The organism is Glaciecola siphonariae (assembly GCF_042652645.1).
Taxonomy (GTDB): Bacteria; Pseudomonadota; Gammaproteobacteria; order Enterobacterales; family Alteromonadaceae; genus Glaciecola; species Glaciecola siphonariae.
Genome location: NZ_JBHSGU010000009.1, coordinates 1 through 57671 on the forward strand (window position 1 = coordinate 1; position 57671 = coordinate 57671).

Below are 57671 nucleotides of genomic sequence, written 5' to 3' on the forward strand. Positions count from 1 at the left end.
TTACCTTTTTGTTTTGTTAATAAAGATTCGACACCTTTATCAAAACGGGTAACTCTCTCTTTTGCAAGAGGATTGTCAGATTAAGTCGAGACTAATTCAAGTAAGTTCGTGAGCCTGTAACGAGACTGTAAGAGACTGTAACTAATTTTGTGTAACTGCCATTAATGCATTTGCAATCTGATTCCAACATTAACCGCTCAGCGCCCTCATCAGTCATCGAAATGCTTCTCAAAGATTTAAATGCGGCATTGAAACTCGTGATTCACAGTATTCTTGACCCATATGTTCCGAAACCTTTATCGCATCTTCAATGAACATCAACTGAGATTCGTGTTCGCCAAGACTATCGATTTCTTTGAGCCACTGTCTAATTCTTTTCTCGTCATTTGAGAACAAGTTGTGAGCCGCATTCGTGCCCACCGCAAAGCTCGGATCACGATATGAATTGCCCGTTTGTTCGAGCCGTGCCAGCGCTTCGTTATTGCCTTCGGCTTTATAAACAATGCCTTGAATAGCTGAGCCAATCATTCGATTAATCATTGTCTTTGCGCGTTTTTCCATATTTAGTCCCAGCGTTAAACATGCTGCGGCATTTTGCAGGTTATTTACCTTAGTTTTACACCAGTGAGTAATCGATTGGTAGTTAACCGGACGAGCAGCATCTATACCTATTCCCATGAGCACATTTGCAGCAAAACTATTTGCCTCAGAGGCTTCCATGGCGTCAACAAAGCCTAAGACTCTCTCACCAAAGCGCTCGTTGAATATGTTTGACGCGTTTAGACCCTCAATCATTCTTAGAACAGCCTCGTTGTCTTGTTTCGCTGCATATACCATCGCAGCATTAAACCACATTGCGCCATTTTGTTTGTCTGACGCTACAGCGTAATCGATAAATTCTTGCGTACACTGTGGGTGATTATTTACCGCGCATAGGTTTAGGATGTCCATGAGCACTAAAGAGTTACCTGGGTAGCTTGCTTCGAATTCAAATAAAAGAGCCAATCTTTTGTTCTCATCTTCATTTGCTCTCCAGTGCGCAAAAAGCGCGTGAGCCAGTTTTTGCTCATACAGAGTTGAGTCACTGAGGGAGTCTAAGTGCCTATCAACCAAGTTCGTATAGGCCTTATCATAATCACCCTGTTCATGATCGTCCTCATCATAACCCACAGGGTCACCGCCGCATTGCAGAATGCTTTGCCGCTCTTGAGTGACAATGTGTGCAGAAGGGTCGGAAGAGAGCTGCTTATTGTTTGTCTTTGGTGTTTTTGCTTGCTTGATGTTAGCGATAGCGTCTGCATTCAAATTAGCTAGCGTGGTATCGGTAATTTGCTCTTCGCCCTCTGTAGATTTACGAGGGTGTAAGGTGCCACCCATGATGTACAGAAGAATTAGCGAGAGGATGAATGCAAGGGCAATCACCACTAAGAACTTTCCCTTTGACAATTCCATTTCCTTTATTGCGGTCCAGAGGCTTTGCATGCGTTCAAATGCATCGATTCAAAAGATTATCATAAACGCTTTAGTGAAAATACATATGGAGTGCTTTGGTATTGATTGCAAAGGTGGCTGCCTACGCAGAAATCACCGTGACTTATGACGGAGCAAAACAATAGATTTACTCTGCCATCCCCAAGCTTTTTCAACTCTTCTTAATCCGTACCTTCAAACCTACCTCAAAACCCACCTATCGCACTGCGCTTGCAGGGGATAGTTTGCAATATAAATTTGACCTATACTCTTAACACGCCGCACACAAGTCCAGCGTGATCAGGTTTACCGCAAATGCACACTCAACAAAAGGCTCTTTCATAAAATGACACTAGAAGAAGAAATTAGCCGACTAAAAAGCGAGTTAAATCGCGCGAATAGTGACCGAGACAAATATAAAAAATTGTTTGACGTATCGGCCGATGCTCTCTCCATTATCGACTTAACAACGGGATGCTTTATTGAGTGCAATGAAGCGGCCATTGAAATGCACGGCGTTGAAAGCGAAGAAAATTTCTTAAATTTAAGACCCTCTGATATATCGCCAGAGCGGCAAACCTGCGGCAGACTGTCGGCAGATTTAGCCGGAGAGTATATTCAAAAAACCCTTGAACAAGGGCCACAACTTTTTCAGTGGGTGCACTCAAAGCTCGATGGTACAACGTTTCCGTGTTTGGTATCACTAACCGCAATTGAATTCGAGGACCGCAGTGTCATTCTCGCAGTTGGTAGAGATATCAGCATGATGGTAGATGCGCAAACAAAGTTAGAACAAGCGTTACTAGACACCGACAAGTTTAGAAAAGCCTACTTGAAAGAGAAAGCAAAGTTTGAAAAGTTTGTTGATTTAGCGCCTGTGGGCATCATCATTAATAAGATGAGCAATGGCTCTTTTGAATACGTGAATACTGAATTTACGCGCTTTACAGGCTATGCGGCAGACCAACTCAATAAGATGGACTATTGGCAGTTAACCCCACAAAAGTATGAAGAGCAAGAGGGTGAGCAGCTTGCCTCGCTGAAAGAAAAGGGACGCTACGGACCTTATAAAAAAGAGTATATTCATAAAAATGGACATACTTACCCGGTGCTTTTGTCGGGTATCAGAATAGATGACGACGACGGGCAAGAATATATTTGGTCGGTCGTGCAAGATATTAGTGAACAAGAAAAGGCTGCCGAGGTTTTACAGCAGGCTAAAGATCAAGCTGAGAGTGCAAATATCGCTAAAGGCGTTTTCTTATCGAATATGAGTCATGAAATCCGCACGCCTATGAATGGTGTGCTCGGAACGCTTCAGATTTTACAACGAGATACCCCCGACAATAGAAACAAAAAACTAATTTCCAACGCTATATTTTCAGCGAACACGCTACTTCGAATTATCAATGATATTTTAGATTACTCAAAGATTGAGTCCAATCAGCTCACCCTCGAAAAAGCCGACTTCTCGCTCAAACATTTAGCCGAGTCTGTCATTTCTGATATGCGTCCGCTGGCCATCGAAAAGGGTATCAAAATTGAATTTTCTTTTGCTAAACATATGCATAGACGCTGGCTGGGTGACTCGGTCAGGGTGCGGCAAATTATCATGAATATTGTGTCTAACGCGGTTAAGTTCACTCATCATGGAAGCGTGCAGCTCGATTTTAAGAGAACGCAAAGAGAGGGCTTGGATGGCTTGGTAATAAGTGTTACCGATACGGGCATTGGCATGTCGAATGAAGTGGTAGAGCAATTGTTCAGTCGGTTCTCTCAGGCAGATGCATCGATTACACGGAAATTTGGCGGCACGGGCCTTGGCTTATCGATTACCCGTAATTTAGTAGAGTTAATGCAAGGTGACATTAAGGTGGTTAGTGCCGAAGGGCAGGGCAGTAAATTTGTTATATTTTTGCCCTTGCAATACATAGAAGGCCCCGACAATCCCCAGCTTAGCAACGATGTGGTAGAGGTACCTAAGCTTAAAGGTAAAACAATACTTGTTGCTGACGACAATGTGATTAATCAAGAAATTGTGAAGTCGATGCTAGAGCCCACCGAGGCTACGCTTTGCTTTGCAGACGACGGGCAAGCCGCGATTGAGATGTACGAATTGGCAAAGCCTGATATTATTTTTATGGACATTCAAATGCCGGTATTAGACGGTAAACAAGCCTTTGAGTTGATTCGTGCCAACGACGCAGACACGCCAGTGATTGCGCTTACCGCTAATGTTATGACGCAAGAAATTGATGAGTACAAAGCACTGGGCTTTACCGGTCATTTGGGCAAACCATTTGATATGCAGAGCTTATATAAGCATCTAACGATACATCTCCTAAATCAGGCATGATAAGCGGCGAAGGTAACTCACACTGCCATCCTCGTTGGTTTGCTAGTGCATGCACGACTCGATACCCAGAGTGGGTCCGCATGAGTTGATAAAGCGGCGCGAGGGCAGTATTTAATCTGCGCGCTTTGGTCACATCTTTTGTTTTTATAGCGTTCATAATTGGCACTAAAAGCTCTGGCACTGTGCCGGCTAGGGTTGAATACCAAGCACTTGCACCGCCTATCATGGCGTCGCAACAAAATGCATCCACCGCATACCCGGCATTAATGTTTAAAGAACTCAAACTAGCGTGCTGCGCTTGATTATTTTGCTGCGCGAACATTTTGATGGCCTGAATATTGGGGTGTTCAGCTAGCCGTGCAATCACATCATAACTTAAGGCTTGGCCGGTTGTAACGGGATTGTCGTAAACGCATACCGGTAGCGGGCTATGTTCAGCAATGTCCAAAAAATATTTAGTTAGCTCATTGTTCCGCAAGGGCACGTAAGCAAAGGCATTGGCAATGACGCCTTTTGCGCCATGCTTATGGGCGAGCTGGCAGTTAAGCAGTGCCTCGTGAGAGCTGGTTGCACTTACTCCGCCTATCCAAGGTGTTGTAGCTTTGCTCCAGCACGCCATGACTCTTTCTCGTTCGAGTTGATTAAGATAAGCGAAGCTCCCTGTGCTGCCAAGCACGCCGATTGAATCTAATCCAGAGGCATCAACATGCCTTACAATAGCGCTTAGCGTATCGATGTCGGCGCGGCCGTCTTTAATGGGGGTAATCGGAAAACCGCTTAAACCGCTAAAAATCATCTTTATCTCCACAGCTTCTAAATAAAATGCGCGCAGTCAGGCGCTGCGCGAGCTTATCTTCAAAAACAATGATACCGCGCAATGATTGCAAGTAAGACTGCATTATGTTGCACTTTACCACTTCGCGATATCTGAAACGTTGATTTATGTTATTTACACCTATTACGCTCCCGTGTGGACAAGTTATTAAAAATCGTGCTGTGAAGGCTGCTATGGAAGAAAATATGGCAGACAAACATCATTTCCCCTCCCCAGAACTAAAAACGCTCTATAAAACATGGGCTCATGGTGAGGTAGGGCTCATCATTTCTGGCAATGTTATGGTTGATAAAATGGCCATGACCGGCCCCGGCGGCGTGGTACTTGAAAAGAACACGCCCTTACATGAATTTAGAGATTGGGCGCGCGAGGCTAAACAAAACGATTGTAAAGCGATACTTCAGATAAATCACCCAGGCCGGCAAGTGATGAAGGCCATGGGCGGTAAAGTTCTTGCGCCCTCAGCAATTGCCGTGAACATTGGTAAGCACTCTAATTTGTTAGCGCCGCCGAAAGCCATGAGCGAAGAGGAAATTCAAGACGTCATTCAGCGCTTTATTTACACCGCGGTTAATGCCAAAGAAGCGGGATTTGATGGCGTCCAAATTCATGCCGCTCATGGTTATTTACTTTCTCAGTTTTTGTCACCGCTTACCAATAAACGCACCGATAAATGGGGCGGTTCGCCAGAGAATAGAGCTCGTATAGTATATCAAATTATTACAAAGGTACGCGATGCCGTGGGCGAGCACAGCATCGTTGCATTAAAAATGAATTCAGCAGACTTCCAGCGCGGTGGCTTTGATGTTGAGGACGCCATTGATGTGGTTAAGCACCTAAATACACTCAATATCGACTTTATTGAACTCTCTGGCGGGTCTTACGAAGCGCCTGCTATGCAGGGGAAGTCTGGCGATGAACGAACCCTTGCAAGAGAGGCTTACTTTTTAAAGTTTGCCACGCAAATTTCAGAGCATGCGAAAATGCCACTTATGACTACCGGCGGAATAAAAAGGTTTGAAACTGCACAAAGCGTGCTCGAAAACGGCGTTGACCTAGTAGGTATGGCAAGCGCCCTAGCCTATGAACCTTCTTTAATAAGTGCGTGGAAAAGTTCGCCAGAGCATGTCGGCTTTGTGCCACATGTAAGTTGGAAAGATAAAGCAATGTCGGGACTTGCCACAATGGCCTTGGTAAAACGACAATTACGTAAATTAGGGAATAATCAGCCTACCAATCCAAAATGTAGTCCCTTGCTATCGTTAATTCTCGACCAACTGCGAATTAAGCGGCTAACAAAGACCTATCGTAAATGGATTGGCGTCGGATAGGCCTTCAATACCTTAATCTTTTTTCAAGCGTTTTTCTTTACTGGCAATACTTTCTTGATACTTTTTCAGCGGGGTAGATTGCGTTTGGTTTTGGTCAAATTCTAAAGGACTATTTAAAAACGCTATGACCTTATCAGCAGGCAAGGGCTTAGATATGTAATATCCTTGGGCAAAATCCGCTCCTAAGTCTCTTAGTGCATTAAGCTGTGTATCGGTTTCAATGCCCTCAGCGGTGACTTTCATACGCAGGCTCTGCCCAAGCGACACTGTTGCCCTTACAATTTCTAATGCGTCAGCGTTAATAAGTCCATCCGGAGTATTGTCGATGGCGTCTACAAACCTTCTATCTATTTTTATATGTTGCACAGGCAGCTGATTTAAATAAGCTAAGGATGAATATCCTGTGCCAAAATCATCAATGGCCAGCTCAATATCTCGGGCAATAATTTCGTCAAGCAAGTGCTTAATGTTTGCGTCATTTTCAATCAAGGTCGATTCAGTAAGCTCAAATTTGAGATACTTACCGGCAAGTCCAGTGCTTGCTAAGCAATTATCTACAGTGTCTAAAAACTCGGGCCCACGAAGCTGATTCGACGACAGATTAACCGCGATGGTGACATCTTCAATGCAGTCAAATAATTGCCATAATTTTAGTTGCTCGCAAGCGGTTTTCATTACCCACTCACCAATGTCCATAATCAGGCCTGTTTCTTCAGCCATAGGAATAAACATATCGGGTGGCACGTTGCCTCGTTTAGGATGCTTCCATCTTATGAGAGCTTCAAAGCTTGCGATTTTATTGGTGCGTAAGTCAAGCAGCGGCTGGTAGACCAAATAAAATTCATTGTTCTGCACGGCATCATGTAAATCGCTCTCCAATTTTGAGAGCTCCATGGAGACTTTGCGCATCTCGCGGTCAAAAATTTTGTAGGTGCCCTTGCCATTTTGTTTGGCGTTATACATGGCAATATCAGCATCACGCAGTGCGCCAGTGACCGCGGTATACGAATGGTCGCACATCACCACGCCAATACTAACGTTAAAGTGCAGCACTACTTTATCGAGCACGAAAGGCGCGTTGAATGCCTCAATAATGCTGCTGGCAAGACGCTCTAGCGCGCTTGGCTCATCTACATTTTCAACCACTACGGTAAACTCATCACCGCCAAGACGAGCTGCATATTGGCTGTCGGTAAGCAGCTTTGACAGGCGCATCCCGCTAGCAATTAGCAGCTCATCACCAATGATGTGACCGTGCGTATCGTTAATTTGTTTGAAGCGATCGCCGTCTAAAAACATCAAGCCAAAGGGCGCTTGCGCTGAACTATGCTTAGTGGCAATGAGCGAATTCAATTTCTTAATGAGCCATTCTCGATTGGGCAGGCCGGTGAGTGAATCATGAAAGGCAAGGTGGAATAGTTTACTCTCTGCGACCTTTCGCTCGCTCACTTCGATTTGCAGTTCTGCGGTTCGGTTTTCAACTCTCTGTTCGAGCTGTGCGTTAAGCTCGGCTAATGAATCACTGGTTTCTTTTAACTCTAAAGCATATTCATTGAGCTGCTGCGTTTTTTCGTCGACCTTTATTGCCAATTCAATTTCACGACTCCTAATCAATGACACTCGCCATTTCACAAAGCCATAAGCCGACAACAGGGCTATCAAAACAAATATAAGACGCGCCCACCAGGTTTTCCACCATGGAGTGGCGATAATAAACGAAATAGTGTCGCCGCTTTCATCCCAAACGCCACTGCTGCTGGCCGAAAACACTTCAAAGGTATACTTACCCGAAGGGAGATTATTAAACCTAGCAGACCTTTCGGTAGCGTCAGTTTCAATAAAGTCTTGCTGCCATCCAACAAGTCTGTATTTAAACCTATTGTGTTCGGGGAACACAAAACTAAGGGACGTAAAGTCGATTTTAACGTTATTGAATGTATGTGAAATAATAAGTGCTTGTTCTCTAATCGACGAGATATGCGGGTTTACTTCTTGGCGCTTGCCATTTTTCAAATTCTCAAAAGCGAGTGTTAAAATTTTGGTGGGCGGCACGTAAGACGGCTTAACAACATCGTTTATATTAATAATGTTCATACCGTCTTTAGTGGGGATGTATAGCTCATCTCCTATGCTGATGAACTCTCCATGAGTGCTGGTAGCATTGCTAACTAGGCCATCTTTTTTGTAATAAGAAACAAACTCTTCGCTCTGTGGATTGAGTATCGAGATACCCTCGTCGGTTGCAACCCAAAGCTTACCGTTTTTGTCTTTATGAATATAGTTAACGGCGTTGTGCGCTAAGCCGTCCTCTTTGCGATAAACCTTTAGCGCTTTGCTAAGGCTGTTGTATCGATACAAACCGTTAATTGTACCAACCCAAATCTCTTCAAGAGACTCTACTAGAACAAAATAAGCGGCCTCGATTTGTGAACTCAAAAGCGGGACAAAGGTTTCAGTAGGTATATCAAAATATTCAAGCCCGGTTTGACCCGACATAAAGAGTTTGTTGTCGTAAAGCTGAATATGCGTTATCTCACCATTAAGGCTGCCGCCTGTTTTGCCCTCCTGCGCAATCGGGTATTGCGTAAAGCGCCCTGTTCCATAATTAAAGTATTGAAGACCAAATCCCCATACGCTCAGCCAAAGGCCCTTGTTGTTGTCAGGTAACACAAAAAATATGTTATTCCCCGCAAGAGTTTGCTCTGCGCTTTTAAGTGGATCATGTTCAAAGCGTTCTGCTTCCAAGGTATTCGGGTCTATACGGGAGAGGCCTCCAGCCCAAGTACCTGCCCAGATATAGCCATCTTGGTCTTCAGCAACTGAAATCACCGCATTAGATGACAATGAATCTTCATGCAGGGGGTGGTGCTTAATATTGCTAAAATCCCCAGTGCGATGATTAAAGATATTAATTCCGCCACCGTCTGTTGCAATCCAAATATCGCCGTTATCGCGCACAACGCCATCAAAATAGTGCGGGAAATAGTCTTGCACCGGCACCGTAATTCTATCTCGTAGGCGTTTGAACACCTCCAAATTCGGTGTCATCCTGAAAAGACCAAAATGATTCATGGATATCCAGAGTGAGCCCGCGGCGTCCTCAGAAATATCCTCAATGGTGGCAAATGGCAGTTTGCCAGGTTCATTAATGGATGATTTAGAGCATAGGAATGAGTCGCTTGAGCGCTGATACAAGCAAATACCTTCTTTTTCTAAACCGGCCCATAAGTTATTAGCTGAATCTAAAAAAACCGTGGATACGTCGCTTGTTAGTAGACCTTTAGAAAAATTCTCGACTGAATGAATTCTATAGTCGAACGATTTAGCGTCTATCTGCATAAGACCTTTAGGCGTACCCAACCATAACTCGTTGCGCTGCTCATCAAAGGCTAAGTCGCGGATATACATAGTTTTAAACAAATTTCCCAGCGAGGTGGGAACTTCAAAAAAGGCTTGGTTGTTTATATCAAATACAAAAAGTCCGTCTCGGCCGGCACTCCATATGTATTGGTTATTTTTATCGTAGGCAAGACTGTAGAGGTAAGTGCTTGAGACGAAATGATCGTAGTTTGCAATGACCGTAGCTGTTTTGGGGTCATAAACTAATAAGCCAGCACCAAACCCCCCTACCCATAAATTGCCCTCATCGTCTCCGATGATGGAGTTAATGCGGTTAAATTTAGAAACGTCTAATGCGATGAACTGCTCCGTGTCGTAGTCAAACTTGTATAAGTCGCTACCGCCTACCCAAATCTCGCCATGCTTATCAACATATAAATAGGGATTTTGAATTCTGGTTTGCGAATTGTCTCGGGGCAGTTCAAAGGGAACGAGTTTGTAGCCATCGTACCTAAATACGCCGCCGTTACCGCTTAGCCATATATGATCCGACTTGTCTTGTGCTGAATGTCGAACAAAACTGTCTTGGCCAGTTTTCGACATATACATTTGAATAGCGCGATAATGAGAAATGGAGCTGATTTTTTCAGCGTCTATGCGCATTGTTGCCTCGGCGGCGCCAAGCCCCAGTGCACATAAACAGCTTAGAAAAAGCGCGATAATGCGTAACAACAAAAGTGTGCGCTGCTCGGGGGCAAACGGTGCGTTTGTATAGTGTTGTCCATTATTGATTAACAATGTGAATGGTCTCGTTTTATTCTGTGTCATAGGGTGGCGATCATTTATCTGGTTTTCGCTAGCCACTCTCAATAGGCGATGCATGACATTGGTTTACTATCGCGCAATATATTGTCGTGAAATTATTTGTTATGAAATTTGTCGTCATAAATATGGCGGGCGCAATTTAGTGCGCCCAAGCCTTTAAGTTCATATCGGCAACAGAGCCATAATTTATAGGCTTAGGTTTATAAATTATTTGGTAAATATACAAAAGACTAATATTTTTGATACGTATTTGAGGCAGATGCCTGGAGTAGCCATGCGAGAAACATTAAGGCAAAAAAGGAAGGGGAAGTGCTACGTTGGCGCAAGTATGCGCCAACGATATCCATCTAGCGAGCTATTGAAAAACGCTTAGTTGCACTGAACTTGTTAAATACGTCGTCTATTTTAAATTCAACCGTATATTCGCCCGGCTGCAGTTCCTCACCATCGTTTAGTTCAAGGGTAATATCAAGGTTGGTGCGTCCGGCAACCGACTGACGCTGCAGAGTGCTGCCATCTGGATTAATTAGCCTTAAGCTCATAAAACTATTCGGGTTGTAGTTAAAATTCGCGTCTATATCTAAGGAATTTACGCAGACAGTAGTCTCTGAGCTTTGAATATCGCAATAGTTTGGGTTTACTTGAAACGTTACGAAAGCTAATTCGCCGGAGGCAAATGTTGCTTCGGGTTCGTCACCCTCAGCCTCTTGCTGAAGCTGAGCTAAAGAGCTTAACAGTTGCGCGTTTTCTTCCCTAAGCAGCCTGACTTCTTCGGCCAACACATTGTCAGAGGCGTCATCGCCTGATGTGCTAAGGTTAAGCGTTGCTGTCTGTGCTTCAAGCTCTGTCAAGCGTGCCTGTAGGTCGGTGTTGTTTTGCTGTGCTTGTGCGAGCTCTTCTTGCAGGCGTTCAGCTTCGGCGTTGTCTACACTGGCACTTTGAATCTCTTCATTTGTTGCGTTTGCGGCTTCTAATTGGGCGATGTTTGCAGCAAGCAATGCTGCAGATTCTTCGTTTTCCTCGCTTAGTTGATCGTTTGCTTGTTGCAACGATGCTATCTCTTCCTGCAAGCCTCTGAGTTGCTCTTGAGCGTCTTCTAATGCTTGCTTATTTGCCTCTAATTCGTTGACCTGAGCCTGTAATTCGCTCAACTGTTCACTTTGCTCACTGGCGCTAGATTCGCAGCTGTTTGCTTTTAGTTGCGCTTGCTCGAGCAGAGAGCTTAGTCTAGACACTTCTTCGCTGTTTCTTATCTCGGCGCTATTTATCTCGGCACTATTTATCTCAGAATTATCAATCTCGGAATTAGCGGCCACACTGCAGGCTTCACTTTCGGTGCTCGCGGCCTCTTGTGCTAATGCTAGTGCTTCTTGTTTTTCTGTAAGCGTTGACTCAACATCGGCAAGTTTATTTTTTAGCGTTTCAACCTGCTCTTGCAAGGCTTCACTTTTCACTGCTAATGCTTGATTCTCTGAACGCATTTCTGCGACGTCAGCATCGCTTGCGGGTAAAGAGTTGTGTGCTGCGAAAAAAAAGTAAGACGCAGCAACTATCAGAAACGCAACCACGCCTATGATATATCTGACTGCATAGGTAGACATGAATTTCATAGCCAGTTGTGTATCCTCGTTCGGTTTGTCGGGTGATGTTCAGTGTTAATCGGTGTTAAGCATTGTTGGCTACATACCGACTTAATACAATCAGTTAACGGCCAGTCAGCCGCTGTCTTTATTTTATTTACATTACTTTATGTTTCAAGGCGCCTAGTTGCTTAATAAGCCTCACTATCACTTTGCAAAACTAAAGGAGAAAAAGCCCACAACAATGTGGGCTTTGGTATCACTTTAGTCTGGAGCGATAATTTTAGAACACGTAATTAATCGCAAAGCGCACTAAGGTAGACTCTTCGTCGTTTCTAAGCTCATCGGTATAACGACTCACATCCGCTTTTAACGCAACGTTTGCATCAAACTCATAGCGAAGCGTAGCGGTAGCCACCGTAAACGACTCTGCAAACTGCGCATTAATGCCCAAAACGGCAGGGCGCAAGCCAGCAGCCAATTGCGGAGGAAGCGCGTTAAGCTGGTCTAAACCCTTAACCTCGTCACCTTCAAATGATTCATAGGTAATTGAGGGCGTCCAGTTGCCCGCACGGAAACCTGCGGTAACGTACCATGCTGTATCGGTCGGCGTGTAAGAGTCAGCAATTTCAATTTCGGTGTACTCAGCACCAAAGAAGAAAGAAGACAAATCCGCTTCAAGACCTACACCGTAAAACTCTGCGGTATCGTCATTCATGCGTAAGAATTCACCAAGCTCAGGTGCTGCTTGCGCGATTTGATCCACTACTGGGTCGAGCTGTGGCTGACTGAATGTTACCTTTGAACGACCGTAAACGGTTCGCAAACTCAACCAGTCGTTAGCAACTTCTGCACTCACCATGTAAGTGTTGTCGCCCTCGATGTCACCGCCAGATACTTCGTTATCAAACGTACCTACTGCAGCACCTACGCTGACTTGCCAATCACCTACAAAATCAGAGTAATCAAATCTGAAACCATCGAGATCATTAAACGGTACGTCATAAACGTTACGCGGGGCCGCTACCCAATGATGCGAATAGCCAACATCCAAGGAGTCTGAAAAACGGAAAAGTGGAACGCGGAAACGACCAGCACTGATTGAGGTAGTGTTGGTGGCCTGATAAGTCACGTATGCCCATTCAAAATCAACGTCGTAATCGTTTACGCCGCGAGCAAGAATTTGTACCGTAGCGGTCATTCTTTCGTTAATGTCGCTGCTCGCTTGCAGTGCAAATAAACTCTCTTCACTGAAGCTAAAATTGTCGTCATATCCGTATAAGCTCTCGTCGCTACCGGTAGAACCCACAACCACGTTTGCAAAGCCATTGATGCGCACTTCAGCTTGTGCACTACTAATAAGGGCCGCAGTCATTGCTGTGGCAAGTAATACTTTTTTCATGGCAAATTCCTTAGTCTAAATCTACGACTTTAACGTCATCGGTGACAGATGATGAATCGATGTATCCGATCACGCTTTTGTCTTTCTTAATGAGCTCAATCACTTCAGCGTCAGACGCTGCTTCAAGTGGCATTTGTGCTCGCCCAGTGAATACAAGCTTTGACAATGTTGCAGTAACTCGAGCTGTTTTTAGCTTCAAGATTTTATTGTCGAACTCGTTGCGTGCTTGTAAACCAACAGGTTGATTTACCGGCGTAGATTCTTCACCAGTAGAAAACTCGTTTTCTTGACCTAGAAATATGCGTTTTACCGACTGCGATGATAAAACAGCTTCGTTGTCTGGGCTCACGACAACGACCACGTCAGCTAAGGCGTGGAAACTAAAAAAGGTGCCGAGCAGGGCAGCACCAAAAATACGCTTCATTTTGATCGTTTCCTTGATAAGTAGTGTGTATCGAGAATTATTTTTATGCCGCGATTCAAATTGAATCAACGGTATCAAGCTTCCCTCTATTTCGCCGCTCCATGCTACTTACATATCGTTAATCAACATAAGTAGTCAGCTGGTCACCACTCTTAGCGTATGGTTTGTAGCATATGCGTCGTCAGACCAGTTGGCGAATTCCATAAAGATTCACATTCTATTAGGAAAAAGTCAAGTAAATGAGCGTCTGTGAGCGCTTAATCGCGGCAAAAAAGAGCGTTTGTCCGTAATTTAGTCTTAGCTCATTGTTTGCCCTAACCTTAATCGTATAAGTAAATAAATATAACCTTCCGCAATCTGTAATTACGATTAGCGCAATCGATTTTATTCGTAACACTTTTTTAACAAGCCCTCCTATACTGAGATCACGCTGATGTTGAATCGGAGACCTCATCCGATCATGCGTGATAATACGGTGCCAGCATTGTGGGCATCCAGCATCATTAAACTAAGAGAATATAAGCATGAACACACACACATTTTCAAAACGCTTATTGGTGGGTCTCGTTGCAAGCATCTGTTTGTCGGGTGCCGCCATGGCTGAAACCGCAGAAATGACTAAACCCAAAGGCGCAATGGGTACGGGTATGGCCAAACAAGGTCAGGCTAAGAGCAATCAATTTTGGTGGCCAGACCAACTCGACCTATCGGCGCTTCGCGATCACGACTCGCGTTCAAACCCATATGGCGCTGATTTTAGCTATGCTGAAGCGTTCAATAAACTCGATCTAGATGCAGTGAAAGGCGATATCAACGCCTTGCTAACTGAGTCACAAGACTGGTGGCCCGCTGATTTTGGTAACTACGGTCCATTTTTTATTCGCATGACATGGCACAGTGCCGGCACCTATCGCACCCTTGATGGACGCGGTGGTGCTGGCGGTGGACAGCAACGCTTTGACCCTCTAAATAGCTGGCCTGATAATGGCAATTTAGATAAAGCGCGTCGCCTATTATGGCCGGTTAAGCAAAAGTACGGTGAGCATCTTTCGTGGTCAGACTTAATGGTGCTTGCTGGCAACGTTGCCCTAGAAAACATGGGCTTTGAGACTTATGGTTTTGCAGGTGGTCGAGCAGACGATTGGGAGCCCGACCTAGTGTATTGGGGACCAGAGGTCGAGATGCTAGCAAGTGACCGAGAAGACAAAGACGGTAAGCTGCAGCGTCCGCTTGGCGCTACCCATATGGGCTTAATTTATGTCAATCCTGAAGGGCCAAGAGGTAAACCAGACCCGATTGGTTCGGCTAAAAATATTCGCGTTGCCTTTGGGCGCATGGCGATGAACGATGAAGAAACGCTCGCGCTTATTGCTGGCGGCCACACCTTTGGAAAAATGCATGGCGCGCACAAACCTGCTGACTGCGTAGGACCCGAGCCGGGTGCCGCAGGCATCGAGGAGCAAGGTCTGGGTTGGAAAAATACATGCGGGAAGGGACATTCTGAAGACACTGTAACCAGTGGCTTAGAGGGCGCATGGACCCAAGCGCCGACCAAATGGACCTCATTGTATTTAAGCAACTTACTTAACTTTGAGTGGAAAGAAACCAGAAGCCCTGCCGGTGCTATCCAATGGATACCTACCGATGAGTCCTTGCACAAAGCGGTGCCAGATGCTCATATAAAGGGTAAATTTAACCCGCCCGTCATGACCACAGCCGATTTGGCGCTTAAATACGACCCAGAGTATCGAAAAATCGCTGAGCGCTTTTTGGCAGACCCTAAAGCATATCAACTGGCCTTTGCTAAAGCTTGGTACAAACTAACTCATAGAGACATGGGGCCGAGACGCAATTACCTAGGCAAGGAAGTGCCAAAAGACATTCTTATTTGGCAAGACCCGATTAGCGAAGAGACGGCATCGACCATTAGCGCAGATGATGCTCAAATTCTGAAACAGCATATTCTCGACGCTAATTTAAGTGTTCCAGAAATGGTGCGCGTGGCCTGGGCATCGGCTGCTAATTATCGAGATGCCGATATGCGAGGCGGGGCAAATGGCGCGCGCATTGCACTGGCGCCGCAAAAAGATTGGGAAGTGAACAATCCTGCAGAACTTGCCAAGGTATTAGAGGCGCTTAGCACCATACAAGAAAAAGCGAATGGTGGCATGTTTGGCAACAAACGGGTCTCAATGGCTGATTTAATTGTATTAGCAGGCGGTGCAGCGCTTGAAAAAGCCGCAAAGGATGGGGGTTTTGATATAAGTGTACCGTTCACTCCTGGGCGCGGCGATGCGACGCAAGCGCAAACCGATACTGATTCGTTCGATTTGCTTAAATTAGAGGCCGATGGCTTCAGGAATTACTTCAACGCCGAGCAAAGTTATAAATCGCCCACCGAGATGCTGATAGACAAAGCCGACCAACTCGACTTAAGCGTGCCAGAAATGACCGTGTTGGTAGGTGGCTTAAGAGCCTTGAATGCAAATCACAGCGGCAGTAAACATGGGGTGTTAACTTCTAAGCCTGGTGTGTTGAGCAATGACTTTTTTGTTAACTTGCTTGATATGTCTACCGTATGGCAAAAAGTTGATGAAGACGGCATATATCAGGGCCTCAACCGAAGCACTGGCAAGCCTATGTGGAGCGCCACTTCTGTTGATTTGATTTTTGGGTCTAATTCTGAATTACGAGCGGTTGCAGAGGTGTATGCCTACGATACTTCTAAGCAAAAATTTGTGGAGGATTTTGTAAAGGCATGGACCAAGGTGATGAACCTAGACCGTCAATAGAGTAAATTGTCATTTAGTTTAAAGGATGAAGCCAAGTAGCTTGGTGCTGGTTAGCTGGTTAGCTGGCTAGCACCAAGCGCTTAACTATGTGTTTGTGCATGAGCAGCAAACTCTATAAAACCAGATACATAATCGGGCATGATTTCTTTTTTACGCACGCCTAAAAATATGGACTTTTGCATTCTGTGTGGACCAAAGGGTATAGCGCATATATCGAGCTGCGCCTGAAAATCTTCTACCAACCATAAAGGCAGCGCCGCAACGCCTCTTTTTGCCGCAACCATTTGTAGCATGATTTCAGTCGCTTCAATTTGCTTGTGTTGTTTAACATTACCGCCAGCAGGCGTTAAAAATCGGCTAAATATATCTAAGCGCTCGCGTTCAACCGGATATGTAATCAGCGTTTCATGGCTAAGATCATTGGGCAATATGTGTTGCTTATTGGTGAGCGCATGCTCAGTTGACACAACTAAAACGTGTTCGTAGTCGAATACCTTTATGTATTTTATGCTTTCGTGATGCAGCGGGTCGGGCGTGATCACCATATCAATATCGTATTCTAAAAGCGCCCCCAGCGCGCCAAACTGAAACTGCTGTTTTACATCTATATCCACATCATTAAAGGTATGCATGAAAGGTTTTACAACTTTCAATAGCCAATGGTAACAAGGGTGGCACTCCATGCCGATACGCAAATTACCGCGCTCGCCTTTAGCAATTTGCGCCAGTCTTGTCTCTGTATATTCAAATTGCGGCAACAAACGTTTTGATAATTGCAGTATTTCTGTGCCCGCAGGGCTTAAGCGAACATTTCGACCATCTTTTTGCCAAATCTGAACATTAAAACGTTGCTCGAGCTTTTTAACGGCATGGCTTAGCGCCGATTGAGTGAGGTTTAGTTCTTGCGCGGCGGCGGTAATGGTGCCCCGCTTCGCCACAGTGCGCAGAATTTGGAGATGATAGCGTTCTAACATAGCGTTCCTATTAATGAGTCATATTCATGGTTTAATGAGAATATACCATTATTTTTTATGGATTAGCTTATTTATGATGTCTCAACACTTAAATGAGGGACGTATAGATGGCTAAAATACACACGCTTGGATTTCCGCGCATCGGCAAGCACCGAGAATTAAAACGCGCACTTGAGGCTTACTGGAATCAAAAGATTGATAAACCGGCTTTTACGCAACAAATTGAAGCGCTTGAGGCGCAGCGTTTTGAGAGCTTCAGTCACTTAGACTTAGTGCAGGTGGGTGATTTCTCGCTGTATGACCATGTGCTCGACACCAGTTTCTTATTTTCAAATGTACCTCAGCGTGCATTACAAAGTCGTGACAGTTTAGACAATTATTTTAGGGTAGCTCGCGGCAAAGCTAGCATAAATGATTGCTGTGCAGCGAGTGCGTCTCAGATGACAAAGTGGTTTGATACAAACTACCACTACATTGTGCCTGAATTTAATCAAGACACGGTATTTTCACTGAACAGCGATGCTTTATTAGGTAAGGTGCGACACGCTCGCAGTCAGGGTTTTGAAGTAAAACCAGTGATTATTGGACCACTCACTTATTTATATTTAGGTGAAGTAAGCGACAATACGCCAGTGTTGGATTTGCTCGATAAATTGCTAAATGAATACAAGCTTTTACTAAACCAGCTCGCAAAACTTGGCGTGAGCTGGGTGCAAATAGATGAACCAGCATTGGTAACTGAGTTGTCGCCGCAGTGGCAATTTGCCTATAAATACGCCTATGAGGTCCTTAAACATGCGCAAGTTAAGTTGCTATTAACGACCTATTTTGGTGATTTGGGCGACAATTATAAACTCGTTTGCGAACTACCTGTTGCTGGCATTCATGTGGACCTTACGCGTGCACAGATTGATGCGTCGGCCTTAGCAGATAGACTGTTGCCCGAACAAGTGCTCTCGCTAGGCGTGATAGACGGCCGAAATGTATGGGTGTCAGACTTAAGTGAATTAATAGAAAAGTTACAAGCGCTTGCGCAGAAAAAGGGAGATTTATTATGGCTCGCCCCCTCGTGCTCACTGCTCCATACTCCGGTTGATATTAACACCGAAACAAATCTGCCAGCGCAGGTAAAACCATGGCTGGCCTTTGCGCAACAAAAGCTCGAAGAACTGCACACGCTAAAGGTAGCCTTGGGCCCGAACCCCGGCGCTGCGAGCGCAGCCTTGCTCGCTAACAAAAAGGCGATTGAATATAAAAAGCGTTCTGCCTTAAGAAGCAGGCCAGAGGTTCAGGCATCGATTAATGCTATTGAGCCTAGTTGGTATGTTCGTGATAAAAGCTTTACTCAGCGTTATGCTCAGCAGGCAGACCTTATAAACTTACCCCAATTTCCAACAACTACTATTGGCTCGTTTCCGCAAACACCCGAAATACGAAAGCTAAGGCAGCAATACAAAGCTCGCGCAATTACGCTCAATGAATATGAAAAAGGGCTAGAGCAGCATATTGCTCAATGTATTGCGCAGCAAGAGGAAATTGGTCTCGACGTTTTGGTGCATGGCGAGGCGGAGCGCAATGACATGGTTGAATATTTTGCGTCTTACTTGAACGGCATGCTCACCACTGATTTTGCTTGGGTACAAAGCTATGGTTCAAGGTGCGTAAAACCTCCCATTATTTACGGAGACATAAGCAGAAAAACGAGCATGACGGTAAAATGGATACGCTTTGCACAAGGTTTAACTGCAAAACCGGTAAAGGGAATGCTCACAGGGCCAGTCACGATTTTGAACTGGTCATTTGTAAGAGATGATCAGCCGCGCGCTCTTACCGCTAAGCAAATAGCGCTCGCCGTGCGCGAAGAAGTATTGGAGCTTGAAGCGAATGGAACGCAAATTATTCAGATTGACGAGGCTGCGCTGCGAGAGGGCTTGCCGCTTAAGCGGGCTCAGTGGACAGAATATCTATCGTGGGCAATAGATGCGTTTAAACTCTCAGCGGGCGGGGTAAAAAACGAAACGCAAATTCACACGCATATGTGCTATTCCCAGTTTAACGATATTTTGCCTGATATTCAGCGTATGGACGCCGATGTAATCACTATCGAAACCGCGCGCTCGCAAATGAAACTATTAGATGCATTTAATGACTTTAAGTATGCTAACAGCATTGGCCCAGGCGTGTACGACATTCATAGTCCGAACATTCCATCGGTTAAAGATATTGAATCGTTAATGAAGCGCGCTATGGACCAATTGCCCAGCGAAAGGCTTTGGGTAAATCCCGATTGCGGCTTAAAAACCCGAGCTTGGCCTGAGGTGAAAAGTGCCCTTGAAAATCTAGTGGAAGCGGCTCTTGCGCTCAGGCAAAACCAAGTGTCTGTTTAATGTCTAAGTTAGCGCGCTATCGGTTATTTTGCGGGATATTGCACAATGGCATGCCTGTGCGTACATGACAGCGTGTATAAGACTGCGCGCAAAAACGACGAGCTTAAGCGGCGTGAAAGCGCCGCTTAGCCGCATCACGCAAACTTATCTTCATAATACTATCGTCTATTGGCGTGGTTTAGCACACCGAAGATGTTATATACTGCGCGCACCAAAAGTCCTCCGTTGAGACCCTCTTGAAGCACCTGCTCTTTTCTTTAACCCTCATACTTCTATCACCCGCGGCATTTGCAGCCCAAGCCGGTGAAATAAATCTTACCTACACCTTTGCCGGATTTACCGCGGTTACAGTGTTCTTTATTGCTTATCTGTTAGTGGTGGGTGAAGAGTTTCTACATATTCGCAAATCTAAACCAGTACTAGTGGCAGCGGGCATTATCTGGATTGTGATTGGATGGATATACACTCAGCACGGCATTCCAGCAGCAGCCGAAGAGGCGTTTAACCATAATTTATTAGAATATGCCCAACTGCTATTGTTTTTGCTGGTGGCGATGACCTATATAAACGCGATGGAAGAGCGCAATGTGTTTGACAGTTTGCGTGTCTGGATGATTGCCCGCGGTTTAAGCTTAAGAGGCTTATTTTGGTTGACCGGCATTCTAGCGTTTTCCATTTCTGCCTTTGCAAATAACCTGACAACCGCCATGTTGATGTGCGCCATTGTGCTGAAAGTGGCTAGCAATAATCAGAAATTCATTAATATTGCCTGTATCAATATCGTAGTTGCCTCAAACGCTGGCGGCGTATTCAGCCCCTTTGGCGACATTACAACGTTGATGATTTGGCAGGCGGGCTGGGTCAAATTTGAGCAGTTTATTGTGTTATTTGTGCCGGCGTTGGTAAATTTTGCCGTGCCAGCACTAATATTAAGCTTTTTTGTCTCCAATCAAAAAACCGCCCCCGTTATTAATACATCGATTGTGTTAAAGCGCGGCGCAAAACGCATTGTTGTGTTGTTTATCCTGACCATCGCTACCGCAGTGGCGGTGCATAGCCTCATTACCATGCCGCCAGTGCTCGGTATGATGATGGGCTTGGGTTATTTGAAGTTTTTTGCCTTTTATTTGCGTCAGAGCTTGCCGCGCTCCCTTGATAAAAAGCGCACTATTGCAGAGCGCAACAACGACAATGAGGCGCTAACGCGCTTGGGAAATATCGTCCCCTTTGATATTTTTGACAAAATCGCGCGCTCGGAGTGGGATACTTTGCTGTTTTTCTATGGCGTAGTGATGTGTGTGGGCGGTCTCGGATTCATGGGATATTTAGCCATGATTTCTGAAATTTTGTATACCCAATGGGATCCTACTTACGCCAATATTTTTGTGGGTATACTGTCGGCCATTATCGATAATATCCCGGTGGTATTTGCGGTACTCACTATGGCGCCGGTTATGGACCTACAACAATGGCTGCTGGTGGCTCTCACCGCAGGTGTAGGCGGAAGTTTGTTATCTATTGGCTCTGCCGCCGGCGTTGCCCTGATGGGCCAAACCAAAGGCCAGTATTCATTTATAGGGCACTTAAAATGGAGCTGGGCGATTGCGCTGGGCTACGGGTTAAGCGTTTATGTACATTTGTTGCTAAACTAACGGGCGTAAAACCCTTTTAATGCAATAAACCACGGTGCCTACAAAGTGATACAACAAGCAGTGTTAGACCTCGATGCCAAGCTTCATGCCTTGGTGAGCGGTATTGAAATTTTAGATGCGATTTCGCCGATTAACTTTAAGCAGCAGCGTGTTGACTTTTTTGCTAACAATTACTTAAGCGAGCCAGAGTTTGCCTATAAACCGCGCTCCCTCGATGCTTTTTCGCTAAAAAGGCAGTTATTTAATCTACCCATTGAAAGCCTTGGTGATGAAGACTTAGTTAAGCTCTACGCAGCAGTAATAAATTCATTTATCGATAAAATTGACCAAGTGGTGTCGATTGGCAGCGCCGACTTTATTTATGATTCGTTCAGATATTATGGCGAACCTTCTGAAAAAGACATCCGAAACGCGGCCTTTGTGCTGCATCTGCCCTACGATAAACAAGACGATAGCAGCTTACTCAACGCACAAGACATTGAGCGTTATTTACGCAGTTTTGCCACAGAGCAAGGCTACGAGCATAGCGTAAAGCTCGACGACAACATGATTTCTAAAGCGCTAGTGTCTGGCACCACGGTAAAAATTAACTCGCAGGCAAAAATTAGCCCTGTTGATATGAAAGCGCTTGCGCACCACGAGCTTGGTGTGCATTTAGCAACTACCTTAAACGGCCGTCGCCAGCCACTGCGAGTGCTGTCTCTGGGCTGCCCCTACAATACAAAAACACAAGAAGGTTTAGCGATTTTAAGCGAGTATATGGCAGGGTGTTTGACAGTTGGACGCTTACGCAATTTGGCGCTCAGAGTCATGGCAGTGAATTCAATGATAAAAGAAAAGAGTTTTAAAACGACTTTTTTACTGCTCAAAGAAGAATATCAGGCGTCAGATGAGCAAGCGTTTACTATCACGGCGCGGGTCTATCGCGGCGGAGGATTCACCAAAGACTATGTGTATTTGCGCGGTTTTCATGAAATGCTTAACGCTTATGAACACAGTCCAAATTTTTCTAATCTTTTATGCGGCAAAACAGCTATAGAATACTTACCGGTGATTAATCGCTTGGTAGAAAAGGATTACTTAAAGCCACCGAGCTTTATTAGCCCAGCCTTTGCAAATCCGCAAATAAGCGACAGTGTTCAGGCCTTTATTGCACGCGCCATTAAATAGTTGACGAACAATATTAGCGTGCACACCAGCATATAAGAGCAATTACAATGGATTCATTAACGCAAGTAGCGCTAGGCGGCGCGGTAGCATACACCGTGATGGGAAGAAAAATGGGCGCAAAAGCGGCATTGTGGGGCGCTGCCCTTGGCACCTTGCCTGACTTAGACGTGTTTATTCCTTACGGTGATGCGATTTCTGATTTTACCTATCATCGGAGTTTTAGCCATTCACTGTTGGTACATGTGCTTGTTACACCGTTAATCGCTTGGTTAATGACTAAGTGCCATGCTTCTGCGCGGCCTTATTTTAAGCAGTGCATGCTTTTGGTGTTTTTATGTTTATCGACCCACGCCATTCTTGATAGTTTTACCGTGTATGGCACCCAGTTATTTTGGCCTCTTACTGAATATCCCTTTGGTATTGCTAATTTATTTATTATCGATTTATTGGTCACTATTCCGCTACTGATGGGTTTTATAGCCGCTTTATTGCCGCGCTTGCCCTATCGGAAAGCGAAACGCCTTAACCTTATTGGTTTGGGGCTCTGCACACTCTACATTACGTGGTCTTTAGTGGCGCAGCAGTACATTAATCACAAAATTGAGCGCACACTCGCAAACAACAACATTGTAGCCGGCGCCTACATGAGCACCCCAGCTCCTTTTACTACTTTGCTGTGGCGGGCGGTTGTGATGTCGGATGAGGGTTACTATGAGGTGTATGCGTCAGTTTTTGATACGCCTGAACAGGTAAGTGTTACGCAATTTACAAGTCAAGAAGGTCTGCTCGACGGATTGGAAGATAACTGGCATGTTCAACGATTACGTTGGTTTACTAAGGGGCTATATTCGGTAAGTGAGCAGCAAAGTGCGATTGTAATGTCAGATTTGCGCATGGGTACGCAGTGTAACTATGTGTTTAACTTTAAAGTGGCTGAGCGCAGTATAAACGGCCCCAAAGCCGTTGATGTTGAGCAGTATAGTTCACGCCCTGATATGAGTGGCTTAAAGAAGCTGTTTGAGCGTATTTGGCAACCAAGTATTGTGCTATCGCCACCGGCCAATACGCCCTGCGGCGAGCTCAACTGAGGCTAAACTACGCTAAGCAACTTGTTCAGCCTGATAATTTATATCACTTGGGCTTCAAAAAAACTATGCGAGTTAAGAAATACGCTAAATAACCGATACCAAGATACTAATGCACAACCAAACGCATAACTAAAACATGAGTAAATTCCGATGTATCTGGTAATTAAAGGCAAACTCGATTTAAGTAATTATTTTGCTGTGATGGTGCTTTCAACCATCTTATTGGTGGGTGTTGTCATTGCGACTAGCCTGCTGCCCTTTGACAAAACCGGCACCGCTTTGCTTATGGCTGTGTTAAGTGTTGTATCACTAGGCTCAAGTATGAAAGTGATGAGCCTAGTGATTAATCAATCGAGAGAGTGATCAGCAAACAGCCGCTTTAAGCATTTGCACCACCATCAACAGCGAGTTGAGCACCGGTAATATAACTGGCCTCGTCGGAGGCTAAAAACAGCACCGATGCGGCCACTTCATCAGGTAAACCGAGGCGTTTAAGCGCAGTAATGCCTGCTGCATCTGGGTTGCCCATATCGGTTTCAATGGGGCCAGGTAATACCGCATTAACCGTGATTTTTCGGTCTGCCAAGTCCCACGCCCACGCACGAGTTAATCCGCTTACTGCAAATTTCGACATGGTATACATGCTCGCACCCGCAAAGGTGCCGCGCTCGCCTAAGCACGAACTAAGATTCACAATGCGGCCGCCCTCTGGCAGAACAGGCGCCACGGCTTCGGTGAGGGCATAAACCGATTTAATGTTTACATCAATGATCCTGTCTAAATCAGTTATTTGGCTATTGCCAATCATACCGCCCTCAAAAATCCCAGCGTTGTTTACTAAGATATCGATTTGGCCAAACGTACTAAGCACTTCGTCTTTCAGCTTAGCCATATTGGCAGGCACCAATGCATCGCCATGAAAGGCCTTTGCAATGCCGCCAGCGGCCTCAATCTCTGCCACCACGGCATGCGCTGCGTCGGCTGATGCGCCATACACAACCGCTACTTTTGCGCCCTCGGCGGCAAAACGCCTTGCGGTTTGTGCGCCAATGCCTCTGCTGGCGCCTGTGAGTAGCACTACTTTATTGGTAAATCTGTTCATTGTTTTTTCCTAATTGATTTATTTAGCATTCGCTAATAAAATACGAGCATCAAAAGACAAAGTCAATTAATAAAATAGTGATCGATACAAAAATAAAAAAATCAAGAGGGCGTCCGTCTAAGTTCGACCGTAACGACGTGATTGTAAAAGCATGCCAGTTATTTAGAGAAAAAGGCTTTGAAGCAACTTCGATTGCACAATTGTGCGAGGCAACAAAGTTAAAGCCGCCAAGTTTATATGCGAGCTTCAGCGATAAAGAAACGCTGTTTTGTGAAGTTTTAGAAACCTATCATGCGCCCTATGCACGAATATTAAACGATATATTCAGCCAACCCATTTCTACCTTAGATGCACTTACGCAACTGCTTTTAATGAATAAAAGCATGCACTGTTGCGGGCAGATGAATGGATGCCTCATTGCTAATTCGTCGATACAGGTAGACAATGCCGATTCAAACATCAGCCGCCTGATAAAAGCCCTTCACGACAAAAACGAAGCGATGATTACAGCGCGTATAGAGCAGGGTAAGGAAGCAGGAGATGTGGCAAGTAGTGTTAATTCTGCAGCAGTTGCGCGCTTTATTAACGGCACGGTTCAAGGTAGTGCCGTCCTTGCAAGAGGGCAGCAATCAAGCGAGGCGGTGTCTGATATGCTTGAAACGGCAATGCAGCTATTACCCGCATTGTTAAAAAGTGCATAGTCGTAACACGATGTTTGATTTGGCAAATACGCATGGGTGCAGGCCGCAGATATAGGTAGAATGAATGAAGCACAGGCATATTGTTCTCGCATTAGAAAGCGCCTTAGGGCGAGCAAACGTTGCAAGTAATCAGCGCAAAACTGAACACTACCGAAGCGGTTGGCGCTCAGGAGGTGGTGATGCTCTTTGTGTATTGTTTCCTCAAAACTTATTGCAATACTGGTCGGCCCTAAAAATTTGTGTTGAACATGGCTGCATCATTATTATGCAGGCGGCCAATACCGGTTTAACCGAGGGATCAACCCCTAGCGGAAGCGAATACGATCGCCCTGTTGTGGTAATAAATACCTTGGCAATGGACGACTTAGTTCTGCTGGGTAACGGTGAGCAAGTATTGAGTTTTCCTGGTACCACGCTGCACAAACTCGAAAAAACCCTAAAACCCATTAAGCGCGCGCCGCATTCCGTTATTGGTTCATCCTGCTTAGGGGCTTCTGTTGTTGGGGGTGTGGCAAACAATTCGGGCGGGGCATTGGTAAAACGCGGGCCTGCTTACACTGAACTTGCGCTTTTTGCTCGGGTAAACCAGAGCGGAAAACTTGAACTGATCAATCATTTGGGTATAGAGCTTGGCACTACACCAGAGCAAATACTGCAAAACCTCGAAAACGGGAAATTCTCAAAAGCCCTAGAGATAGCCGGTGATCTATCGCGTAAACAAGCTAGCGCATCAGACTATATTAGCAAAGTAAAAGACGTAGATGCCGATACCCCAAGCCGCTTCAATGCAGACCCCTCTAAACTTTACGAAGCAAGTGGCTGTGCCGGCAAATTGGCCGTGTTTGCGCTGCGTCTAGATACCTTCGCCGTACCGTCAAAAGAGCAGGCTTTTTATATTGGCACGAATGACCCGGTGGTGCTTAACCGCATTCGCCGCACCATGTTAACAGACTTCACCTGTGTACCCGAGGTAGGTGAATATATGCATCGCGATATTTATAGCGTGTCTGAAGCTTACGGCAAAGACACTTTTTTAAGTGTGAAACATTTCGGCACGGACGCTATGCCGCGCTTATTTGCAGTAAAGGGCCGAATTGATGCAGTGCTCAATAAACTGTCGTTTTTGCCTAAGTATTTAACCGACCGCGTAATGCAGGGCATTGCAAAGTGTTTTCCTAAGCATCTACCACATCGAATGGACGATTTTCATCAGCGCTTCGAGCATCATCTCATTCTTAAAATGAGCGACGGAGGAATTGATGAGGCGCGTGCGTTTTTGCCCGAGTTTTTTGCACAAGCTAATAACGAAGGCAGCTTTTTTGAATGTAATGAACAAGAGGCGTCGGCTGCGTTTTTGCATCGCTTTGCGGCGGCAGGAGCGGCCATGCGGTATCACACGCTGCATGGCAAGAAGTTGGGCGATATTTTAGCCTTAGATATTGCCCTTAAACGCAACGAAGAAAATTGGGTAGAGCATCTTTCGCCAAACATTGCGTCGCAAATAGAAAAGAGCCTGTATTACGGTCACTTTTTCTGTCATGTATTTCATCAAGATTACATATTGAAAAAGGGCGCGGATGCTCGAGCCGTGAAAAAAGCGATGCTAGAAGTGCTTGACCAGCGCGGTGCGAAATACCCTGCAGAACATAACGTGGGGCATTTGTATGAAGCCGAAGCACCGCTGCAAGCCTTTTATCGTGCGTTAGACCCAACCAATACCTTTAATCCCGGTGTAGGGAAAATGAGCAAACATAAGCGCAACTGCGCCTGCTGTTTGTAAATATCGAGAGACCAAAACCGTACACCGTTTTCACTTATTTATACCGGTTTTTTATAGCCGTCGCGCAGATGCATATCAATGGCGTTAAGCACCTCCGAGCGGCTTATTGAGCCAAGGAGTTCGCCGTTGTCGTCTACCACCGGATATACTTTGGGTTTTTCTTTAAGCATGGTTTGCGCAAGCTCTAAAATTGAGTCGTAGCCTTTTACCGACAGCGCAGGGCTTTGCATGAGGTCTTTGACTAGGCTTACCTGCTCTCGGTAGTAACTCGAGGTGATCATGCGGCTTAAGCAATCTTGTTCTGATAAAAAGCCTACAAGCTGATTGTTTTTATCTACTACCCCTGCGCCAGTTTGCTTACCGAGCAGTAGGGCTTCCACTGCTTCCGCCACAGGCATATCAACGGTCAACTTCACCGTTCGGCGCTTCATATGATCAATAACTTTAAGCGACTGCATGGTATCTCCAATTTAAAAAAAACCACTACATTCAGAGTAGGTTAGCTTGCTAAAAAGCGCAATGTACTTGCTTACATAACATACATACTTTTTAAAAAAGTCTTATAAAAAAGGCCCACCGTGAACAACGGTGAGCCTTGACTCGTTTTGCTAGTGTTTTTATTTGTGGCCTCAGATGTTAATTACCATCTGAGGCTACACAACAAAGCGACTAACTTTCTATGCTATTTTTAGTTTCTATAGGTGAAGAACCATGTTTTTAAGTCGCGAAAGTTAATCGTTCCGTCTTGGTTAAGATCGGCAGCCGGATTAAAGTTCGCATCACCGCTATTGGCACCAAGTATACGATAAATCGCAGCGTAGTCGCTTGGATTTACTTCACCGTCGCCGTTTACGTCGCCGGGAACAGCAGGCGGAGTAGGTGGAGTAGGTGCCTCAAAACTAAAGCCTACAAGCACCGGGTCATGGTCAGACGAACGATATACCGAGTCGTCTCTGAAGCTTTCAGGCTTGTCAACGTTTCGAGAAATCTCATCGTTATAATCAAGCGCGATAGGTTCATCAGCATTAATATGCCACTCAAGCACGTCTTTAACTAAGGGCCGAGCCTTGCTGTTAGCTAGGGCATAATCTAATGAGCCAAATTCGCCCCTAAAAGTGTAGCTGTAGGCGGTAGGTCCATCGAAATCTCTTGCTAAGTCTACAAAGCCTGCGCCTTGTAATTCAGCAATAGGGTCTTCTTTTGCGTAGCTGTTTAAATCACCTACGATAAATACAGGCTCATCGGCAAATATCGACGCAAGCCAAATATGAACGGCTTTAGCGGCGCGTGTTCTAGTGCCGTTACAGTTACCTTGGTCGGCGCTATCATCACCGGCTCCGCAGCCACTGCCTTTTGATTTTAAGTGATTGACGTTAACCACAAAGGTATCATCGCTGCCAACAGGACTAAACTGTTGTGCAAACGAAGGACGGTTGCGTCGAGTGTTAAACAGCGGACCGTTTTCGTCGGCCACTGAATTACTCTCATCAAGCACGCGCAATGCACCAACCGGCGTAACCTCAGCGCTTTGATATACTAGGCCAACCGTGATCTGGTCGGTTCCTTGCGGCTCACCGGCATCTATAAACGAATAAACCCCTTCGCCAGCGCGCTCATTTAAGGCGTCTACTAGCTGCGCAATTGAGCTATTCGGGCCAAAGCCGTCATTCTCAATTTCCATCAGGCCCACCACGCTCGCGTCGAGTGCAACAATTGCATTGGCAATTTTAGCTAGTTGTAACTCATATTCTGCTACGTCGTCAGCACCGCGAGATGTAGGGAAGTCGCCGCCTTGCCCATCGCCGTTAAACAAGTTTAACACGTTAAAGCTAGCTACTTTTAAATCACCCTCTACACTAGGCGCATCAGGACGTAACGATGCCTGCACCACAGGAGCCGTTTTTGGCTGTATGCGATAGGCATTAAATCCATAGTCCATTACGCCGTCAATACCGCTCACTTTACTGCCGGTTCTCAGCGTATTTTGCGCTGAAAATTCGCCATTGAGGTCTAGATTTTCAGGCGCGCCGTTAAGGGCATCATCAAGCAATACTCTATTACGGGCGTTGCTTGCGGCTAAATCGATGGCCGCTTGCGAACCTGGGGTATGTAAATGCGTTGGATTAAACAAACGTTCTGAGGCTACTTCAACCTCACCAAATCGGGCGTAAGTGAAGTTGCTAATGATTGTTAGCGCTTGGCTTGACCGAATCGCCATGCCCTCTAATGCTTCAAAGCTTTCGCCCTCTGCTAGCGGAAGTGTGAGCTCGGTGACGGCATACTCGCCCGTGCCGCAGCTCGCTGACACTTCGTTGGCAGTAATTTGAGTTTTGTTAAAGAACTCATTTACTGTGCCCAGCACACGAACTAACTCTCCTTCATTAACAGTAATCTCGCTGCCGCCGGTAAATACAAATATACCCTCTGAACTCATTGGGTTGTTGTCAGACTGAGCGCTTTCTTCTTGAATGAAAAAGCCTTCTAAGCCTGGAGCAACCATCGTAACCGACGCTTCCACAACAAGTTCGGTACCGGTCATTAAACTGGCGTCGCCCGTGCCTTGAATCGCGCTTATTAGCACAGCATCGTCGCCGCATTGACCTAAGGCGACAGGCTCACCGCCGTCGCCGCCATCATCACCGTTATCACCAAAACGCCCTAAGTCAGCGAATGAGTCACGGGGTAAACCGCTCCATTCAACACTCGGGTCAAACGCGTCGTCAGGGTTGGTGTCGCCAATGCGAATATTTGTGTTACGAAGCAGTGTATTGTCAGCCGTGCTAGCGTCGCCTTGACCCCATTGTGAGCCTGGGTCTTCGCCTATGGTCCCAATAACATCGAGTATTTCGCCGGCCGGACCGCGCAGCACCACAGCATCGTCGCCGTTAAAAGATAGCGAACCTGTGAGCTGGTCGCTTACGTCAATAACTTCTTGAGTCGCTCTGTCGTTCACTAGTACAAATACGTCGCCGTTAGCAACAGTACCTTCAAGGCCAATTGTACGACCTGCGCTAGCGCTACCGTTGAAGTAAATTTCAACGCTGTAGTTGCCGGTGAGAGTTTGTTGAGTACCGGTCAAGTTTACGATTTCTAAGGCTTTATTGTTGCTACTGCCTTCAATGTATTCTGAAAAGAACAACGAACCTGCGGCAAACTCAAAGCTGCCTACAGGAATAGTACCGTCGTTGCTGCTGGCCCCGTCTAGCGCATTTGCGCCAGCAAAGACCCAATCAGTGGCTACAAAAGTAGGTGAAGCAAGCGTTTCTGACACGCGATATGCATAGCTGTCGAGGTATTCCCAAATTTCGCCGTTGCCGTCAACGTCAATATCACCAAAGAGGTCAATGACCTCGCCGTTACAATAGAGCTCTATTGCATCGTCGCCGTTTATTGACATTGCGCCGGTCACAAAATTAGGGGCAAAACCAAAGAACTCGGTAAAGCCATTGCTTTCGGAGCTTACATATATAAAGTCGCCTGCAGAGGCGCTTACACCGCTATCAAAGGTGAATTCTTGACCATCGCTGCCGCCGCCATTATTGGCGCTGCCTAATCCACATACCGACAAATCAGCAATGTCTTCGGTGACATAAAGCTCTACGCCTTTGGGCACGCCGCCACTTAATGGACCGTCAAATACAGCGGTCAACATAAGGGGAGCGCCAGATGTAGCGCCGCTGTCACCACCATCGCCTCCATCGCCGCCGCCACCGTCATCACCGCCATCGCAGCAACCTTTGTGGGTGCCGAGGTTTGAAATATCGTCTTGGGGCAATGCGCTCCATTCTACAGAGGGGTCAAATTCATTTGAGCTATCGCTATCGCCGAGGCTGATTGCATCTATGCGAAGTAAAGTTGTGTTTTGTGTTGACACATCACCGCTTTGCCAACTAGAGCCTGGGTCTACGCCAACTTGGCCAATTGAATCTATGACCGTGTCGCCGTCTTTAAGCTCAATGGCGTCATCACCATTAAAAAATCCTGAACCGTTAGTTAGGTTGGCCTTTGCCAAGATATCTGCGTTGGCATCGTTATCAGCCACCACATATACAGAGTTTGCTTCTAGCGTGCCCGCTAAATTAATCACGGTACTGGCAGATTCATTCCCATTAAAGAAGAAGTTGAGAGAGTAGGTCGAAAGGTCAACCGAATTTGCGCTTCCGTTATAAATTTCTATCGCCTTGTTGTTTGAAGAGCCTTCAATATACTCCGAAATATACACGTCGGCCTGCGCAGCAGTTGCAAAGCATCCTGCTACCAACAATGAGAGTGCTTTCATTTGCATGGTATTGTCCCTGATAAGGTTATTATAGTTTTAGTCAAGCTGTACATTAGACTAGTTATTATAAGAGCAGATAGCTACAAAAATATGACAATTTTTGCGTTAAATTTGTGTATTAAATGGACAGCAAGCTATTGGCAAGATTGAACTTAAGTCGTCCTGCGTATAAGCTCTAAGGAAGTCATTAAATCGTCAATAAGGTTGTTATTCTGCTCGTCGAACGCATCTATTCGTTTGTACTAAGCCTTATGACCGCACCATCTACGGCGGCCACGGCTGTATCGTGCACACTCAAGGCACTTGCTTTAAGAGCATCGGCGTCTTTTTTGCCTCTAATCGCGCTGATGGTGCTTGCCACTACTGGCGCCGCTATTGCACAAACGCAAACACATGTTGATGAACAATCCCCTGCCAATGCGCTTACGCAAAACTTTCAAAGCGAAGAGGCAGTTATAAACGGTTTGGCCAGATTAACCGAAAACGGCGAACTACCGCCCGAGCAGATAGTTAAGCGCCTCACTGCACTTCAAGCTCTTAGTGAGCAAAACAGCTGGCAGCAAGCCTATCTAGAAGTGACCCTAGAAAAAGCAAATTTCTTGTTTAATATCGATGCCAAGACTGAGGCCAAAAACACCTTAGAGAGTCTGCTCACAAAAGTAGATATTGAGTCGGTTAATAACAGTGTACTGGTTCAAGCGAAAATTCAGATGCTCGAACTGTCTATCTCAGATGCCCTCGGCGAGGTTATGCAAAACGAGAATAAGCGTGAGGCCTTGCTGAATCTTGCCCCTTTAATAGAAGACAATGGTGTTTTGGGCGATATGTATTTAGCTCTGGCTCACAGTCATTTTGATGCCGAAAATTTTATTGATGCCATTGAGCTACTCAAATTAGCGTACGACAAATTTGAAATTATCGAGAATAATTTGGGTTTAGGCTCAGTGTTGTCTACCTTAGGCAATATCAATATTGCACTTGGCAATACAGAAGAAGGCTTAAAATCGTTTGAGCAAGCCATTGGTTTTGCCCGGCGCGCCAACAACACCTATACCGAATCCATCATCCAATACAACATTGCAACGGCGTACTATGACCTTGAAGACTATCAGGCCGCCGAGCAAAGTATTGAGCAAACTTTAGTAATGAATAAAGCGCTTAATGATGAGATAGGCGTGGCGTGGTCAGAATCTTTAAGAGCACGTATATTTTTGAGACAAGGTCGCTGGCAAGCGTCGGCTGATGTAACAGAGAAGATTGTGCCGATATTCTATGACGCTGGCTTGCATCTCATGCATGTTCAATCATTAATAGACTTAACACATGCCTATATTGAGCTCGGTAAACTAGAGCAAGCACAAACAACGCTAGACCAAGCAAACGAGTATCGTATTAAGCTAAATCTCAATAACATTAATCAGCGATATAAACGCCAGCAGTCTAAACTAGCTTTCGCGAAAGAAAATTACCAAGAGGCCTATACCTTGCTTGAGGAGGTGATAGACATTCAAGCAGACGAGTTTCGAAAAGCGGAAGTTGAGCAAATTCAACGCTATAAAATTGAATTCGACTCAGACCTCAAAGACCGTCAGAATGAGGCGCTGCAAAGAGAAAATGCACTCAATGTTGAGCTAATTTCTCAGCAAAAACAGCTAGAGCAGGTTTGGCTAGCTCTGAGTATTGCAAGCCTGCTGTTGTTTGCAATATTAGCGTATATTTTGTTTAAACAAATTCAAAAGCGTAATCGCTACAAAGAGCTTGCGCATATCGATTTACTCACTAAAGCCCCTAATCGCCGCTCCATTTTGTATATGGCCAAACAAAAATTTGAAACTGCCGACAAAAACGGTTTTTGCATTGCTTTGCTCGACATCGATAATTTTAAACAGATTAACGATACTTATGGCCACGAAGTGGGTGATGAGGTACTCATTGCTTTTGCCAAAGCCTGTGAGCAAGCTATTCGTCATCATGATAAGTTTGGGCGCTACGGCGGAGAAGAGTGGTTGCTTGCATTTGATGCCGCTAGAGCAGAAAGCATGCAGGATGTATTTGAGCGAATAAGGGCTAAGTTACAATTGCTTATACCTAGCTGTGTGCCAGATTCACTTGAAATTACCTTCAGTATGGGGGTAGCAAACTACAGTGCCGACACTGATAAAAACTTAAACCAGATGATTGTGAGAGCCGATAATCTGCTTTATCAGGCTAAGCACCAAGGTAAAGATCAATTAGTCATTGATTTGCAGCAGTAAAACCGCAGATGAACGTTGGCTCTGTCGCCGTTAAGGGGCTACTCGCGGGCAGACCAATACGATCTTGTCACCAAAATGAGAAATAGCGGTGCGCGAAACACCCGATTTACAGGCGACTTCTGGCACGTCGATTTTGCGCCAACTGCTCTGCACCTGCAGTTTACCGCCTTTTTGAAAGAGTTTTTGATGAAACAAAGACTCACCGTTGCTAGTAATGATATCGCCCGTAGCGCTCACTGAAAAGTAGCTCGCTGCATCCGGTAAATTGCCCACTACCATCGTTTTGTTTGTCTTAGCATTATAGGCTTTAAGTACATTAGCATCTTGAGTGTGTGAATATAAAAACCAAACCGAGCGGTTAAATTGGTATAAGCTGGCGCCAATATTCGTGTCGATAACTACGCCTTTTTCTTTGCCTAAGCGCGTGTCAACGCGCTGCAGCGTATTGGGCTCACCTAATACAAATAGCAGCAACTCATGTTCGTTAATCCATACCTGATACCCAACAGGTTCGATGGCTGGCACAAGGTGCTCTACCGCGCCCCCGCTGGCATCTAATCGCCACAGTTCTTGCTTACCTTGTGCATTCACTCGAATAACCGACATTCCTTTACCCTTTGGCAATGGTGTAGGCGAATATTCACTCTCAGGTGATTGGGTAAAGTTGTGCGTATCTAGTTTTGGCAAATTCAGCTTAAATATGTCGGTCTGCTGCACACCGTCGTTTGTGAGCATTTCAGTAAAGTAGAGTGCATTGCTGCTAAAAAAATAAGGTTGATTGGTATAGGCGGGTGTATCGGTAATCTTTTTCAAGTTAGAAATTGGTTTTGCATGCCAGAAATTCACGTCACCTAAATATAAATCTGACTGTTGTTGAGCATGCGAAAGCGCTGGCAAAAGCATACCGAATAGCAAAATAAAGATGTACGCAAGAGATGTAAGTTGGCGGTTTGGCGTCACTACCACTGGTACAAGGTGCGTGGCAGAGGCCTGAGAGCCATTATACATAGACTGGTTTAACACAAATTTACATTTCATATCTACTCTCTAGCGTGTTCGCTCATTGATATCATTGCAGTTTGATTAAGACCCTAATCTTAATCAGTCAGATAATATTTAACGGTGGAGACAACTCGCACTTTTTTAATATGTGGGTTGTTTTTGTCTCGCTCGCTTATGCTAAATTGCCCCTGAGTCGCCGTCATTATTTTGCCCAGCTGACTGTTTGAATCTGCTGCAAACTTTTCTGCAACCATGCGCGCCTCTTTGGTAGCCTCTTCAATCATCGAGGGTTTAGCGTCATTTAGTTTAGTAAAAAGGTACTCGGTTTGTGCGGCGTAATCATCACCGGTCAATACAATCCCTTGTTTACCGATGTCTGCAATTTTGGCCATCGCCGCGCGCACAGTGGCAATATCATTTGAATAAACCGTTACGTTTTGACTTGCCGTATAGCGAAACTTTGCAGCGTCGTCATAACTATATTGCTGGGCTGAGCGGTCTATAATTGCAGGCATCGAGAAGGTTATTTCACTGCTCTGAATATTGTTTGATGTAAGAAAATTGCTGATTTGCAGATTAGTTTGTTCAATTTCTTCATAGAGTTCATTGACTGCGTTTGACGCCACTGCATACTGAATGGGCCAGATAACGACGTCTGCTTCAAATTCACGCTCCGACAAGCCCTTTACGCTTACCGTACGATCGAGCTTTTTGTAGTCTATTGCTGCATTGCCTAACACCACGCCCATGCCAATTAAACCGACGCATAGAAGTATGCCAAGAATGAGAGCCTGACTTTTACCATTGTTCATTTTGTCACCTCTGTAAATAGATGTGTTGATGAAATAAAAAAAGGAGCCGTTTAAGACTCCTCACATTATTTGATAAGTGCCCGCTATCTAAGCCTTAGTCGCAAAATACACTGACTTTTTTAATAGCTAAATCCATAGCCTCTTCTGTTTTTGCTTGCAGTACGAGCTCTTTGGCATTGTGGCACTGAGCAGCGTCGAAGCTGGCAGATGATTGTACGTATGCGTCTTGCATTACAGGGTGGTTATTGTGTTGACAGTGCACCGCCGGTACCCGTCTAACGTTAGTTGTACGGCCTTGTTCGAACGATACGCAGTCGCCCACGCGAATGCCTGACTGCTCCGTCGTTACCTTAACCTCAGAGCCGTTTACCAAAGAAATTTGATAGGTGTAAGCGTCTCTGCTGCCGTCTAAAATAGCCGATAAGATACCGCCTGCTAGGGCGCCCTCAAGAGCATGTTTGCCTCTGTGATGTTTGCCGCTAGTTGCCGCGCCCACAATACCACCCATAACGGCACCACCCGGGGCACTCGAATCAATCTTGCCTCTTTCGACTCCAATGACTTCGCCATAGTTAATCGATATGGTTGAATTTAATTGGTTGCGGTCTACTGCTTGTGCGCTGAATGCGAGGCACAATGCGCTCAACAAAATAGCCTTAGTTTTCATGAGGGTCCCTTTAGTATCTAATTAAGTGGTTTAGCCTGTCATATATAATGTGGTTCGTGCTTCTAGCGCTACTTTGAGCGTTCTACAATTAAGCATGAGTCGTCTTTTATACTTAATGACTTTGGAAAATGGGTCAAGTATTTAGTGAAAATTAGCCTGCGTTTCATTGAGCATCACCGGATACTTGTGATGTTATTTCAGACTAGGGAGAAGAGGACTTACTCTAATGAGCACTGCTACTTTGTGAGTTTTGAGAACTCTGACCTTGAGAATCAATACCTGTAGTTCCATCAGTATTGGTATTTTTATCTTGGGTGCGTTCACCATGCAGGCCTTCTAAGCCATATTGCATGATGGCGTTTAAGGCTTTTTCAGATATGTCGGTATTTTCTAGGTAAATGTTACGTCGCGATTCTAGTTGGTGTTTTTCAATGGTTTTTTGATGATGCTGGTCAAAAATGCGAAAAAAACTACCATTTTCTATGGCTCTCGCAAGCCCATACTTTAAACGCTCTTGTAAGTCGATATTGCTGTTGTTAACAAACATAAACTCTGCCGAAGGGTATATTAGTGCCAGGTGGCTTTCTACTTTTAGCGGAAGATGTCGGCGTTGGTCAATTTCGAGTCCTATTTCAGGAAGGCTACGCGCAAAGCAGTCGAATCTATTGCCTATTAGCATGTTAAATAAACTTTCATACACCGGGCTTGAAACCGTTTGTAGACCTTCTCTTACAAATACCGTTTTATCAGGCCAGTGAGAACCAAATCCAAAAATTATGTTTTGTTTGCGCAGATCATCAACAGATTGAATGTTCGAAAATGGGGGTGTTTTGGCGTGCACCAAGCACAGCCTGATGCCTAGCAAACCTCTATCTATGGGCACAAAAAGAGGGGTCGCTCGTGCTTCTCTATCGGTATTGATTGCGCCTATAAAAATATCTATTTCGGCGCCGTTGGCGGTATTGGCAAATGCACGACCTTGCTCGGTTTTTACTGACGATATCAATTCGACCTTGCCGAACTTATCTTCTGAAAGTGCTAATATGTTGCTTACGGCTGCGTGCATGTAGGCGGCGTCGTAATTTCGCTTCCATAAAACAACGCGCTGAGACTGCGATAAGGCATTACCGACAAAACTGCTCATCAGTAACGTGAATACAAAAATCCGCATGTTTTGTGCCTCCCTCAGAAAGGATGCCAAGCGTCCATGTTGGCACCAAAAATATACTCAGGCGAATAAAAGTATATGAACAATGCAAACAACGGTAGGAAATAATAAAAACACCGTTAAAAATTAGACTAAAAGATAATAATGGTAATTGCTAGACTTTCATTTTAATAAGCGCTGAGGTATTGATATCACAACATTTTTATTTTGTCCGACGAGAACGTATTGGCAACAGATACTGAACAACATGAAAAGTTAGTGCGAAACGCGCGTGCGTGCGATGAGTGTCGTGATGTGTTACCGCACGCGCCGCGTCCTATTTTTATTTGGCCTCATCGCCCAAAAATTATTCTAATTAGTCAGGCTCCGGGGCGCTTAGCGCATGACTCGCATAAAGCGTGGAATGATGCGTCGGGCGACAGACTTAGAGTGTGGCTTGGGGTAAATCGAGAAATATTTTACACCTTGGGTTTATTTGCCGTTTTACCTATGAGTTTTTGTTTTCCAGGTTATAAAAATGGCGCGGATGCACCGCCTTTAAAAGCGTGTGCGCCAAAGTGGCATCAGTCGTTTTTACGTCAGACGACGCCAGAGCTTATTGTGACTATAGGCCGTTATGCCCAACATGCTTACTTGCCCCAGTATAAAAATTTAACCACTGCGGTTAACGATTATCAAACCTTGCTACCCACGCATATCTGTTTACCTCACCCGTCTGGACGAAATAATCGGTGGCTAGCTAAACACAATTGGTTTGAGCAAGACTTGGTGCCATGTTTACAACAACGCGTGGCTGACCTTGTTTGTTGAGCTTTTCAGCACAATCGTATAGTGTTGCGCCTGATTTTCGCTTTATTTTTAGGACATTCATGAGCATCGCATTAAATCCTCTTCATTCTTTAGGCGATTACGCCGAGCAATACGCTGCAGATAAGCGCCTGCGTCTATTCGATATTTTTATGCCGCAGACGGCTGGTGATATTGCTATGCATATTCATCAGGACCTAAGCTATAAAAACGCTTATGTGGAAGATGGTGTGTTCAAGGTAATTAGTACCGACGAATTAAAAGCACTCGGCACTCAACGACAGCAGTCTCTTACGCAAAAAATTTACCAACAGGCAGGGCAAGGCATCGGGTTTTTCTATGCCAAATGTCAGCTTCATGATAATCCAGCCGACCATTCACTCTCGCAGCAGGTCTTGCAGTGGCTCAACTCCGAGTCATTGTTAAACGACATTAGAAAAATGACGGGCCACGACGATATAACGGGTGCTAATGGGCAAGCAACGCGTTTTTATCCGGGGCATTTTTTAACGCGACACAATGATGTTAATGAGCATGACAACCGCAAAGTGGCTTATGTGCTTAACTTTACACCCGAGTGGCATCCTGACTGGGGCGGCTTGTTACAGTTTTATCATGACAATGGCAATCCTAAAGATACGTGGGTACCTATATTCAACTCACTGGCTTTGTTTGATGTGACCCATCCTCATGCGGTGAGCTATGTCGCGCCGTTTGCTCGTAAGCCACGAATTGCGATCACGGGATGGTTTACCGGTGACTCGCCAAAATAACGCGGGCAAGGTCACTTATAAAAAGCCACTTATAATAAGCCATTTATAAAAAGCCACAAAAACCAAAACAAGAAGCGAGCAAAACATGCCAGAACCCTTTAAGAATCTATTTTCTCATGAGCTGATTGAGCAAATGGGCGCATGCTTTGCTGCTGGTCATAGAGGCTTTGATGAGCAAAGCTTTGTGAAGCTTGCAGGTCAAAACTTAGATACGCTTGAGCTCAAGCAGCGCAGTGATCAAATCGTTCAGGCCATGCATCAATGTTTACCGCGCGATTTTGCCCAAACCGAGGAAATTCTATTAAATAGCTTGCGGCCAATGGTCAATGACCAAGTGTGCACAGCAAGCAATACTGCCCATTTGCTACATGGCTGGGCCATTATGCCTATGGCAGAATATGTGGGGATGCATGGGCAAGGTGATTTTAACCGGTCGATGACCTTGCTTTATCAAATGACCCAGCGATTTTCAGCTGAGTTTGCAATTCGATATTTTTTAAAAGAACAAGAATCGAAAACCCTTGCTAAGCTACAAAGCTGGCTGTCAGACCCAAGCGAGCATGTACGTCGTTTAGTATCTGAGGGCACGCGTCCTCGCTTGCCGTGGGGCATGCAGTTAAGGTCTTTTGTAAAAAATCCGGAGCCACTGTTGCCTATTCTTGATGCGCTTAAAGACGATTCGGCAGAGTACGTTCGTCGCTCGGTAGCCAATAATTTAAATGATATTGCAAAAGACCACCCGCAGATAGTGATTGATACCGCCAAGCGATGGCTAGAAAATGCAAGCAACGACCGCACACGTTTAGTCAAACACGCATGTAGAACCCTGCTTAAAAAAGGCATGCCGCAAGCGCTATCGTTGTTTGGGTTTAAACAGCCGGAGCAGGTAAGCGTGTCGTTAACGCTGTCAAAGCGCGCCGTTGCAGTAGGTGAAAGCATCGATTTGTTGGTAGAGATTAGCTCTGGTCACGCCAACGCGCAGCAAATTATGCTTGATTATGTAGTTCACCATAAAAAAGCGAACGGGCAATTGCTACCCAAAGTGTTTAAGTGGAAGACACTAACATTGGCCCCTTATGGCACCATTGACATCACTAAGTCACATAGTTTTAAACCTGTGACGACTCGCAAATATTATGCGGGGGAGCATCAAGTTAGCCTCTTGATAAATGGCGTTGCTCACTGCGCTGAAAGCTTTGTACTTAACTAGTTAACCCAACTATTTTACGATGGCTTGTCCCCGCCCGTTTGTTTCTGATGCGGCCTCTAGCCGTCCGTTTCTGTTTACAATCACATGTAAATCCCCAAATCGGCTGGTGCGGGTTGTATACCCCATTGCCCCTAGCGCTTCTATTACCTGAACATCTAGCCCTTCATGGTAGCGAATTTCATCTTTAGGCAGCAGTTGATGATGAAAGCGCGGTGAATCCACAACCTCTTGTATTGGCAGATTAAACTCAATGGCGTTAAGAATACTTAAATAAACCGATGATAAAATTGTGGTGCCGCCGGGAGAGCCGGTTACCATTTTAACTTGATTATCTTTGAGCAATAGAGTGGGCGTCATTGAGCTTAGCATGCGTTTGTTTGGCTGAATTTCATTTGCAACGCCGCCTATCGCGCCAAAATAGTTAGGTACGCCAGCCTTCGCACTGAAGTCGTCCATCTCATCGTTAAGTAAAAAGCCTGCGCCCTCAACTACCATGCCGCTGCCAAATCCTAAATTGATTGTGGTGGTATTCGACACCGCATTACCAAATTTATCCACAATCGAAAAATGCGTAGTTTGTTCGCTTTCAGTTAGACCAGGTTCAATGCTTTGCGTATCTGAAATAGCGTCTAAACGAATATCGTGAGCGCGCATTTGGATATAATCTTGAGCAAGCAGTGCGCTTTGCGGTACGTCAAAAAAGTCAGGGTCGCCTAGATATTCTGCGCGGTCTGCAAACACACGTTTGCCTATTTCAGCGAGGGCATGGATATAAGGTGCGCTGTTATGTTCAAACTCACGCTCATGCATACGTTTCACCTCGTCGAACATGCGCAGCCACTGCGATACGGCAATACCGCCAGATGAGGGAGGTGCCGCACTCACTATTTCATACTCACGCCACGACGAAATAATTGGCGCTCGGAACTTCGCGCGATAATTTAACAAGTCTTGTTTGCTGATCAGGCCGTCATGTTTTTGCATAAAAGCGGCGATGAGCTCGGCAGTTTCGCCCTCATAAAAGCCTGATAAACCTTGGTTTTGAATACGTTCAAGAGTGAGTGCCAATTCGCTCTGCACAAAGCGCTGGTTTGCCCGGACGTTGGCAAAATAGTCGGCAAAATTTACGTCAATGTTACGCGATTCAAGGCGCTTGATATAGCGAGCAACATTATTTGCTAGCTTTTCAGGCACAATAAAACCCTCTTTGGCGAGCGCCACTGCTGGAGCAACTAGTTCTGACCAAGGCAAGGTGCCATATTTCTTATGCGCTTCCCACATGCCCGATACTGTACCCGGTACGCCCGAGGCAAGTGCCCCAAAAAGTGACTCCAAACGTTTAACATCGCCCTGCTCGTCAAGATACATATCGCGGTATGCTGCCATTGGCGCCGTTTCACGATAGTCAATGAATGTATTTTCGTCACCGTAATGAACGACCATAAAGCCGCCGCCACCAATGTTTCCAGCTTCTGGGAGAGTAACGGCCAGACTAAACTGCGCCGCGATAGCGGCATCTACCGCATTGCCGCCCTTATCAAGAATATCCATAGCCACCTTTGCCGAAAAACTATCTGGCATGGCCACCGCCTGTTGATTTAGCGTTGCTGAAGTGTCTTTTTGAGGTGACTTAGCACATGCACTGACCAGCAGCACGCTGGTAAGCAGCACAAGCGTGGCGCGATATGAGGCTTGTTTGAGCAAATGCATATTAATAATCCAGGTGGTCTTAATGATGACTCACTCTAGTGTGCAATAAAGCACTAAGCCTTGCAATCGCATGCCCCTCGCTGGGGTCCTTTTACTCTTTTACGGCACTGTTGGCGCAAACGACTATGACGGAGCTTGCAATTTTCAAGCATGCATACATGGCAGAAACGTATTATTATTTGTCATTTCTGCCAAATGTTAATTAACATATAGTACGCCCAGATTATTGAAAGATTGCCAAAAGCATTACTAAAAAATGTCACACTTAAACAAATGGAGCTTGCCATGCACTCACTTAAAATTGGGTTTTTAATTTTCCCGGGCATTACTCCTCTTGATGCCTTAGGTCCTGCGCAGTTTCTTGCACGGGTACCCGGCGCAGAGGTGTTCACAATATGGAAAAACCTAGAGGTCATTTCTACCGATGCGGGCTTTAATTTAGTGCCGAATACCACACTAAATGAATGTCCTCAATTAGACGTGCTCTGCGTGCCGGGCGGTTTTGGCACAGAAGCGCTTATGCAGGATGAAGAGGTATTATCGTTTATCCGCCAACAAGCACCTAAGTTAACCTATTTAACTGCCGTGTGCACCGGCTCCCTTGTTTTAGGCGCGGCAGGACTGTTAAAGGGAAAAAAGGCCACTACGCACTGGGCATGGCACGATAAACTCAGCGCTCTTGGCGCAGTGCCCACTAAAGCAAGAGTGGTAAGCGATGGCAATCTTATGACCGGCGGTGGCGTCACCGCAGGTATTGATTTTGGCCTGAGTCTAATCGCCAAATTAGTAGGAGATGATGCCGCGAAATTGGTGCAGTTGGGCATGGAGTACGACCCTCAACCGCCTTTTGACAGTGGCTCTCCCGACAAGGCCTCGTCAGAAGATGTTGCTTTCATTAAAAAAAGTCTAATTGAGCGAGCTCGTAAATTTGAACAGAGTCTTACTCATGAATAAGGTCATAACCATTGGGTTTTTAGTGGTGGGCATTATTCATTTGATTCCAGTCGTTGGTGTCTTGGGTATCCATAAAATTAATGATTTATACGGCCTATCAATTGCTGATCAAAATCTCGCAATTTTAATGCGTCACCGCGCCGTAATGTTTGGTTTGCTTGGCAGTTTTTTATGCTACGCCGCATTTATGAAAAACCTACAAATAATCGCATTAATTGCTGCACTTATAAGCGTAGTTAGCTTTTTACTGCTTTCGCTTTTTAATCCGAATTATAACCAAGCGATTCAAAAAATAGTGTCTGCAGATTATCTTGCTCTGGCTATTTTGTGTGTTGTTGCTGTTCTGATGTTTATTCAAGTTAAGTCGATATGAAAAATTTGACGACCTTAAACATGATGCCCTCTACACGACCAACAAATGTTGTATTTGTTGTGTTTGATGGCTTTCAACTACTCGATTATTCAGGTGTTGCTGCGGTATTTGAGATGGCAAATCGCTGTGCTAAAAAGCTGCTTTATGACTGCGTAGTAATCAACATAGACTTAAGCGCAAGCGCACGAGCATCTAACGGCATAAGTGTAAATATGACGCATATTGCTAATATCGACACACTGCAAAGCGATTTTGTGATTGTTGTTGGAGGCGAAGAGGAAGGTCTGCTTAAAGCCTTGGATAATGAGCCTGCCATGCAGGAATTTTCGTCACTTTGTGAACGGTCTAAAATGCAATGTTCGATATGTTCGGGTGCATTCTTTCTTGCCGCTATTGGCGCTCTAAATAATAAAAACGCGACAACGCATTGGTCGGCTGTAGATGTATTGCGTAGCAATTTCCCTAATATAAATGTGCGTGAAAATGTGCTCTACACAATGGATGGCAATACCTTTACCTCGGCCGGTGTGAGCACAGGTATCGATTTAGCGCTGGAGATTGTGGCTCAGCAGCATGGTGTAAGGCTGTCGAATGACGTAGCTAAACGGCTGGTAGTTAGCGCCCACCGACCGGCCAATGCCTCGCAAATTAGCTTATCGATGATTCAACAACAAGACACAGAGCATAATTTTGCTGAACTTATTCGGTTTTTACAGCACGCGATTAACAAAGAAGTGAGTGTAGAGGAAATGGCGGAGTTTACGCATATGAGTGAGAGAAATTTTGCGCGCAAATTCCACCAAGCCATTGGCATGCCGCCACATCGCTACTTTAAGTACTTGAAGGTTGAACATGCCAAGTCTTTGTTAAGCAGAGGGTATACGTCGTCACAAATCCAAGAAGCCATTGGTTATAAAACTGAGCTAGGACTCAACAAAGCCTTTGTTCAAGTAACCGGCATGACGGTGTATCAGTTAAAAAAACAAATGGCGATGTAGGTTAGCGTTTGCTCGATTTGACTTATATCGTTTATTTAGTAATCTTCGTATTGACTAATTTTTATACCAAGGAAAGTGATATGAAAGTGTTTCGAAGCAAAGGTTTGACTAAGTCATCAATGGTTTTGTCTTTGTCGATCTTGGCTTTTTATAGCCTATCGGCAAGCGCAGCTCCTACTGAGGCGAGTATGCAGAATGCTGAGCAACAGTATCAAAGTAACATTGAAGCAATTGATGTAATTGGCGACCGTCCGCTTTCGTATTACCGTCGTAATTTGGTAAAGCAAGAAAATGCGTTTTTTGACCTTATGAATCAGCTAATAGATGAAGACGATTTTAAAGTCACCTGCAAAAAGCAGCGTATGCAAGCATTTAGCCGTTTAAAGGCAAGGGCTTGCGAGGCAAATTTTGTATCGAGAATAATTGGTGAAGCAACCCAGCAAAATTTCGATTCCATGAGCCTCAGCTCAAGAATGGGTGGGCCTGATGGAGTAAACCTAGTGGCAGACGTTAAAATTCAGTTAGCTTTGAAGAAGCGCCAGCGCGAGCAACTTGAAGCAATGGTTGAAACTATCAACAACAACCCAGAGTTATTAAGTGCTTATCAGGCATTGGAGTTAGCAAAACAAAAAGTGATGTTGGCTCAGCAGCAATAAGGCTTTGCACACTTCGGAGTATCTAATGCTCTCTGTAAGCATTGCCTGATATTTGTATTGTAGGTCAGTTCATAATGTAGAAGATAATTTTAACTTCACTATCTCTTAAATAACGAAGACCACTTTGTGGCAAAAAGAATATAGTACTTTTTGATCTGCCACAACATCGCTCTGTCCATTGAGTCGGCGATGAAATTCTTTGCACCAATTCCCGCTTTGTCAAAAGCACCATTTTGTGAGTACTCAAATATGAGTTTCCAAGCAACTGATGATTTTAACCACTAACTTCAATTAATCAATTTCCAACTCTAGAATGCAAATAGCTTAAAAATTAAACGAAATAATCAATTAAAAAGCGCGGTCTCAGTATTTCTAACTATACTCAATAGACAAAGCTCTGCTCACCTGAGGAAAACTCATGAAGACCGCTAAAGCGCATTTAAGCAGTAATTTTTTTGAAATAAGCGACTTGATTGCTAGCGTTTCTGACGCCGTTGCGATTGTTGATTATGACGGATTCATGCTGTCTCAAAATGATCACTTCGATAATCTGCCTAAGACTTTACAAGATAGTCTCGTGCGTTCGTTGCGGCATCGTGAAAACGACAACACAAATTATTTAGTGATGGGCTATCAGGTGAAGTTGGTAGATTTAGAAATCGCGACTGCACTGATTGTTGAGCCTTACAATGGGCATTTAATATCAAGTAATCTACCCATAGCACAGCTTACGCGGGATTTTGAAGATCGTGATGATATATTTCAGATTGTCGCTCATGCTATTCAAGAAAGCTTAGCCTGGAAATGGGTTGCTATTACGCGTTTTATTGAGAAAGAGCGCTTAGAAGTGCTTACTTTTTTGCAAAACGGTAAAAAGCTAGAAAACTACCAATATGATATTGTCGGTACGCCATGTAAAACGGTTATCGACACCGTTAAGTTTACGTTTTTTGAAAGCGTTGTTTCAGTCTTTCCAAATTACAAAGCGCTGCAAGATTTAGGCGTAGCCACTTATGCTGGCTTGGTGTTTAAAAACGCAGCGGGTAAGCCTATTGGCCATGTAATGGCCATGCACGACACCGACCATGTCAATTACGCTCATGCTCAGCACGTTTTTGAAGTAGCAACGTTAACGCTCGCAGCGCATTTTAAATTAAACGATATAAATAAAAGATTACAAGATGCAAAGCATCTCGCACTTACCGATAAACTCACTAACATTGGCAATCGTTTAGCCTTTGATACAAAGCTAGAAACCATCGCTAGCACTTATAATCGTCGTAGCTCTGATGACTATACACTAGCGATGATAGACCTAGATAATCTCAAGCCCCTCAACGATACGCGAGGGCATGAGGCAGGCGATATATTTATTCGCTTAATGGCGAAAGAACTAACATACCTAGGTAGAGAGTCTGACGAAGTGTATCGCATTGGAGGCGATGAATTTGCCCTAGTGTTTAGTCAAAACGTAAGAAGCTCAATGCCCTCTATCTTAAAAAGGTTTGCAGACATCCAAACGAGGGTGTCTGCAAACCTTGGGTTTGAAATTGGAGCAAGTCTTGGTTTTGCCTCGCTGTCGGAGGTCGATGGAGACATGAAAGCATGGACTAAACTAGCCGATGCGCGTATGTATGAGAAAAAGAAGCTGAGGGAAAAGCGTTTATCATAGCGTCGAAACACTCGCTGCCTTTTGCACGCTGCTGACCTCATGTTTGTCTTTAAGTAAGCCCATAAGCAAAGCAGGTAAAAAGCTCAAGCTTAAGAACGTAGAAACAAAAATGCCGCATAGCACTATAATGCCGACTCCTCTGTAAAGCTCAGTGCCTTCGCCTGGCACTAGCACCAGCGGGGCTAGGCCAAAAATGGTAGTGGCGGTAGACATTAATATTGGCTTTAAGCGTTTTTGTACGGCAGCACGCACAGCGTCTTTCACTGAGTGACCGGCATCAATAAAACGCCGCGTTTGGTCTACAATTAATATCGGATTATTCACAACCGTGCCAAGTAATATTAAAAAGCCGAGCATAGTGATCATATCAAAGGGTTGATATGAGCCGTCTAATCCAATTGCGCCTAGCCCTGCGCTCACTGCATTTACTAAAACAAGTCCAAGCAAGCCGCCGGCCATACCCAATGGCACAGTGGCTAGTATAAGCAAAGGGTAGCGCCAGTGAGTAAATATAGCGACCAATAAGAGATAACAAAGCGCAATGGCAATCACAAAGTTACTCGAGAGCGATTCTTTTGTGGCTTCAAGCTGGTCAGCCGCGCCGCTGATGTTAACGCTAATGCCTTGTGCTATGTCGCCTTGCTGCCACAAAGCCGGCAAGAGCTCATTACGCACAATGCCCTCGGCGGTTTCTAGCGCAACATCACGCGGGGGGATGATATACACGGTAACGGTGCGACTGCCGTCAACTCTTCGCACGCTATCGCTATTTTTACTCTCAACCAAGTCAGCCAGTGCATTTAAAGGCAGCACGTTGCCTTGCGGCGTCACGATTGGTGTTGCCGCAAGCGCCTGAATATTCTGCTGGTTGCCTGCGCCGCTAAACATAAAAATGTCAATTTTGTCGTCGTTTAAAATAAACTCGTCTACATAGGCGCCGTCGCTGATAGCCGCGACCGAATAACCAAAGTCGCGATTGCTTATCCCAAGTTCAGATAGGCGCTGCCAGCGCGGACGAATTTCTACCAGCGGTTGTTCTAAAATTAATGAGCCGGGGTCAGAATTGAGCTGGGGATTATCAAAGCGCTTTTCGGCCTCAGCATATACCGCTTCTGCGGCGGCATATAAATCACGAATATTGCTGCCAGCCAAATCGACTGCCACTGCTCGAGTGCCGCCGTCGTTACTAGAAATTATTGAGCCGCGGGCAGAAAATGCGCGCATATTGTCAAAGCTTCTGAATTTTTTGGTAATGGCGTCCATCATCTGTTGAATGTTCGCAGGGTCCACAGGCGCACTTAAAAACCAAATGCTGCCAATAGATACCGACATATTGTAATAGGCCAGTGGAGGCATGTCGGTTTTTCCAGAGGCAAAGGCTTCCGGGTCGGCGTTTACGTATTCATTAAAATACACTCTGAGCTGTTCGCCAATCTTTTGCATTTCACTTAGATTGTAGCTGGGCGGTGCGCTCATTATTGAAAAGGCTTTTGGCTCCTCACCCTCTGGCAAATATTCGGCTGCCGGCATGAGTAGGTAAGCCCCTCCTAAAATCACCAGCGCGAACACGCTGCTATACATGCGCGCTTGGCTTTGGTTGTGCGTAAAAATATCAACCAGCGCTAACCATTTGCTCGACAGCTGAGGTTCGGCTTTTGTGCCGGCATTTTTCGAAGCTGTCATATTGGCCATCGCAACCGGCACAACAAAAATGGCAACGAGCATAGAAGCAATGATGGCGCCCGATATTGCAATGGCGATGTCGGAATAGAGTTGACCGGCTTCTTGTTCGATGAACAAAATAGGCGCAAATACCAATACTGTGGTGGCGGTTGAGGCAAGCACTGCGGGCCACACTTCTTGCACCCCTTCTATTGCCGCCTTAAACCGGTCTTTTTGTTGTTTTTTGGCCTGAATAATAGACTCGAGCACAACAATGGTGTTGTCTACCGTCATGCCAATTGCGAAGGCAACCCCGGCGAGCGATATTACATTGATGGTGCGACCAAATGCTAAAAGCGCTAAAAATGCAGCAATGGTGCATATGGGAATGCCAATAACGCCAATTAATGTTGAGCGCCCTGAACGCAAGAAATAGAACATGACTAAGGTAGCCAATACTGCCCCTAAACCCAGATTCACCCATACGTTTTTCAAGGAGCTAGACACATACTGCACATCGTCGCTAAACAGTTTCAGGTTAAGTCCGTTTTGCGAAAGTAAGGTTTGGTTAAGCTCTTCAACCAATGGCAGCAACTGCGCTTTTATATCAATCACGTTTGAGCCGCTTTCTCGGCGTACCGACATGGTTAAATTTCGCTCACCGTTTGAGTAAGACAAGCCGCGTGTTTCAAAGTGATCGAGTGTAATTTCGGCAATGTCTTTCAGGTAAACGTCACTTTCATCGATACGTGCAACGATTAAATTTTCAAGCTCACTGAGCTGTTCAAAACGGCCAACCACCCTGAGTAAATAGCGGCTCTGGCCGCTTTCTAAATCGCCAGCGGATGCGTCGGTGTTGCGCGTGCGTATAGCATCTCTCACTTGCGTTAAACTGATTGAGCGCTGAGCTAGGCTTGCGGCATCGACTTTTATTTGTATTTGTCGGGCAGAGCCACCGCGTACGTCTACCTGCGATATGCCGGGTACAGTTTCCATGCGAGGTCGAATATAGTCATCTGCAAAGTCTTTTAGCATATCTACGTCGAGCTGCATGGGGTTTCCTGGCAATGGCGCCAGTCTAAAAAACATAAATGCATTGCTTGAAAATGAGCTTGAAAATAGCCTCGGTTGGTCAACGTTTTCAGGGTAAGCTGGCACTTGACTTAAGGCATTGCTCACTCGAATCAGGGCGTCGTTCACGTCTACGCCAAAGGGGAATTCAAGCGCAATACTCGCAGAGCCCATTTCAGCAGACGAAATCATGCGCTGTAGGTTGGGTAAACTACGTAAGTAGCGCTCTTGTTCAATTAAAATTTCTTTTTCGATGTCTTGCGGGGTAGCGCCGGGCCAGCCGGTTTGTACAGTGATTGTTCTGACTTCTAAGTCGGGTATCATCTGTACTGGGATATTCAATGCCGACACCACACCTAATATACAGCCAATCAGTACAATTACAGTGACTAATATGCCGTGCTTAACAGTGGCTGCAATCATAGTGTGCGCTCGCTTACATCATTTGCGATGACGGCACTGCCGTCGCGTAAAATCTCCACACCAGTAATTATATAGGGTTTGTTAGCGGGTAAGCCCGACACGCTTACCTCACCGTTGAGTAAGTTAACAAAGGGAGTAATGATGCGTTTGGCTTTGCCGTTTTCAACGACAAAAACACTGCTGCCACCGTCGGGATGTTGTTTAACTGCTGACAAGGGCAAAATTAACAGGCGCTCTTCGCTATTGCCAAGCCCCTCGGCGCCTGCTTGACTTGGAATATCTATTTTTGCACGAGCCGACATCCCAGTGGCTAGCGCTGCATTGGCGCTTGAGGAAAGGGGTAAATCAATTTGCGCTTGAAATGCACGGCTACTGCTGTTCGACACTGGCACAAAGCGGCTAAGCGTAGCCTGAATATTGCCAAGCGACTGCACGTCTGGGATAACGGTAACCGGCACGTCACGAGCGTTTGCCAATAGATGATAGTATTGTTGAGGTACAAATACATTGAGTCGTAAGTGGTTGACATCGACTAAGCTCAACACAGTGTCTTGCTGACTTACCCACTCGCCGGCATCGACATCTCGCGACGCAATAATGCCGGTAAAAGGCGCCTCTAAGGTGTGCCGTTTTAAGATTTCTTGTTGTAGCGCTAAGTTGGCTTGCGCGCGGGCAAGTTCAGCCTCGGCATTTGCTAAAAAGGCAGCACGCTCGCCAATTAGGGTTTGCGCAACTACCTGCTGTTCAGAAAGCGCAAGTACTTCTGAATACAGCCGCTGTGCTTCTTTGAGGTTAACTTTTGCTGCCTGCAAGCTGGCTTTAGCGCTTGCCACCTGTAGCTTGCCAAGGTCATCATTTAAGCGCAGCAGTGCTTGGCCTTTTTCAACTTCATCGCCAATTTCAACAAATAGCTCATCGACCCGACCCGACTCAAGTGAGGCGAGGTTAGCATCTTGCTTAGCCTCAATAGTACCGCTTAATGTGAGGCTAATATTCTGCGTTATCTGATTTGGATAGATGACGTCTACTTCAATTGGCGCATCGTTTTGTTGGGCAACGCTTGAATTGCTAAACGCTTTAAAACAAATCAATACAAATAACACTGACAAACGCTGCATATATACCTCAAAAAATGGGTTTAAAAAGACTTTAAAAAAGTCACTTGTTCATTTTTTTTACTAACAATCTTGGCATTTTGATTAAAACAAAATGAGGCAAATTATATATTTATAATGGTAATGTGCATTTAACATAAGACGCATAAGAAACGGCGCCACATTTGGGCGCCGTTGAGGGTTTTTGAGTTAACTTATCATTGTGGAAAATGCATAGAGATGGTTAACGCCATACACCCCATTGCCCCGTAGTGCCAGGCTCGTCGCCTTGCGTCCACCACTGAGCGGTCCACACACGACCTTGATAGGTGACTTGGTCTCCTTGAAGGTAAACCGCACTAGCATTCCACGTGCCATCTGGAACCGTTGGGTCAGTCGGAACAGCCGGATCAGTTGGCTCAGTTGTTTCACCATCTACCGTCAAATTAAAACTGACAATAGCTTGAGCATCTGAATTGGGTAATGACAGGCTAAATGATAGCGTTTGCGCTGTTTGCGAGAGCAAGGAAGTATCAACAATCAGCTCGTTATTTGCATTTGTTTGCAGGTTGAGGCTTTCTCCGTCTGTTTGTGCCCAAACCGCGTCGTTGGCATTCGCGCCTACAACATCAGGTGTCAATAAAATCACGTCACCGTAGCTTACCTCACTGTCGTTTAGCTCACTGATGAGTTTAGCTGAGATAGCAACGGTTTCGTTGGGCGCTTGCTCGGCAGGGGTAATTGAAAATACACCGCTTGCACGTGCATCACGTGAATTAAAGAAGTTACCGTATAGGTCGTCTCTAAAATACATGTAATGCTCCATTTCAGGGTGCCATCGACCAATAAAGACATTGCCATTAAAGAAGTCTTCGTAGTAACCATTTACTTGAGCAGCCAAAAGCCTATCCCAGTCTTGGATGTTTCCTGCGTTTATCTCAAGCGAAAAGGCACTATGTTCAACGCCGTTTTTATTAAACACACTGAAATTGACAGAATCGCCAACCGACACCGAATTTAAACTAATGTTAGAGGGAATAAACTGGCTGCCTTGAACCAAATAAGGAACCACCGGCTCAACAGGGTCTACTGGAGGCTCAGGGTCTGTCACGTCGCCATTGACGATAGTAATATCGCTACAGTTATAAAAGCCTTCCCCCACAGGGTCTATTCGTTGCCATCTTACAAATAAGGTGGCATCGCCCGCTCTGTCTGAGGGAATAGTGATGTTTATACGATACTTCCCGTTTTCAACGGGCACATTACCCACCGTTTTTAAAAGAGACAGGTCATTCCATCTTAAAGGTTGGTTCAAATCGGTGTTTGGCTTACTTAGATAAAACTCCCAAAAGGAGGGGTTATGTGGTGCGGTAGCATTAAACACATACTCAAACTCACCAGGGTTTAGCTCGGTGCGCGTCCAATCAGAGCGTCCAATGCCAAAGCCCCGTTTTTGACTGTCGTTTGCATAGCATAAGGTACCATCTGGGACTGCACTGCGTACCGCTTGCTGATTGTTATAGTCTTGGATATTAATTGAAAATTCGTTTCTTTGTACCCAAGGATACGATCCTGAAATAGCTTTTGCCTCTGCGCACGCGGCGTTGGGCGGTGTACCACTCCACAGCCCACCTTGTTCATAACAAATTTGCTGACGCGCCGCTGGAAACTCTGACCAACCATGGGCTGCAGCGTTTAAGCTGCCTAATTGAAGAGTACCGGCGGCAATAAAAGATGCCCCCAGAATTAATCGATTGATGTTCATATTTGTCCTACCTTTTTGTAAGGAGCGCCACGTATACATGACGACATCAGCGGATTCGTTCCGCTTGTTTTTAGGTGTAAAACTCTCTTAAGTGAACTGCTCAATACCTAATGAGTTTCGCTTTGCGAGTAGGAAGTGTTAATGCTCTTTTTTGTGGTACTAGAGCTTATTATTTAAGGACGACCTTGCGATTGTCAGCCATTGATATTGCATAAAAAACAAACAGAGGTCTTTTTTTTGCGGCAAACCGACACGTTTAAAAGATAAAAGATGAAATTTTGCGACGAGTTGCATTTTATCTTGAATTATTTACGCCGATTAATGGGGTGAAATATTTTTGATATAGGCAAAAAAAGACCAGCCTTCTTGGCTGGTCTTTTAATTTGGTCTTTCAACATGAAGCCTGAATTACGTTATAAGCTCATATAGACCATGATGTTTAGTTAAAACCGTTCCACGTACGCAGTTTAGTATCTAGAGCTTTGTTGCTTAGCGGCTTGCCGCCATGCTTGCTATACATATAAATAAGCGGAGCTTGGATGGTTGAGTTGTAGTCTACGGTAGGTTCGTTGCCCGTCCAGTTTTGCTGGTCGTCAACAAAATCGTAGTCGTTTTCAGTTACGCCACCTAACAAGGCTCCCCAAAGCATATTTTTGTTTACGCCATTGAAGTCTTTACCGCCGCTAGCACCGCGATGGTGAATTTGCGTGCAGTTTTTGTTGGTGTTAAAGCCGCAGATGTAGCTCATATTTACTGGGTTTGAGCCAAGTAGATAATCTACCTGTGATTTGATATGAGCATCCCATCGGGTGTTATTTTTTGCTTTAGCATAAATCGACATGGTCATTAAAGCCGGTGCGACACTGCCGCTTGAGCCCCAGTTGTTGCTGTCGTGCAAAACGTAGCCGCCACTGGTGCGTTTTAGGTCTGCCCCAACGTCTTTCCAAGTATCAAAATACGCTTTGGCCTCTTTTTCTCTATCGGGATAATTGCCCCAAATTGATAGCAAGGTACTTACTAGTTGCTCTTGATGCTCAAAGCCTGCGGCCCACATACTTAAGTAGCGGTCATCCATGATGTTGTTCGCGTAGTCTCTATGGCTGCTATTGTTGGTTGCCAAATAAACGCCAAGAGAGCCTAAAGCAAGTTCGTCTTCATCGCCATTTGAGTTCTTATACACGGTCACAACGCCGTTGTTTTCACCTAAACCGCGGTATTTTTTAGCGAATTTCAGCAGCGCTTGCGACTGGTTTTTCAATTTCGCCGGATAGTCACCTCCAAGCACCTTGGAGCAAAAACCCATTGCGGCTGCGGCAAGGGCAACATAGTCACTGCCACGACGGTCTTTGTCTACAGTATAGACAGGACGCCAGTGTGAGGTTTGCTCTAGAGTTAGCCATTTAGGGTGATCGGTTGCGCTGTCAGACAACTGAACAACCAAACTCGTGGTATTCCCCTGACTGTCGCGGCGATGCGCTTTTAACAAGAAGTTGACGCCGTGTTTTATCTGAGTTTGAATTTCGTCATATTGACCTAGCTCTTGCAGTTCGCTTTTAAAGAAATGCGCGGTCACGCACATTGCCGCTATTGCTGAAAACTGCGCTTTGCCAAATAAAATATTGTCGCCAGCGTCGCCCCAGCCACCCGATAAATTACCGTCTGTTGAGGTATTAGAACGCCATGGCAAGCGTTTGTCGGTTAGCGTACCAAACTGATTCGCCGCAAAGAAGAGCGGAGTAAGCTGCAGTGCATGCCCGTAGTTATGCGTAGAGGTTTGCGGCTTTGGGTTACCTTCGTTCGCTGGCGGGGGTGTTGTGCCTAACACCGTGCGCGACCATTTCATGCTTCCCCAGCTTTCATTGTAATTGCTCATTACAAGGTCAGACCAATTTGCATTGGCCGTGTTATTAACGTATTTGCCTGTCCAGACGTTCTGCAAACGAACCTGACCCGAGCCTGCATTCTTGCGTCGCCACTTTTGGCTGCCCCAAGACTTATTAAGTGGAGCAGTTTTAACTTCTGCTCCTTCTCCTTGTGCAGTAGCAGTTAGGTAATGACCATTCCATTTGTTTTTATAACGAAACACGCCATTGCCTAAAGACTCCTCTTGCCATTTTTGGCTGTCCCAAGAGCTTTTGTTATTAGCACTTTTTACTACTGACCAAGCTTCTTTACTTGTAGCCGTGAGATAGCGCCCGCCCCAATTTTCTTTCAGGCGCACTGTGCCCGCAAGCGCTTGAGCAGATACTAATATGCCGAGCAAGACGACGCAGCAATACAAATAATACTTTTTCATGTTAATTCCTCAATTGTTGAGTGTGTGGTGAATTAATTATCGAGCACGACACTAGGCTTCGGGGATAAAACCGAGGATTGGTCGATAACAAAAAGCAACTGAGTAGCGAGAAAATGTATCAGTGCCAATAAAGCCAATTTGACTAGCAGATATGCGCGTTTAAATTTGCTTCATCCTTTGGCGTTTTTATGTGGTGATGTGGATGATGAGCCAAAAAAGCCTAAACCACTCACAAAGGCGTGTCGATCAAGAATAACGATTTGAGAAATTTTGTTAGCCAATTGTTAATTAAATGAAAATATTAACGCGTTTTTCAGGCATGTTTGTTACCGATAAGCGACAGTATGCTGGAGTGAATGGGTAAAAAGATGAAGCTAACTTATTAAAAATCTTAAAAATTATTGAGTAATTCCTCCTTGTAATTTTCTGCACTTAGCGTCACATTGTGTTTTGCCGCTAATGCATCTAACTGAGCCTGATTGACGGTAAGTTCGTCCATCATAATAGTGTTATCATCTAACTGCCAAAGCAAGCGAGAGCCAGCGTAGCTATACTGAATCGCATTCATCGCATCGACATTGCCTTGTTCGGCCGCTTTTTGTAGTTTGGTCATTTTACGATTAATCCGATTGAGCACTTTTTTAAGCTCCCATACATAAACCACTTCTGTCATAAAGCTGTGCCCACGAAAATGCTTTAGCGTAAGTCCAATAGCAATACTGGTGACGATTACGCCCAATAAATTCCAATGAAAATGGCTGCCGCTTGGGTCTGGAAACAAAGCGATTAGGCTTTGAGAGATGCCTAGGCTGCCGAGGGCCAATGAGACGATGCATGCCGCTATAACGCGATTCAAATGGCGTCGGTATCGCGCTTTATTAACATCTATTAACTTCACCTGTCATATCTCCTTTTTTGATTGCTACACAATTTACGTATGATGCACGTATTATGTATCAATTATATGCGTAAAGCAGAGCTTAATTAGGTGATTGTGGGTGACTAAGTTAACTGAAAAACAAAAGATGATGCAGGGCATTGAGTACTTTCCGAGTGATAAGCTACTTCAAAAAGAGCGTAGCGACGCCAAACGCATGTGCATGCAGTTTAATGCCCACGACATAGACGACAGAAAAGGCAGTCGTAAAATCATCAAAGCCCTATTTGGCGAGTGCGGCTCAGCTTGGATAGAACCTTATTTTTTCTGCGACTATGGATACAACATATCGGTGGGGAAAAACTTTTATGCCAATCATGGTCTCGTTATTTTGGACGCAGCCAAAGTGACCATTGGGGACGATGTGCTATGCGCACCAGGTGTATTGATATCAACAGCAACGCATCCGCTTGACCCAGTAAAACGTAAAAAAGGGATTGAATCTGCGCACCCTGTCACGATTGGCAGCAATGTGTGGATTGGCATGGGGGCTAAAATTTTGGATGGCGTCACGATTGGTGACAACTCGGTAATTGCGGCTGGCGCAGTCGTCAACAAAGATGTTGAAGCAGGCACCTTAGTCGCAGGGGTGCCTGCAAAAGTAATAAAAGCGCTGTAGACATCTTGCTTACACTAGCCTCTGAAAAATCAACAGACCCTAGTCACAAACAAGGTCAGCGCCTTTTGTCTAGTCTGCCTTTTTCACAGTTTGTGCAATCTTCCCAAATATGGACGCGCCGCTATTATCAAACATTTCAATACTGACACTATCGCCAAACTTCATGAACGGCGTGCTTGGCTTACCATTCTCAATGGTCTCTATCATGCGTATCTCTGCAATGCAGCTATAACCCACGCCGCCCTGTGCCACCGGCTTTCCTGGTCCGCCATCTAGCTTGTTCGATACCGTACCAGAGCCAATAATGGTGCCGGCCTCGAGCTTACGAGTGCGCGCAGCATGGGCAATTAATTGACCAAAGTGGAAAGTCATATCTATGCCGGCATGGGGCTCACCGAATTTGCTTCCGTTAAAATGTGATACAAGAGGTAAGTGCAGCTTTCCATCTTGCCATGCGTCACCTAACTCGTCAGGCGTAACGGCAACCGGGCTAAACGCGCTTGAGGGCTTTGATTGAAAAAAGCCAAAGCCCTTGCCGAGCTCGTTAGGAATTAAGCCGCGCAGTGATACGTCGTTAACAATCATAACCAGACGCACGTGGTTTATTGCACTGTGAGCGTCAATGCCCATGGGCACATCGCCAGTGATAACCGCAACCTCAGCCTCAAAGTCAATGCCGAAACCCTCATCTTGAGGCATGACAATATTTTCGCGCGGGCCTAAAAATGAATCAGAACCACCTTGGTACATCAATGGATCTGTCCAAAACGACTCTGGCATTTCAGCGCCTCGGGCTTTGCGAACAAGCTCTACGTGATTCACATAAGCACTGCCGTCAGCCCACTGATACGCCCGCGGCAAAGGAGATGAACACGCGCTTTGATCAAATGGACTTGAGGAAAGTTCGCCGTCTTCAAGTAGTTGCGAACGTTCGCGAAGTTTTGCTTCAAGATTTTCCCAATTATCGAGAGCCGATTGCAAGGTTGGTGCAATGTCAGATGCGCTCACCATAGATTGTAAGTCTTTACTCACAATAACTAGTTGGCCGTCTCGTTTGTGCTGTAAGCTGGCTAATTTCATTTACCTGTCTCCTTAGTGTTGGCTACCGGGAAAGCCTTGGCCATTGTGTAACCAATCGGCGTGCTTAGGTGCCTTTTTTGTTTGCGACCATTGCTCTAGCATCTCTGGGGCAACGCGCTTAAGCTCTGCCATCATTGCCGGCGTATGGGTATTAGCTGCCAATTCAATACGATGACCATT

The 57671-nt window shown here is 45.3% G+C and carries 42 protein-coding genes (1 of these 42 running past the window's edge); 20 read left to right on the top strand and 22 right to left on the bottom strand.

The annotated features are described in order from the left end of the window. Positions 1-228 precede the first annotated feature (228 nt). Complete coding sequence (locus tag ACFO4O_RS14040; protein WP_382409629.1) at positions 229-1446, bottom strand: hypothetical protein; 1218 nt, start codon at positions 1444-1446, stop codon at positions 229-231. A 370-nt stretch (positions 1447-1816) separates the two neighbouring features. On the opposite strand from ACFO4O_RS14040, the gene ACFO4O_RS14045 reads away from it, so the two are divergent. Then, positions 1817-3826 carry an ATP-binding protein gene (locus ACFO4O_RS14045; RefSeq protein ID WP_382409631.1) on the top strand — a complete coding sequence of 670 codons (2010 nt, stop codon included), beginning with the start codon at positions 1817-1819 and terminating at the stop codon, positions 3824-3826. On the opposite strand, the gene ACFO4O_RS14050 is transcribed toward ACFO4O_RS14045, so the two are convergent. Next, complete coding sequence (locus tag ACFO4O_RS14050; protein ID WP_382409633.1) at positions 3747-4622, bottom strand: dihydrodipicolinate synthase family protein; 876 nt, start codon at positions 4620-4622, stop codon at positions 3747-3749. The genes ACFO4O_RS14045 and ACFO4O_RS14050 overlap by 80 nt on opposite strands. A 146-nt stretch (positions 4623-4768) precedes the next feature. On the opposite strand from ACFO4O_RS14050, the gene ACFO4O_RS14055 reads away from it, so the two are divergent. Further along, positions 4769-5992, top strand: a complete 1224-nt coding sequence (locus ACFO4O_RS14055) for an NADH:flavin oxidoreductase/NADH oxidase family protein (RefSeq protein ID WP_382409634.1) — start codon at positions 4769-4771, stop codon at positions 5990-5992. A gap of 12 nt (positions 5993-6004) precedes the next feature. Here the strand turns inward: ACFO4O_RS14055 and ACFO4O_RS14060 are convergent, their stop codons facing one another. The 4 genes from ACFO4O_RS14060 to ACFO4O_RS14075 all read right to left on the bottom strand — a co-directional run bounded on the left by ACFO4O_RS14060 (position 6005) and on the right by ACFO4O_RS14075 (position 13562). Continuing rightward, positions 6005-10159, bottom strand: a complete 4155-nt coding sequence (locus ACFO4O_RS14060; RefSeq protein ID WP_382409636.1) for an EAL domain-containing protein — start codon at positions 10157-10159, stop codon at positions 6005-6007. A gap of 344 nt (positions 10160-10503) precedes the next feature. Then, positions 10504-11766 (bottom strand): coiled-coil domain-containing protein, encoded by a 1263-nt coding sequence (locus ACFO4O_RS14065; protein WP_382409638.1) that lies wholly within the window; start codon positions 11764-11766, stop codon positions 10504-10506. Between the two features lie 253 nt (positions 11767-12019). Then, positions 12020-13138: a porin gene (locus ACFO4O_RS14070; protein WP_382409640.1), complete on the bottom strand. Its 1119-nt coding sequence runs from the start codon at positions 13136-13138 to the stop codon at positions 12020-12022. 10 nt (positions 13139-13148) lie between these two features. Next, positions 13149-13562 (bottom strand): phosphate ABC transporter substrate-binding protein, encoded by a 414-nt coding sequence (locus ACFO4O_RS14075; protein ID WP_382409642.1) that lies wholly within the window; start codon positions 13560-13562, stop codon positions 13149-13151. Positions 13563-14086: 524 nt separating this feature from the next. On the opposite strand from ACFO4O_RS14075, the gene katG reads away from it, so the two are divergent. Continuing rightward, a complete protein-coding gene (gene katG, locus ACFO4O_RS14080; protein WP_382409644.1) occupies positions 14087-16354 on the top strand; it encodes a catalase/peroxidase HPI in 2268 nt (755 codons plus the stop codon). 80 nt (positions 16355-16434) lie between these two features. Here the strand turns inward: katG and ACFO4O_RS14085 are convergent, their stop codons facing one another. After that, complete coding sequence (locus tag ACFO4O_RS14085; RefSeq protein WP_382409646.1) at positions 16435-17328, bottom strand: LysR family transcriptional regulator; 894 nt, start codon at positions 17326-17328, stop codon at positions 16435-16437. Between the two features lie 107 nt (positions 17329-17435). Between ACFO4O_RS14085 and metE the strand changes: the two genes are divergently transcribed. The 5 genes from metE to ACFO4O_RS14110 all read left to right on the top strand — a co-directional run bounded on the left by metE (position 17436) and on the right by ACFO4O_RS14110 (position 23988). Beyond that, a complete protein-coding gene (metE, locus tag ACFO4O_RS14090) occupies positions 17436-19715 on the top strand; it encodes a 5-methyltetrahydropteroyltriglutamate--homocysteine S-methyltransferase (RefSeq protein ID WP_382409648.1) in 2280 nt (759 codons plus the stop codon). 236 nt (positions 19716-19951) lie between these two features. Then, complete coding sequence (gene nhaD / locus ACFO4O_RS14095) at positions 19952-21367, top strand: sodium:proton antiporter NhaD (RefSeq protein ID WP_382409650.1); 1416 nt, start codon at positions 19952-19954, stop codon at positions 21365-21367. 45 nt (positions 21368-21412) lie between these two features. Continuing rightward, complete coding sequence (locus tag ACFO4O_RS14100) at positions 21413-22537, top strand: flavohemoglobin expression-modulating QEGLA motif protein (RefSeq protein ID WP_382409652.1); 1125 nt, start codon at positions 21413-21415, stop codon at positions 22535-22537. Positions 22538-22584: 47 nt separating this feature from the next. After that, on the top strand, positions 22585-23625 hold the full coding sequence (locus tag ACFO4O_RS14105; protein ID WP_382409654.1) for a metal-dependent hydrolase: 1041 nt from the start codon (positions 22585-22587) through the stop codon (positions 23623-23625). A gap of 150 nt (positions 23626-23775) precedes the next feature. Then, positions 23776-23988, top strand: coding sequence for a hypothetical protein (locus tag ACFO4O_RS14110; protein ID WP_382409656.1), 213 nt, complete (start codon positions 23776-23778; stop codon positions 23986-23988). Positions 23989-24004: 16 nt separating this feature from the next. On the opposite strand, the gene ACFO4O_RS14115 is transcribed toward ACFO4O_RS14110, so the two are convergent. After that, the gene (locus ACFO4O_RS14115; RefSeq protein ID WP_382409658.1) at positions 24005-24727 is read right to left on the bottom strand and encodes an SDR family NAD(P)-dependent oxidoreductase; all 723 of its coding nucleotides are present in this window, start codon (positions 24725-24727) and stop codon (positions 24005-24007) included. 77 nt (positions 24728-24804) lie between these two features. Here ACFO4O_RS14115 and ACFO4O_RS14120 point away from each other — a divergent pair, with 77 nt between their 5' ends. Both ACFO4O_RS14120 and dld read left to right on the top strand, forming a co-directional pair. Next, positions 24805-25428 carry a TetR/AcrR family transcriptional regulator gene (locus tag ACFO4O_RS14120; RefSeq protein WP_382409659.1) on the top strand — a complete coding sequence of 208 codons (624 nt, stop codon included), beginning with the start codon at positions 24805-24807 and terminating at the stop codon, positions 25426-25428. Positions 25429-25492: 64 nt separating this feature from the next. Then, complete coding sequence (gene dld, locus ACFO4O_RS14125) at positions 25493-27208, top strand: D-lactate dehydrogenase (RefSeq protein ID WP_382409661.1); 1716 nt, start codon at positions 25493-25495, stop codon at positions 27206-27208. Positions 27209-27246: 38 nt separating this feature from the next. Here dld and ACFO4O_RS14130 read toward each other — a convergent pair whose 3' ends face one another. Both ACFO4O_RS14130 and ACFO4O_RS14135 read right to left on the bottom strand, forming a co-directional pair. Further along, positions 27247-27666 (bottom strand): CBS domain-containing protein, encoded by a 420-nt coding sequence (locus ACFO4O_RS14130; protein WP_382409663.1) that lies wholly within the window; start codon positions 27664-27666, stop codon positions 27247-27249. 230 nt (positions 27667-27896) lie between these two features. After that, a complete protein-coding gene (locus ACFO4O_RS14135) occupies positions 27897-31493 on the bottom strand; it encodes an ExeM/NucH family extracellular endonuclease (protein WP_382409665.1) in 3597 nt (1198 codons plus the stop codon). 245 nt (positions 31494-31738) lie between these two features. Between ACFO4O_RS14135 and ACFO4O_RS14140 the strand changes: the two genes are divergently transcribed. Then, positions 31739-33742: a diguanylate cyclase gene (locus ACFO4O_RS14140; protein ID WP_382409667.1), complete on the top strand. Its 2004-nt coding sequence runs from the start codon at positions 31739-31741 to the stop codon at positions 33740-33742. 30 nt (positions 33743-33772) lie between these two features. Here ACFO4O_RS14140 and ACFO4O_RS14145 read toward each other — a convergent pair whose 3' ends face one another. From ACFO4O_RS14145 to ACFO4O_RS14160, 4 genes are all read right to left on the bottom strand, one after another. Further along, complete coding sequence (locus tag ACFO4O_RS14145; RefSeq protein ID WP_382409669.1) at positions 33773-34780, bottom strand: TolB-like translocation protein; 1008 nt, start codon at positions 34778-34780, stop codon at positions 33773-33775. Between the two features lie 59 nt (positions 34781-34839). Beyond that, positions 34840-35556, bottom strand: coding sequence for an SIMPL domain-containing protein (locus ACFO4O_RS14150; protein ID WP_382409671.1), 717 nt, complete (start codon positions 35554-35556; stop codon positions 34840-34842). 94 nt (positions 35557-35650) lie between these two features. Further along, entirely contained in the window at positions 35651-36223 is a 573-nt protein-coding gene (locus ACFO4O_RS14155) for a hypothetical protein (RefSeq protein WP_382409673.1), read from the bottom strand. A 223-nt stretch (positions 36224-36446) separates the two neighbouring features. Then, positions 36447-37394 (bottom strand): hypothetical protein, encoded by a 948-nt coding sequence (locus tag ACFO4O_RS14160; RefSeq protein WP_382409674.1) that lies wholly within the window; start codon positions 37392-37394, stop codon positions 36447-36449. A 222-nt stretch (positions 37395-37616) separates the two neighbouring features. Between ACFO4O_RS14160 and ACFO4O_RS14165 the strand changes: the two genes are divergently transcribed. The 3 genes from ACFO4O_RS14165 to ACFO4O_RS14175 all read left to right on the top strand — a co-directional run bounded on the left by ACFO4O_RS14165 (position 37617) and on the right by ACFO4O_RS14175 (position 40181). Continuing rightward, complete coding sequence (locus ACFO4O_RS14165; protein ID WP_382409676.1) at positions 37617-38201, top strand: uracil-DNA glycosylase family protein; 585 nt, start codon at positions 37617-37619, stop codon at positions 38199-38201. 59 nt (positions 38202-38260) lie between these two features. After that, complete coding sequence (locus ACFO4O_RS14170; RefSeq protein ID WP_382409678.1) at positions 38261-38971, top strand: 2OG-Fe(II) oxygenase; 711 nt, start codon at positions 38261-38263, stop codon at positions 38969-38971. Between the two features lie 85 nt (positions 38972-39056). Next, positions 39057-40181 carry a DNA alkylation repair protein gene (locus tag ACFO4O_RS14175; protein WP_382409680.1) on the top strand — a complete coding sequence of 375 codons (1125 nt, stop codon included), beginning with the start codon at positions 39057-39059 and terminating at the stop codon, positions 40179-40181. A 9-nt stretch (positions 40182-40190) separates the two neighbouring features. Here ACFO4O_RS14175 and ggt read toward each other — a convergent pair whose 3' ends face one another. Beyond that, positions 40191-41891 (bottom strand): gamma-glutamyltransferase, encoded by a 1701-nt coding sequence (gene ggt / locus ACFO4O_RS14180; RefSeq protein WP_382409682.1) that lies wholly within the window; start codon positions 41889-41891, stop codon positions 40191-40193. A 285-nt stretch (positions 41892-42176) separates the two neighbouring features. Here ggt and ACFO4O_RS14185 point away from each other — a divergent pair, with 285 nt between their 5' ends. From ACFO4O_RS14185 to ACFO4O_RS14205, 5 genes are all read left to right on the top strand, one after another. Then, positions 42177-42845, top strand: coding sequence for a DJ-1/PfpI family protein (locus ACFO4O_RS14185; protein WP_382409684.1), 669 nt, complete (start codon positions 42177-42179; stop codon positions 42843-42845). After that, positions 42838-43218, top strand: coding sequence for a hypothetical protein (locus ACFO4O_RS14190; RefSeq protein WP_382409686.1), 381 nt, complete (start codon positions 42838-42840; stop codon positions 43216-43218). Before ACFO4O_RS14185 ends, ACFO4O_RS14190 begins: the two co-directional genes overlap by 8 nt. Beyond that, entirely contained in the window at positions 43215-44216 is a 1002-nt protein-coding gene (locus ACFO4O_RS14195; RefSeq protein WP_382409688.1) for a GlxA family transcriptional regulator, read from the top strand. The genes ACFO4O_RS14190 and ACFO4O_RS14195 overlap by 4 nt, the downstream gene beginning before the upstream one ends. An 80-nt stretch (positions 44217-44296) precedes the next feature. Next, positions 44297-44872, top strand: a complete 576-nt coding sequence (locus tag ACFO4O_RS14200; protein WP_382409690.1) for a hypothetical protein — start codon at positions 44297-44299, stop codon at positions 44870-44872. A gap of 418 nt (positions 44873-45290) precedes the next feature. Continuing rightward, positions 45291-46544, top strand: a complete 1254-nt coding sequence (locus ACFO4O_RS14205; protein WP_382409692.1) for a GGDEF domain-containing protein — start codon at positions 45291-45293, stop codon at positions 46542-46544. Here ACFO4O_RS14205 and ACFO4O_RS14210 read toward each other — a convergent pair. From ACFO4O_RS14210 to ACFO4O_RS14230, 5 genes are all read right to left on the bottom strand, one after another. After that, positions 46539-49700, bottom strand: a complete 3162-nt coding sequence (locus ACFO4O_RS14210) for an efflux RND transporter permease subunit (protein WP_382409694.1) — start codon at positions 49698-49700, stop codon at positions 46539-46541. The two genes, ACFO4O_RS14205 and ACFO4O_RS14210, sit on opposite strands and share 6 nt — an antisense overlap. Next, positions 49697-50818: an efflux RND transporter periplasmic adaptor subunit gene (locus tag ACFO4O_RS14215; RefSeq protein WP_382409696.1), complete on the bottom strand. Its 1122-nt coding sequence runs from the start codon at positions 50816-50818 to the stop codon at positions 49697-49699. Before ACFO4O_RS14215 ends, ACFO4O_RS14210 begins: the two co-directional genes overlap by 4 nt. A gap of 220 nt (positions 50819-51038) precedes the next feature. Beyond that, on the bottom strand, positions 51039-52559 hold the full coding sequence (locus tag ACFO4O_RS14220; RefSeq protein ID WP_382409698.1) for a lytic polysaccharide monooxygenase: 1521 nt from the start codon (positions 52557-52559) through the stop codon (positions 51039-51041). 439 nt (positions 52560-52998) lie between these two features. Then, on the bottom strand, positions 52999-54855 hold the full coding sequence (locus ACFO4O_RS14225) for a glycoside hydrolase family 9 protein (RefSeq protein WP_382409700.1): 1857 nt from the start codon (positions 54853-54855) through the stop codon (positions 52999-53001). A gap of 391 nt (positions 54856-55246) precedes the next feature. Next, positions 55247-55753, bottom strand: a complete 507-nt coding sequence (locus tag ACFO4O_RS14230) for a DUF3087 domain-containing protein (protein ID WP_382409702.1) — start codon at positions 55751-55753, stop codon at positions 55247-55249. A gap of 100 nt (positions 55754-55853) precedes the next feature. On the opposite strand from ACFO4O_RS14230, the gene ACFO4O_RS14235 reads away from it, so the two are divergent. Then, entirely contained in the window at positions 55854-56411 is a 558-nt protein-coding gene (locus ACFO4O_RS14235) for a sugar O-acetyltransferase (protein ID WP_382409704.1), read from the top strand. 69 nt (positions 56412-56480) lie between these two features. Here ACFO4O_RS14235 and ACFO4O_RS14240 read toward each other — a convergent pair whose 3' ends face one another. Together ACFO4O_RS14240 and ACFO4O_RS14245 are read right to left on the bottom strand one after the other, a co-directional pair. Next, positions 56481-57491, bottom strand: coding sequence for a fumarylacetoacetate hydrolase family protein (locus ACFO4O_RS14240; RefSeq protein WP_382409706.1), 1011 nt, complete (start codon positions 57489-57491; stop codon positions 56481-56483). Positions 57492-57503: 12 nt separating this feature from the next. Beyond that, positions 57504-57671 carry the end of a VOC family protein gene (locus ACFO4O_RS14245; protein WP_382409708.1) on the bottom strand. 381 nt of this gene lie beyond the right edge of the window, so the window shows 168 of its 549 coding nt (coding positions 382-549); its start codon lies beyond the right edge, outside the window; the stop codon is at positions 57504-57506.

What these genes read in the sequence shown, in the direction of transcription:
- ACFO4O_RS14140 (WP_382409667.1), top strand. Translation starts at nt 31,739, where the DNA reads ATGACCGCACCATCTACGGCGGCCACGGCTGTATCGTGCACACTCAAG.
- ACFO4O_RS14205 (WP_382409692.1), top strand. Translation starts at nt 45,291, where the DNA reads ATGAAGACCGCTAAAGCGCATTTAAGCAGTAATTTTTTTGAAATAAGC.
- ACFO4O_RS14160 (WP_382409674.1), bottom strand. Translation starts at nt 37,394, where the DNA reads ATGCGGATTTTTGTATTCACGTTACTGATGAGCAGTTTTGTCGGTAAT.
- ACFO4O_RS14185 (WP_382409684.1), top strand. Translation starts at nt 42,177, where the DNA reads ATGCACTCACTTAAAATTGGGTTTTTAATTTTCCCGGGCATTACTCCT.
- ggt (WP_382409682.1), bottom strand. Translation starts at nt 41,891, where the DNA reads ATGCATTTGCTCAAACAAGCCTCATATCGCGCCACGCTTGTGCTGCTT.
- ACFO4O_RS14195 (WP_382409688.1), top strand. Translation starts at nt 43,215, where the DNA reads ATGAAAAATTTGACGACCTTAAACATGATGCCCTCTACACGACCAACA.
- ACFO4O_RS14150 (WP_382409671.1), bottom strand. Translation starts at nt 35,556, where the DNA reads ATGAACAATGGTAAAAGTCAGGCTCTCATTCTTGGCATACTTCTATGC.
- ACFO4O_RS14215 (WP_382409696.1), bottom strand. Translation starts at nt 50,818, where the DNA reads ATGCAGCGTTTGTCAGTGTTATTTGTATTGATTTGTTTTAAAGCGTTT.
- ACFO4O_RS14220 (WP_382409698.1), bottom strand. Translation starts at nt 52,559, where the DNA reads ATGAACATCAATCGATTAATTCTGGGGGCATCTTTTATTGCCGCCGGT.
- ACFO4O_RS14065 (WP_382409638.1), bottom strand. Translation starts at nt 11,766, where the DNA reads ATGAAATTCATGTCTACCTATGCAGTCAGATATATCATAGGCGTGGTT.
- ACFO4O_RS14170 (WP_382409678.1), top strand. Translation starts at nt 38,261, where the DNA reads ATGAGCATCGCATTAAATCCTCTTCATTCTTTAGGCGATTACGCCGAG.
- ACFO4O_RS14105 (WP_382409654.1), top strand. Translation starts at nt 22,585, where the DNA reads ATGGATTCATTAACGCAAGTAGCGCTAGGCGGCGCGGTAGCATACACC.
- dld (WP_382409661.1), top strand. Translation starts at nt 25,493, where the DNA reads ATGAAGCACAGGCATATTGTTCTCGCATTAGAAAGCGCCTTAGGGCGA.
- ACFO4O_RS14135 (WP_382409665.1), bottom strand. Translation starts at nt 31,493, where the DNA reads ATGCAAATGAAAGCACTCTCATTGTTGGTAGCAGGATGCTTTGCAACT.
- metE (WP_382409648.1), top strand. Translation starts at nt 17,436, where the DNA reads ATGGCTAAAATACACACGCTTGGATTTCCGCGCATCGGCAAGCACCGA.
- ACFO4O_RS14115 (WP_382409658.1), bottom strand. Translation starts at nt 24,727, where the DNA reads ATGAACAGATTTACCAATAAAGTAGTGCTACTCACAGGCGCCAGCAGA.
- ACFO4O_RS14050 (WP_382409633.1), bottom strand. Translation starts at nt 4,622, where the DNA reads ATGATTTTTAGCGGTTTAAGCGGTTTTCCGATTACCCCCATTAAAGAC.
- ACFO4O_RS14155 (WP_382409673.1), bottom strand. Translation starts at nt 36,223, where the DNA reads ATGAAAACTAAGGCTATTTTGTTGAGCGCATTGTGCCTCGCATTCAGC.
- ACFO4O_RS14225 (WP_382409700.1), bottom strand. Translation starts at nt 54,855, where the DNA reads ATGAAAAAGTATTATTTGTATTGCTGCGTCGTCTTGCTCGGCATATTA.
- katG (WP_382409644.1), top strand. Translation starts at nt 14,087, where the DNA reads ATGAACACACACACATTTTCAAAACGCTTATTGGTGGGTCTCGTTGCA.
- ACFO4O_RS14045 (WP_382409631.1), top strand. Translation starts at nt 1,817, where the DNA reads ATGACACTAGAAGAAGAAATTAGCCGACTAAAAAGCGAGTTAAATCGC.
- ACFO4O_RS14175 (WP_382409680.1), top strand. Translation starts at nt 39,057, where the DNA reads ATGCCAGAACCCTTTAAGAATCTATTTTCTCATGAGCTGATTGAGCAA.
- ACFO4O_RS14110 (WP_382409656.1), top strand. Translation starts at nt 23,776, where the DNA reads ATGTATCTGGTAATTAAAGGCAAACTCGATTTAAGTAATTATTTTGCT.
- ACFO4O_RS14070 (WP_382409640.1), bottom strand. Translation starts at nt 13,138, where the DNA reads ATGAAAAAAGTATTACTTGCCACAGCAATGACTGCGGCCCTTATTAGT.
- ACFO4O_RS14145 (WP_382409669.1), bottom strand. Translation starts at nt 34,780, where the DNA reads ATGAAATGTAAATTTGTGTTAAACCAGTCTATGTATAATGGCTCTCAG.
- ACFO4O_RS14200 (WP_382409690.1), top strand. Translation starts at nt 44,297, where the DNA reads ATGAAAGTGTTTCGAAGCAAAGGTTTGACTAAGTCATCAATGGTTTTG.
- ACFO4O_RS14085 (WP_382409646.1), bottom strand. Translation starts at nt 17,328, where the DNA reads ATGTTAGAACGCTATCATCTCCAAATTCTGCGCACTGTGGCGAAGCGG.
- ACFO4O_RS14060 (WP_382409636.1), bottom strand. Translation starts at nt 10,159, where the DNA reads ATGACACAGAATAAAACGAGACCATTCACATTGTTAATCAATAATGGA.
- ACFO4O_RS14210 (WP_382409694.1), bottom strand. Translation starts at nt 49,700, where the DNA reads ATGATTGCAGCCACTGTTAAGCACGGCATATTAGTCACTGTAATTGTA.
- ACFO4O_RS14240 (WP_382409706.1), bottom strand. Translation starts at nt 57,491, where the DNA reads ATGAAATTAGCCAGCTTACAGCACAAACGAGACGGCCAACTAGTTATT.
- ACFO4O_RS14130 (WP_382409663.1), bottom strand. Translation starts at nt 27,666, where the DNA reads ATGCAGTCGCTTAAAGTTATTGATCATATGAAGCGCCGAACGGTGAAG.
- ACFO4O_RS14055 (WP_382409634.1), top strand. Translation starts at nt 4,769, where the DNA reads ATGTTATTTACACCTATTACGCTCCCGTGTGGACAAGTTATTAAAAAT.
- ACFO4O_RS14190 (WP_382409686.1), top strand. Translation starts at nt 42,838, where the DNA reads ATGAATAAGGTCATAACCATTGGGTTTTTAGTGGTGGGCATTATTCAT.
- ACFO4O_RS14075 (WP_382409642.1), bottom strand. Translation starts at nt 13,562, where the DNA reads ATGAAGCGTATTTTTGGTGCTGCCCTGCTCGGCACCTTTTTTAGTTTC.